Here is a 54439-nt window from a genome sequence, read left to right on the forward strand (position 1 = left end):
CTAATGGCCCGCGAAGATCAAAGAGCCTCGGAAACAATCAAGGCCCGGGTTGGGATGTGCTCCCTGACCTGGGCCTTCTCGCTTGGAGCGGGTGACGGGAATCGAACCCGCGCTGTCAGCTTGGGAAGCTGATGTTCTGCCATTGAACTACACCCGCGTGACCGGCTGTGGAGCCCGTCGCTGCCCCTACTGTAGCGGATCCGGGGCGTGCTCCTGCAGTCCCGACGCGAAGATCCCCGATACCCGCCGGTCAGGGGGCCCACTAGCCTTGCACCCGTGCTGCTTTCCGATCGTGACCTCCGTGCCGAGATCGAGTCGGGCAGGGTGAAGCTCGACCCGTACGACCCGGCGATGATCCAGCCGTCCAGCATCGATGTGCGGTTGGACCGCTACTTCCGGGTGTTCGAGAACCACCGCTACCCGCACATCGACCCCGCGATGGAGCAGCCGGACCTCACCCGGCAGGTGGAGCCGGACGGCGACGAGCCGTTCATCCTGCACCCAGGCGAGTTCGTGCTGGCCAGTACGTACGAGGTGATCAGTCTGCCCGACGACATCGCCTCGCGGCTGGAGGGCAAGTCGAGCCTGGGCCGGCTGGGCCTGCTGACGCACTCGACGGCCGGCTTCATCGACCCCGGCTTCGAGGGGCATGTCACGCTCGAACTGTCCAACGTCGCCACGCTGCCGATCAAGCTGTGGCCGGGTATGAAGATCGGTCAGCTCTGTATGTTCCGGCTCAGCTCGCCCGCCGAGTTCCCGTACGGCTCGGACCGGTACGGCTCGCGCTACCAGGGGCAGCGGGGGCCGACGCCGAGCAGGTCGTTCCTGAACTTCCACCGCACCAAGGTCTGAAGCGGCCCAGGCAACAAGTGTGTCACGGGCGACGTTCTGGGCAGCGGGAAGGGGAAGAGTAGGTTACAAGCGGGCTTGCGTGGCCTGAACTTCGCATTTCCACTGGTAACCCGTACCCTTCTCTGCGGACCGTCCCCGCACATCTGGAGAAACGACGTGCGCCTGCGTCTCACGCCCCGTGAGGACAGCTACTACGACTTGTTCGCCGACTCGGCGAACAACCTCGTCACCGCATCGCGTCTGCTGGTCGAGATCATCAGCGACGGTTCGGACCGGGAGGGTCTGGCCGAGAAGATGCGCGCCTGCGAACACGCGGGCGACGAGCGCACTCACGCGATAATGAACCGGCTCAATGAGAGTTTCATCACGCCCTTCGACCGTGAGGACATCTACCGCCTCGCGTCGAATCTCGACGACGTGATGGACTACATGGAGGCCGCCGCCGACCTGATCGTCCTCTACCAGATCGACCACCTGCCCAAGGAGGTCGTACGTCAGGTGGAGGTCCTCGAACGGGCCGCCGAGCTCACGGCGGACGCGATGCCGCGCCTGCGCGGGATGCAGCACCTCAACGAGTACTGGATCGAGATCAACCGGCTCGAGAACCAGGCCGACCAGGTCTACCGCAGGCTGCTGGCGAAGCTGTTCAGCGGCGAGTACGACGCGCTGACCGTGATGAAGATGCGCGAGGTCATCGAGCAGCTCGAGCTCGCGGCCGACGCCTTCGAGCACGTGGCGAACACGATCGAGTCGATCGCGGTCAAGGAAAGCTAAGTGGAGCTCGCGCTTGTCATCGGCGTGGTCGTCATCGCGCTGGTGTTCGACTACACGAACGGTTTCCACGACGCCGCCAACGCCATCGCCACCTCCGTCTCGACCCGCGCCCTCACGCCCCGTCTGGCGCTGCTCATGGCCGCGGTCATGAACTTCATCGGCGCGCATCTGGGCACGTCGGTCGCCTCGACCGTGGGCAAGGGGATCATCGCTCCCCCGGACGGCAGGCACGGCCTGATCATCGTTGGCGCCGCGCTGATCGGTGCCATCGTGTGGAACCTCATCACGTGGTACTTCGGCCTGCCCTCGTCCTCCAGTCACGCTCTCATCGGCGGCCTGATCGGTTCAGCCCTGGCCGCGACCGAGGCCGTGAAATGGGGTGGGGTGGTCGAGAAGGTCGTCATCCCGATGGTGCTGTCGCCGGTCGTGGGCTTCTTCCTGGGCGCGCTCATCATGATCGCGATTCTGTGGATCTTCCGCAAGGCCAATCCTCATAAGGCGGGCAAGGGGTTCCGGTACGCCCAGACGCTGTCGGCGGCCGGGATGGCCCTCGGCCACGGCCTGCAGGACGCGCAGAAGACGATGGGTGTGATCTTCCTCGCCCTGGTCGTCGGGGGGTACGTCCCCAAGGACGCGAGCATCCCCGAGTGGGTCATCACGGCGTCGGCGCTGGCGATCTCCCTCGGCACGTACGCCGGCGGCTGGCGCATCATGCGCACGCTGGGCCGCAGGATCATTCACCTCGATCCGCCGCAGGGCTTCGCGGCCGAGGCGGCGGCGGCCGGTGTCCTCTACACGGCGGCCATCGGGTTCGGCGCGCCGATCTCGACCACGCACACGATCACCAGCGCCATCATGGGCGTCGGCGCCACCAAGCGGCTGTCGGCCGTGCGATGGGGTATCGCCGGCAACATCGTGACCGCGTGGGTCCTGACGATCCCGGCCGCGGCCATCGTCGCGGCGATCGGCTACTTCATCCTCAACCTGGTCCTCGGATAGAGGACGGTCACGCACGGACGGGCCGGCCCCTGAGCGGGGACCGGCCCGTCGGCGTTCAGCGCCGGTACATCACGTCGGTGTTCCATCGGGTGAACCCGAGGGACTCGTACAGCCGGACCGCCGCGCTGTTCTCCTCGTCCACGTAGAGCATGACCTGGGCGAGGCCGAGCGCGCGCAGGTGCGCGAGCCCTGCGAGCGTCAGCGCCCGGCCGAGGCCCGTGCCGCGCTCGCCTGGCGAGACCCCCACCACGTAGACCTCCCCGATCGGCTCGTCGCCGCCGTGCACCTTCGTCCAGTGGAAGCCCGCCAGCGCGTCTCCCCGTACGGCGAGGAAGAAGCCCGCGGGGTCGAACCACGGCTCACTCTTTCGCAGTTCGAGGTCGGCCTCCGTCCAGGAGCCCTGCTCGGGGTGCGTGGCGAAGGCCAGCGCGTTGAGCGCCAGCCACGCCTCCTCGTCGCGTCCCGGCTCGAACGTGCGCAGCCGTACGCCCTCGGGGAAGGTGGCGGCGGGCAGGGGCTCGGACAGAGGGCGGCGCATCTGCCACAGGGACCGCACCCGGGTCAGGCCCGCGCGTACGGCGAGGCGGGCCGCATCGGGCAGGTCGCCGTGTGCCCACAACCGGAGCCTGCCGCCGCTCGCCTCCAGCACGTCGCCCAGCAGTCGCCGGCCCAGGCCGAGCCGGCGGAACGCCGGATGCACCACGAGTTCGCCGCTCGGCCCTTCCTCCGGGTCCGCCGGGTCCAGGTGGGCGAAGCCCGCGACGTTTCCGTCCTTGTACAGCAGTACGGCTCTCGCGCCGTGACCGCCGCCGTGATCGCCGCCGTGCCGCACCTGGAGCATCACGTGCTCGTTGAGCGGAGCGACACCGTCGGCCTCGGCGGCCGCCTTCACCAGGGCGAGCACCGCCGCCACCTGCTCGTCATCGAGCCGTTCCGTGATCTCCACGCGTACGTCCATGTCTGGCACGATAGGTGAAGGCCCGGCGATCCCCCTACCGGGCTTCGGCAATAGACGCCATGGGTTCCCTCCCTGAATCGTTATCTTTGCGCCATTTCCTGCTTAGGTCCCCGCTCTACTGTCGAGGGTCATGACCCGAGCATCCCTGACGCGACTGGCCGTCGCCGGCGCCGCCGTGGTGGGCGTCGCGGCCCTCACGATGGGCACGGCCGCCGCATCTTCCGCTCCCCAATCCGGCAAGCACGACCAGAAGCCCGGTCCCTCCGTTCCCGTCCGGTTGCTGACCATCAACGACCTCCACGGCAACCTGGAGCCCCCGACCGGGTCCAGCTCCCGGATCCTCGACCCGAACGGCGCGAACACCGACACCGACGGCTCGCTGACCGGCATCGCCGGCGCGAAGTACTCGATCGCGGGCGGCGCGTCCTACCTCGCCGCCCACCTCAAGCAGCTGCGCGACGCCAACACCCTCCTGGTGGGCGCGGGCGACCTCATCGGCGCGTCGCCGCTGCTGTCCGCCGCCTACCACGACGAGCCGACCGCCGCCCTGCTCGACAAGCTCGGCCTGGTCACCTCCTCGGCCGGCAACCACGAGTTCGACGAGGGCATCGACGAGCTCAACCGCATCATGAACGGCGGCTGCCACCCGGTCGACGGCTGCTCGCCGGCCGGCGAGTGGAAGGGCACGAGCTTCGACTACCTCGGGGCGAACGTGCTCAAGGAGGGCAACGGCGACTACGCCCTGCCGCCCTTCTACGTCAAGAAGATCAACGGGGTGAAGATCGGGTTCATCGGCCTGGTGACCCAGACCACCCCGAACATCGTCACCGCCGCCGGCATCAAGGGCCTCCAGTTCACCGAGGAGGTCGCGGCGGCCAACAAGGTGTCGAATTACCTCGCCAAGCACGGGGTCAAGGCGCAGGTCGTGCTGGTCCACGAGGGTGACAACATCACCCCGAACCAGGACCCCAGCTCGTGCCCGGTCGTCCCCGGCAACGGCTCGCGGATCGCCAAGGGCCTTGACCCGCAGGTCGACCTGGTCATCAGCGGCCACAGCCACCAGGCGTACGTCTGCAAGGTGAAGGACCCGGCCGGTCAGGACCGCGTCTACACCCAGGGCTCGTCGTTCGGCCGCGCGATCACCCAGATCGACTTCCGGGTCGACCGCAGGACGAAGGACGTCATCCGCTCCAGCGTCGTCGCCAAGAACAACGTGGTGACCCGCACCGTCACCCCGGACGCCGACACCGAGGCGTACATCCAGGTCTGGAAGGACCGGGTCGCGACCGTCGCCAACAAGCCGATCGGCAAGATCACCGCCGACATCGGCAACCTGGTGAACAACTCCTCGGCCGCCACCACCAAGCCAGAGACGCCGCTGGGCGACCTGATCGCCGACGCGCAGCTCGAGGCGACGAAGTCCGGCGGCGGCGCCGAGATCGCGCTGATGAACCCGGGTGGCGTCCGTGCGCCCCTGACGTACGCGCAGAGCGGCTCCGAGGGCGACGGCGTCGTGACGTACGGCGAGGCCTTCCAGGTGCAGCCGTTCAACAACCTCATGCAGGTCGTCACGCTCACCGGGGAGCAGCTCAAGGCCCTGCTGGAGCAGCAGATCTGGAAGGTCGACCCGGTGACCGGGGCGGTCACGCACCGGCTGCTGCAGCCGTCCTCGTCGCTCACCTACACCTTCGACACGACGAAGCCGGAGGGCTCGCGGGTCTCCGACATCAAGATCAACGGAACCTCGGTGACCGGCACCCAGCAGATCCGGGTGGCCGCCAACAACTTCCTCGTCGGCGGCGGCGACGGCTTCACCGTGTTCACCAAGGGCGCCGATCTGTGGAGCGGCCCGCTGGACATCGACGCGTTCGTCGCCTACATGGGCGCGCACTCGCCGGTCGCCCCGCCGGCCACCGGCCGGATCACTCTGATCAAGTAGCTCTTCCGCACGTCGAGGCCCGCTCCCGGTCCCGGGGGCGGGCCTTCGTCATGTCTCACGTCATATTTCTGTCGTTACAACGGACTTAACAAAAATGTCATTGATCAACGCCGAAACTTCTGCCTACACTCCAACCGACTGGTCGCAATCGGAAAGAAGGTGCCTTGACCAGAATACGGTTATTCCGTGCACTGACCGCCTCGACAATGTCACTGACCGTGCTTTTCTCGGGGCTGGGGACAGCGGCGCCCGCCCGGGCCGCGGTGGACGTGGGGGACCGGGTCCTCTACTGGAACGACGTGCTTCTGGAAGCGTTCCGCCAGGTCGGTGGGGCTCCGGGCCCGCTCGCACGAGCGGCCGCAATGATGCACCTCGCCGTGTACGACGCGGCGAATTACACCCAGTGTTACAAGCAGGGACGCGATTTGCGCCCGGTCGACTGCCTCGGTGGGATATACAACCCGGGTATCGACCCGTCGCCGAAGGTGGCGAATCCCGACGTCACGACTGCAATTGACTACGCAGCGTACAAAGTGCTTACCGGGGTGTTTCCCGAGGTGGATTTCACGCCATTCTTCACCCAGGCGGAGCCGGCCGCACCCGTGACCGACGCGCAGAAGTCGGGGCGCAGCATCGGCGAGCAGGCCGCGGCTCGCATGATCGCCACTCGGGCCGGGGACGGCTCCACCGACAACACGTCGTACGTCCCGAGCACCGCGCCCGGGCAGTGGCGGCCCACAGGATCGGGCGACGCGGCCACCCCGAACTGGGGGAAGCTCCACAGGTTCTACCGGTACGGCTCGCCCCAGCCGGCCCCCGACTATCGCTACCCGGTCGACTGGCCGGCCAACGGCACGCTGGACCTGAGCCCCGTCTCGTCGTCCTCGGCCCGGCCACAGCTTCCCGGGGGGTTCTCGGACATCACCTCGCTGCTGCGGAGCCAGGCGTACGCCGACCAGGTCAACGAGGTGAAGTCGCTCGGCGGCGCCACCAGCACCACCCGGACGGCCGAGCAGACGCAGATCGCCTGGTTCTGGGCGAACGACCTCAACGGCACCTATAAACCGCCGGGCCAGCTCCTCGACACGACCCGCGGCGTCTCCGAGCAGCGCGGCCTGAGTCAGCTGGAGAACGCGAAGCTGTTCTCGACCGTCAGCGCGGCGCTGGCCGACGCCGCGATCGTGGCCTGGGACGCCAAGTATCTGACCCCGATCGACCTGTGGCGCCCGGAGAGCGCGATCCAGCTCGCGGCCGACGACGGCAATGCCCAGACCACCCCCGACGCCTCCTGGCAGCCGCTGTCCGCCGACACCGCGGGAGTCCACTTCAGCCCTCCGTTCCCGGCGTACATCTCCGGGCACGCCACTTTCGCCGGCGCCTGGGCCGCCTCGATGCAGGAGTACTTCGGGACGGACTCGATCAGCTTCACGGTCGGCACCGAGGACCCGCACGCGGTGGACTCGTCGGGGAGGTTCCTCACGCGTTCCTTCACGAGCTTCAGCCAGGCCGGGCAGGAGGATGCGCGCAGCCGCATCTACCTCGGCGTGCACTACTCCTGGGACGGCGACTACGGGTACGCCGCCGGCCGCAAGCTCGTCGGACCCGGCGGTGAGCTGCTCGCGGACGGCACGCGCACCCACACGAAGCTGAAGGTCGGAGTGGGTTACACCTATCCGGCGCCGTCGTCCACCGCCACGCCCTCCTACACGTACACCGCCGACCTCTCGCGGTACGACTCGGTGCGGGACGCCTTCAACCAGTGCGATTACGACGGCGCCGACATCGCACAGGGGCAGGGACAGGCGAACTCCTGGGCCTGCAACGTCCAGTACGACGGCAGAGTCCTCCTCTATCTCTTCTGATCCGGGAGAAGGTGCAGATGCAGCACAGATACCGCCTCGCCGCACTGGCCGCGGCCGTACTCGCCGTGTCGGCGGGCGCGCTGTACGCGATCACGAGCCCCGCGATCGCCGCTCAAGAAACGCCGCAGACCCCCACCGGACTGCGGATCCAGACGGACCCGTACCAGCCGAACCAGCTCTGCAGGGCCGGGACCGCGGTCGTCTCGAAGAATGACACCATCGTCCTGGCTGCCAGCCCCGTGCCCCTCGGCAGGCATCCGGGTCTGCGCGGGACGTTCGAGGTGACCGGTGGCGAGGGGACGACGCCGATCAGCAGCACGCGCCCGATGTGGCCGAGCGGCCGCGTGCTCGCCCTGACCATCGACCCCGGCACGCTGAGCGCGGGCGCCTACCGGTGGCGGGTGCGGGCGGAACAGGGCAAGGAAGTCTCCGGCTGGACCCCCTGGTGCGGGTTCACCGTGAAGGACTGATCTCGCGGACGCCGCGGCTCACGCCCGCGAGGACGTGAGCCGTACCGTCTTCAGCGCCTCGCCGGTTCGGTCTCGGCCTGCTCGCCGCCCCGGTCGGGGACGAAGCGGTAGCCCACGTTGCGGACCGTTCCGATGAGCGCCTCGTATTCGGCGCCCAGCTTGGCCCGCAGGCGCCGTACGTGCACGTCCACCGTGCGGGTGCCGCCGAAGTAGTCGTAGCCCCAGACCTCCTGCAGCAGCTGGGCGCGGGTGAAGACCCGGCCCGGGTGCTGGGCGAGATACTTCAGCAGCTCGAACTCCTTGAAGGTGAGGTCCAGCGCGCGCCCGCGCAGCCGGGCCGTGTAGGTCGCCTCGTCGATCGACAGGTCGCCGCTGCGGATCTCGTCGGGGACCTCGTCGGCGGCGGCCAGCGACAGCCGCCCGATCGCCATCCGCAGCCGGGCCTCGACCTCCGCCGGTCCCGCGGTGTCGAGGATCACGTCGTCCACACCCCACTCCGCCGTCATCGCCGCGAGGCCGCCCTCGGTCACGATCGCCATCAGCGGGCAGGTGACGCCGGTCGTGCGCAGCAGCCGGCACAGGCTCTTGGCCTGCACGAGCTCGCGGCGCGCGTCCACCAGGATGGCGTCGGCCGGGGGCGTGTCGATCAGCGCGGAGGCCTCGGCGGGCGCGACCCGCATCGAGTGCAGCAGCAGTCCGAGTGCCGGGAGCACCTCCGCCGACGGCTCCAGAGCGTTGGTCAGCAGGAGCAGATTGCTCACATGAGCCTCCTCGCACCATGTCGGCTCGGCGCCGTTTGCAGCACTGGAAACCGCGACAGCCGTACAAACACGTAAGGACCCGGGGGCCACATCGCCCGAGTCCATTAATTCGTAGGGTAGCCCACACGAAGTTTGCGTCCAATGTGCGTCACCCGTGTGAACAACACGTCACGTGGTTTACCGACGTAACGTGACGGTGACGGAGAGCTTCCGAAGGGTGATGTGAGAGTGAGGGGAGCGGCGCATCATGGCCACGGGAACGATCCGCTACTGGGCGGCGGCCAAGGAGGCCGCCGGAGTGCCGGAGGAGCCGTTCGACGCCGAGACACTGGGGGACCTGCTCGCGGGGATCTCGCGGAACCCTGCCGTCGAGCGCGTGCTGCGCCGGTGCTCCTTCCTCGTCGACGGCGCCCCGGTGGGCACGCGTGATCCGGCGACGATCGACCTCCCCGAAGGCGCCGTGGTCGAGGTTTTACCCCCTTTCGCCGGGGGATGAGCGACTACTCTGATCACAAAGGCGCCTTCGGAGGGGTCGGATGCGCAAGTTGGTCGTGGCCGTGGCCCTGCTGGCCATCCTGCTCGTCGTGCTCGACCGGGTCGCCGTGGTCGGGGTGCAGCGTGAGATCGCCCGGCAGATCGAGGCGAAGTACGACCTGGCGCAGGCACCGTCGGTGCAGGTGAAGGGCATACCGTTCCTCACCCAGGCTATCTCGGGCCGGTATGAGGAGATCAGCATCGGCATCGGGAAGGTGGAGCGGGAGGGCGTCCAGCTCGAGCGCATCGACGCCACGTTGTACGGCGTCACCGCCCCGCTCTCCGACCTGATCCAGAACGCCGCGGCCACCGAGATCAGGGCCGACCGCGTGACGGGGACCGTGGTCATCTCCCGGCAGACCCTGTCGGCCCACGCGCCGCGTGGCATCAAGGTCGAGGGCGCCGGCGACGACAAACTCCGCGTCTCGGGCAGCGTGCCCGTGCTCGGGAACCAGGTGCCGGTCACCGCCGACATGAAGATCCAGGTGGTCCAGGGCGGGATACGGCTCACGCCCGCGAACGTGAAGATCGCCGGTGCCATCCCCGTGCCGAACCCCGAGCGGCTCATCTCGTTCACGGTGCCGGTGAAGAACCTTCCGCTCAACCTCAGGATCACCCGGGTGAAGTCGACGAGCGAAGGGCTCGCGGTCCAGGGCACCGCGTCCGATGTCCCCCTCCGATGAGGGTTCGCGTGACGATCGTCACACCGTCGAACCACCGCGCCGCGGCGTACGTGATGAGGATGTGAGTCCAGCCGGAACCGCCGACGAGGAGCTCATACGCGCACTTTGGGAGGATCACGGAGGGCCGCTGTACGGCTACGTGCTGCGGTTGACCGGTGATCCGGGCAGGGCGGAGGACGTGGTGCAGGAGACGCTGCTTCGGGCCTGGCGGCATCCCTCCGGGCTCCAGGGACGCCCGGTTCGCGCATGGCTGTTCACCGTCGCCCGCAATCTCGTCGTCGACCAGCACCGGGCCCGCAAGTCCAGGCCGCAGGAGACGGGGGACGAGGCGCTCGCCGTGCTGCCCGCCGACGACGAGCTGGAACGGGCCGTCGAATCGTGGGGGGTGGCGGAGGCGCTGGCCTCGCTCAGGGCGGAGCACCGCGAGGTGCTCCTGGAGACGTACTACCGGGGGAGATCGGTGAAGGAGGCGTCGGAGATCCTCGGCATCCCGCCGGGAACGGTGAAGTCGCGGACCTACTACGCCCTCCGGGCGCTGAAGCTCGCCCTGGAGGAACGGGGGCTGGCGCCATGACCTGCGAGGAGGTGCGCATCTCGCTCGGCGCGTACGTGCTGGGGGCGCTCGACGCCGAGGAGACCGCCGAGGTCGAGGCCCACCTGGAGACCTGCGCGGCATGCCGGGCGGAGCTGGCCGAGCTGTCCGGGCTGCCGTCGCTGCTGGCCCGCGTGTCGGCCGAGGACATCGAGCGCGCCGCCGCGCCGCCGCGCGCCGTGCTCGACGGCGTATTCGCGGATGTCTTCGCGGATGTGTCCGCGGATGGTCTCGTGAGTGCGTCCGCGGGTTCGGCCTCCGCGGCGGTCGCGCCCGCGGACGTTTCGTCCACCCGGCGCGGGCGCCGGTCCCGCGTGCTGCTCGCGCTCGCCGCGTCCGTCGTCGTCGCGGCGGCGGGCGGCACGGCGTGGGTGTCGGCGGCGCAGAAAACCTCGGAGAGCACAACAGTGGGGGCGGCCGCCGCGGCCCCCGAGAAGGCGTCGCAGGATCAGGCGGCGCAGGCCCAGCAGGACCAGGCGCAGGCCGACGCGGCGGGAACGGAAGCACCGGAAGCACAGGTCTTCCTCGCCCCGGCGTCGCCCGCTCCTGGGGCGACGGGGTCGCCGGGGGCGGTGGCGAGGAAGGTCCAGCCGCCGGCCGCCGAAGCGACCGTCACCGCGTCGCCCGTGCCGTCCGAGGCGCGCGGGAGCAGCGGCGACGTACGCATCGCCGTACGGCTCGTGCCGCACGACGGCGGGACGCAGGTCGTCGCCAGGGTCGCCGGAGTCCCGGCGGGCACGGTCGTTACGCTGCGCGCGGTCGCCAAGGACGGCACGGTCTCGAGCCTCGGCAGCCGGACCGTGGGCAGAGGTGAGTACCGCGGGCAGAAGATGGTCCTCGAAGGCTCGACGGCGCTGCGGCCCCGCCAGATCGACCGGATCGAGGTCGCCGACTCGGGCGGCCGCGTCCTGGTGTCCGTCAGGCTGTGACCTCGCCGTGATGCGGCGCGGGAATCAGCCGCACCGGGCCTGCGGTTGCAGACGGTGATGGCAGGGATCGCGACCCTCATAGCCACGCTCGTCCTGGGCGTGGTCCTCGGGCTGGTCGTGAGACGGCGCGACGGAAGGATGCGGGTCGTGGAACACGCCCCGGTGACGAGCGGTGATCTCGGCGCCGACCTCGGCGAGCGCGCCACGCTGGTGCAGTTCTCGACCGCCTTCTGCCAGCCCTGCCGGGCGACCCGCCGGATTTTGGGCGAGGTGGCCGGCATGGTCCCCGGCGTACGGCACGTGGAGATCGACGCGGAGTCGCGCCTCGATCTGGTCAGGCGTTTCGACGTGCTGCGCACCCCGACCGTGCTCGTCCTCGACGGGGCGGGCAACGTGGTGAAGAGGGCGTCCGGCCAGCCGCGCAAGGCCGACGTCATCGCCGCGCTCGGCGCGGCCGTGGACGGCGCGTCTCACGGGCCGTCTCAACCATCGGACAAGGTGTGACAGATGCCGAGACGGAAGGTACTGTCGTGCTCATGACTCCCACGACAGAGCTGCTCACGAAGCGGCGCGCGGTTGACTTCTGCCGCGTCGCGACCTCGCTCTGTCGCATGGCCTGAGGGTGATTCCTGCGGCTTCGTGCCGCGTTCCAAGAATCCTTCAGGAGCATCCCCACGATGCAGATCGACCCTCGTGGTCCGCGTTTCGGCGCGGCCGTGACCACCGCGGTCCTCGCGGTCGTACTGGTCACGCAGAATCCCTGGTTGCTCGCCGCACAGGCGATCGTCTTCGCGCTCGGCGCCGCTGACGCGTCGCCGTACGGGCTGGTCTTCCGCCGGTTCGTGCGGCCGAGGCTGGGGCCGCCGGCCGAGACGGAGGACGCGGCGCCGCCGCGGTTCGCGCAGGCCGTCGGGCTGGGGTTCGCGGTGGTGGGCCTGATCGGGTTCGCGGCGGGGATCACCGCACTGGCCTTGGGTGCGACAGCAGCGGCACTGCTGGCCGCCTTCCTCAACGCAGCGTTCGGCTTCTGCCTGGGCTGCGAAATGTACCTGCTCATTCGCCGTCTACAACCTGGGAGAATCCAATGAGCCGCTCCGCCGTTCTGGTGGACGCCGACTGGGTCGAGGCCAACCTCGACACGCCGGGTGTCGTGCTCGTCGAGGTCGACGAGGACACCAGCGCCTACGACAAGGGTCACATCCGCGGTGCCGTGAAGATCGACTGGAGGACCGACCTGCAGGACCCGGTCCGCCGCGACTTCGTCGACAAGGCCGGCTTCGAGGCGCTGCTGTCGTCGCGCGGCATCGCCAACGACGACACCGTCGTCCTGTACGGCGGCAACAACAACTGGTTCGCCGCCTACGCCTACTGGTACTTCAAGGTCTACGGTCACGAGAACGTCAAGCTGCTCGACGGCGGACGCAAGAAGTGGGAGCTGGAGTCCCGCGAGCTGGTCGAGGACGTCGTGGAGCGGCCGGCCACCCAGTACGTGGCCCAGGAGCCGAACAACGACATCCGCGCTTTCCGCGACGACGTCGTCGCCGCGATCGGCAAGCAGAACCTGGTCGACGTCCGCTCGCCCGACGAGTTCACCGGCAAGCTGCTCGCCCCGGCCCACCTGCCGCAGGAGCAGGCGCAGCGCGGCGGCCACGTGCCCACCGCCCGCAACATCCCGTGGTCGAAGGCGGCCAACGACGACGGCACCTTCCGCTCCGACGACGAGCTCCGCGAGCTCTACTCGGGCGCCGGCGTGGACCTCGCCAAGGACACCATCGCCTACTGCCGCATCGGCGAGCGCTCCGCGCACACCTGGTTCGTGCTGCACGAGCTGCTCGACCAGCCCAACGTCAAGAACTACGACGGTTCGTGGACCGAGTACGGCTCGCTCGTGGGCGTGCCGATCGAGCTGGGGGAGGCCCGCTGATGACCATCCAGGGTTGCGCTGCTCCTGAGCAGACCGTCGCGCTGCCGGCCGGCATCGACCTGTCCAACCAGGCCGTGATCCAGGGCGTCGTCACCGGCGCCGGCACGGCGTACGCCCGTCTGCTGGACCACAGCGGCGAGTTCACCGGCGAGGTCGTCGTCTCCGACGAGGGCATCTTCCGCTTCTTCGCCGCGCCCGGCCAGTGGACCGTCCGCATCATCGCCGGCGGCGGCGTCACCAAGGACGTCCCCGTCGAGGCCAAGCTCGGCGAGGTCGCCCAGCTCTCGGTCACCGTCTGATCCACCGCTTCACGAGAAGGCCGGTGCGTTCTACGAACGCACCGGCCTTCTGCGTAGAGGGTAATAGTCCGTTTACCCAACGTTACTGAACGTTTCGTATTACGTTTGCTACCGAGGTGCACAAGGCCGCGCTCAAGCACGGCATCGCCCACGAGGACGTCGTTCACGCGACAAGGGGGTTCCTTATCGCCTATCCCCTCGCGCACGAGGATGGAGAGGGGCCGCGGCGAGAGCTGCGCCTCGGTCCGGACCGTGCAGGGAACCTGCTGGAAACTATCGTGCTTTACCTTGACGACGGCCGGGAATTGGCCATACATGCGATGCCTATGAGGCGCAAGTACCGGGATCTCTTGCGAGGGGGATCGAGGAGGGAGCATGTCTAGGATGGACGGAGACGTTCCGACCTCGAGTGGCGTGCCGGTAACGGACGAACTCATAGCCGCACTGGCGGAAGAAGCCGAAGAGGGATACGACGTGGAGACTCTTCGTCGCCGGGGAGGCAGGCGTCCCATTGGTTCCGCGCCTGCCGACGTGGTTCCGGTGAGGCTCGATCCCGAGTTGCGCTCTGCATTGATCACACGGGCCAAGCGCGATCAAACCAGTGCCAGCGAAGTCATTCGCCGAGCACTGCGCGCATGGCTTCACGTGGCCTGATCGGGTGTTCGGCCCGTCAGGGAGGCGACTGAATGGTGACATGCGAACCTGCCGGCCTCCGCGAGGCGGCGACCCGAGGGCGACGGGTCGTTCTCCGGCTGTTGGGGACTGCGACGACCTTCATGGCAACCGACGAGATCATGGCCTTGTCACGTGACGAGCAGGTGGTCGCTGAAGAGATGTCCGCTATATCCAGAGGCATGGGTACTTACCGCCACCGGTATTCGTTCGTGCCGTTCTGGAGATCCACCGGCAGTGATGGAGCGCTTTGCCTCCTGGGCAGCGGCCCTCATCGATGAGCTGCAGGACAAGAACGGCCTGCACGATCGAGATGGTGCGGTGCGGACAGCAGCGTAGTTGGGTCAAGTCCTTCCAGGTCTTCAAGGTGGTCACAGCGCGTTCGCCACAGGCGCGGACGCGGGCGTGAGCATGGTTGATCGATCGCTGGTGGATTGACAGCGGTGGCCGGAGCCGGTGGCGCTTGAACGGGGTACGGATGGTGTCGCCTGCGCCCTGGTACCCCTTGTAGGCGAAGGTCCTCACCTTTGCTGTGGTCAGGCGCCGATAAGGCTGGTGGTGCGTGCCGCGGCCAGGTCGCGAGTGGCGGGGGCAGGGCGGGCGAGGCGCAGACCAGCCGGCCCGCCGGGTCGGCCAGGAGCTGGACGTTCATACCACGGCGTTTGTGCTTCCCGGAGTAGTACGGCCGCTCAGCGGCCAGCCGGTCGATCGGGATCGAGGTCCCGTGAAACCGCTGGCCAGGCGGGTGTAGGTGTCCCCGGTGCGCAGATGGGCCAGCACCAGTAGCGTCTGCCGTCCGGGGGACAGACGTCGCCCTCGGCTGCGGCGTTCGGCACGGCGGGTGCGGATGAGGTCGGCAAGACGACTCAAGGTGTGGTTCGACAGGGGAATCGCGGCAGGGTAAGACAGCAACGAGACTCCCGGTTGGGGCATGGACCTTGGTCGGCTGCTTTCTCACCTGGAGCCGCACTTCTCCCTCAACTCCGAGTTCCTCCGCCTCCTGCGCCCGCTCTGACCAGCAAGATCAGGATGAAAAGGGGCTCATGGCTGCTGAGTTCCGGACCGGCGGCTTAATGGGTCAGCAGGGCCACACGGGAGCCGATACCATGCGGCAGGTGTCCGGAACGTCCGCACTTGCCGCCCCTCGCCAGGATGCCGCGCCGCGCCGGGCCTCCTGGGCGCTGTCGCCGTACGCGCTGCCGCTGAACGCCCTGCGGATCCTCGCGAAGTGCGCCCTCCCCCTGATCCTCTGGTTCTCGGCCGGACGGCTCGTGCGGTGGGCGCTGCTCCTGCTGGCCGCGACCATCTCGCACGGCTCGTGGTATCAGGCCCGCCTCGTCGTGGTGATGTTCCTCTTCACGCTGGTCGTGATGACGTCGCTCGCCACGACCGTCGGCATGCTGTACGTCGTCCGCGAGGCGCTGCTGGAGACCCAGGCCCGGCGCGCGGGCGGTGAGGCCAAGGAGAGCCTCCTGAACGCGCTCAACCGGACCGCGCTCGTCTTCGCCGGCATCTACACGACCTGGGGGTTCGTCAAGGACGACGTCCGCGCGTTCATGAACATGGACCTGCTCAGGGCGCCGACCCAGCTCTTCGACGATGCGGTGAAGGGTGAACACAGCGGCGTCATGGCGGGGCTCATCAGCCTGGACCCGAAGGTGTCTCTGGTGACGATGGCCGTCGCGTACCTGGCCAAGCTGTACTTCGGCCGGCGTCACGAGGCCGGCAACGGACGCTTCTCCGGGATCATGGCGACATTCGCCGAGCTCGCGTTCGCGTTCTACGGGCTCAACGCTCTGGCGGCCGCCGTGGGGGCGCGCTCCGACTGGATCGGCGGGCGGGCCGCGGTCGCGGCTTGGCATGACTTCGCGGCCAAGGCGGAAGCGAGCGTCCCGGGCTGGCAGGAGTTCTGGGGATGGGTCGGCGAGATCTGGCCGTACGTCATCGACGCGCTCGCGGTCCCGCTCGCCTGGCTGACCGTCGGCATCCTCGTCTACGGCGCGTACGCGGAGGACACGCAGACCACGATCAGGGGCACCCGGCTGGAACAGGCGGCGGTCCATTTGGAGCGCACGCATGACTGGACGCGGCGGGCGCTCGCCAAGCTCAGCGCCGGCTGGACCGCCCGGTGGATCCCCCTGCTCAACTCCCTGCGCCTGACGGCGCGCGGCGGCGCCCCGCTGTTCGGGCTGTTCGCCCTGTGCTACGTGGGCCTTCACATCGGCGGGGACTACCTGGGCAGGGCGGGAGACTACCTGCTGGCGAGCGACACCCCGTACTTCTGGTTGGTGACAGTCGAGCCGGTCGGTTATGTGAAGGACCTCGTCGTCACAGCAGTGACAATGTGCCTGGTCGCCGCCACCTTCGACCTGGCGGCGACCCGTTCCCGGCTGGAGGGTCGGGCGCCCCTCACCGGCGAAACCTCAGAACCTGATCGTCCTTCTCCGTCGAGTTGAAGGCGTCCTTCAAGAAGTCCTCGGTGGACTGGCCGGGCACGTCCCGATAAGTGCTCGGCCGCAGGAGGACCTCGACTTCGTCGGCCGCGGAGCGCGGAACCACGCCCATCATCTCCAGCCGGTACGGCGTGCCGACCTTGTTCTCCTTCACGTCGAAGGGCGTCTCGTCGTTCAGCTTCTCCAACTGCCATGTGCGCCCGGCGCGGTCGGTGAGCTTGACCTCCACCGGCGCTCCGTGACGGATGGCGCCTTCGGCGTCGAGCGCGGTCCTGGTCGCCACGATCTTCAACCACTGTCGGTCGGATCGCTCCGGCTTGCCGGTGGGGTCGTTGACCTTCTCGACGCTCACGCGCCACGACACGTGCTGCCATACGCCTGCCTGCCCCGCAGGGACGACGTGGACGACGTAGTGCGGCTGCAAGATGTCGTAGGCGCGATAGCCGAACCAGGAGGGGACGGCGACGGCGAGTACGACGGAGAGCACGGTGCTCCCGACAAGGAGGCCGGTTCGCCTGGTCCGGGTGGCCGGCGTGGCGGCGGGCTCGCCGGGAGGCTCAGCGGAAGGGGGAGCCACCGGCGCGGGCGCCGTGGGCAGCGGCGGAGGTTTCCGGTTCGTCCGGAGGGCGGGGAAGGGCTGTGTCGACCTGTCCTCTCCCTCGGGCTCCAGAGGGGGCCACACTCGCAGATCCGTCGGTGGCTTCAGCGTGCCGGGGATGGGCACGGAGGGCGGCGCCGCCGGCATGGGCCGCGGCAGCGGGCCGCTGTAGGTGATGTCGGAGGGCTGCTCGGCCGGGGGAGCGAACCAGTCCCGGGAGTCCGGGCCGTTCCTCGGAGGGGTTCCGTCCATGGGCGTCTCGGTCATCCGCTCTTGCTCACCAGTGAGTGGTAGTCCTCCGCCTGCGAGATCAAGCGTGTGGCGGCGCTGCCGGACAGCCCGAGGTCGATCTCCGCCTCGGGAGAGAGGCTGTCCACGAGAGCCCCGCCCGTGTCGGGGTTGAAGACCAGGCGAGCTCCCGGCGCGGCATCCTCCGGAACCTCGTAGACGAGCACTCCGCTCGACCAGAACCCTGGCTGCAGCCACTTGTTGAACAGCGTCAGGGAGTCGCTCACCTTGTCCGTCGGCCGGTACCGGCGGCCGTCCTCGGTCAGCAGCGTCGGAGGCGCGGAGGGGCGCAGTCGCACTGGCGCACGGGCGGTGGTGGCGGAGACCTCGATCAGGAGGAAGAGGTTGCTCGTCTCGACTTTGGTCACCTTGTTGGAGAAGTCCACGGTGTCCACGGCGTGGGCGGCGCTTACCGAGCTGACCTTCACCGTGAAGCGGTTGGTCTCCACTATCTCGCCGATCCGACCCTTGTAGGTCAGGAACGAGGTGCGCTGCTCGAAGGACATCGTGAAGTTCTGCTGTGCGTAGACCGCCGCCGCCGCGAGCACGATCCCGGCCGCTCCGGCTGCGATCCGCCGCCCCACACCGCGCCGGGGCGGCCTGCGGCTCGCGGCACGACGGGCCGTACGGCTGTCCGCCTGGGTGAGCGTCATCAGCTGCTCTCCTTCCGTACAGGAAGGGTGATCCGCGCGGCCACCTCAGGCTCGAAGGGGCCCTTGTCGTCCTTGAGCTCGCCCGAGAGCCACCAGTCATGGGTCTGGTCGCGCAGGCCGAGCTCCTCGTACACGAACGAGCCCACGTCGATGCTGATCTCCGGGGGTGCGGTCGCGGTGGGCTCGAGGTCGTACTTCACCACGACCGTGGTGGTGATTCCGGGATGTAGTTGCTGGCTTTCGATGCCCAGACTGAGCACGGAGATCTTGGGACCGTACTTGGTCTTGATCTCCGGACGGGTCCGCAGCAGGGAGCTGGCGAAGGTCGTGCTCCGGGAGAAGCCCTTACCCGGCTCGGGCATGAGGCCGACCGAGGCAGTGTTCTCGCCCATGTTGGTGACCTTGAGGACGAGCTCCAGGTAGCGCTTGGTGTCGCCGAAGTCGCCCTTCTCGGTGGTGTCGATCGCCTTGATGAACTGGGTGCGGAACTGCCCCTGGTCGATCGTGTCCCCGGGCGAGACCGTGGGCGGGGGCTTCTCCGGGGCCTCCTTGAGGCCGCCGAAGGCGGCCGTGACGCCGATGCCCACCACAGCCAGGGCGAGGGCGACCGGGACGAGGACCGGGCGTCGTCGACGGGCGCCATTGGGGGATGACGTCATGGCAAGCGATGGTAGTACGACCACACTTGCCCCATTGGTCGCAATGGTTCGGACCCCCACGCGGAAATACGTCCGAATGGCGAGAAGCGCGCCCTGACAGGGCTTCCAGCTCCTACGCTGTGACCGAGGCGGACATGGAGGGCCCGTGGGCGACCCGCACCCCGAGTATGCCCAGTTGCAGGCGGACCGGATCTACCTGGGCTGGCAGTACGCGCTGCTCTACCCGGACCCCGGGCCGCCGCCGAAGCGACCGGCCAGGGAGGACGTCACCGAGCCTCCGGTGGACACCGAGTGGATCCACCGGGAGCGGCTCCAGAAGGACCTGCTCAACCGCCCGGTCCGGATCTTCCGTACGTTCATGGCCGTGGTGGCCGCGGGGATCCTCGTCCTCGGCGTGACCGGCCTGCTCACCTGGTCGTTCGTGGCGCTCGGCCTGGTCGCCGCGGGCGGTGTGGCCGCCATCTGCACCTACGCCATCCGGCAGGGCGACCGTACGGTCAACGAGCGGCTCGACGAGCGCCGCCGCAAGGCGCTGCGGGAGCAGGAGCGGCGCCAGCGGGAGATCGTCACGGCCCAGGAGGAGCACGCCGCGAAATACCGCGACTGGGCCGAGAAGAAGAACCGCTTCGACAGGCAGATCAACTGGTATGCCGTGGCGGTGCCCGACGACATCGACCGGGTCGACGTGGCCGGGGGCACGCTGACCGGCTGGTCGGCGCTGGTCACGCTGATCGGCGCGACCCGGCTCTACAGCGGCGGCCACCTGACCGTGCTCGACCTGTCGGAGGGCGCGATCGCCAAGGACCTGATCGAGCTGGCGCGCAGGGGCGGGGACGACCCGCTCGTCTGGGTGCTCCCGGTGGACCTGCCCCGGCTCGACCTGGGCGCGACGCTCAAGCCCGAGGCGTTCGCCGACGTGCTCGCCCACGTGGTGAGCGTGAGCGAGGAGACCAGCAGGGACATCGGCTTCGACAACGCGATCCTGGAGCGCGTGCTGGAGGTCCTGGGCGAGAACGCCACGATCAGCCAGGTCACCGCCGCCCTGCGGGCACTCGCGCAGGTGGGCGACCCGCGCGACGACATGAAGGGCGGCCTGCTCACGGCGTCGCAGCTCGAACGCATCGGGACGCTGTTCGGCCGGGGCGTGGCCGACCGGGTGGTCATCGAGCGGGCCTGGGCGCTGGAATCGCAGCTGCGCAAGCTGGAGACGCTCGGCTCGCAGGCCGTACGGCTGCCGCCCGCACGGCTGCGGGTCGTCAGCATGGACCGGCAGGCGGGGGTCTTCGGCAACCGGGTCCTCGGGACCTACGTCGCGACCGCGCTCACGCACATCCTGCGCCAGTCGCCGGCGAGCGAGCGGCCCTGGTATCACACGATCATCGTGGCGGGTGCGGACAAACTGCGCGGCGACGTGCTCGACCGGCTCATGGACGCCTGCGAGACCTCGCGCACCGGGCTCGTGCTGACCTACCGCAGCCTCACCCCGACCGTGCGGGAACGGCTCGGCCGGGGACACGCGGCGGTCGCGTTCATGCGCCTGGGCAACGCCGAGGACGCCCGGGTGGCCAGCGAGCACGTCGGCACCGAGCACCGCCTGGAGCTCGCCCAGCTCACCGAGACGTTCAGCTCGGCGGTCAACGGCCCGAGCGGGTTCTACACCTCCACCGTCGGCGAGAGCCGTACGGAGGGGGAGGAGAAGAGCGAGGGCGACCTGCGGGAGGACATCACCGAGTCGACCGAGTGGGGGCGGCACGCGCCCACGGTCACCGACGGCGTCCTGCAGCGGTCGCGGGAGTTCCTGGTCGAGCCGCACCAGCTCCAGCAGCTCCCCACGACCTCCGTGATCGTGACCTACTCGACGGCTGAGGGACGCCAGGTGCGCCTCGCGGACGCGAACCCGGCGATACTCACCTTCCCGAAGACGACGCTGGGGGAGTTCGAGGAGATCCGCCGGGCCGCCCTCGCGCCACCGGAGCCCGAGCCGGAGCCGGAGGAGCCCGCGCTGCCCGACGTGCCCCCGAACCTCGGCCCGCCGCCGCCTCGCCTCGACTGGCGCAAGCGGCCATGACCGCTCCCGAAACGTCGTACGCGCCCATGACACCGTCCGCTGTCGGTAAGGGCATCGTCAACCGGGGTGTGCGCGCGTGATCGTTGAAGGAGTCTCTCCCCTGTTCGTCGTCACCTGAGGGGTCTGATGCAGCCGTTTCCCCTGAGCGGGCCGTGGTACCGGATTCAGGCGATCACCGCCCCATCGCGTAGTTCGTCCGCGGAGTGGGACTTCGTCACGGTGCTCCCCGCGGTTCTGTCCGCCGCGCAGCGCAACCGGCCGTTCGTCATCGGCTGGCTGTCGCGGGGTTCGGGTGCGCCGCTGGAGCTCATCACCAACGCGGGACCGCTCACACCGCCCAAGCCGCCCAAGCGGGCGGCGACCACGCCGGAGCCGCCGGTCACCGGCCCGCAGCCGCTGCTGTTCCCCGGCGGCGCGCGCGGCGTGGAGATCGGCGACGAGTGGCTGGCCGACCTCGCCGACCTGGTCTGGACGCCGTGCCCCGGCCGTCAGGCCCCGCCGCTCTACGGGAGGCGCGAGCCGGAGCCCGACGAGCCCAAGCGGCCCACGCTGTTCGAGTCGACGCTCGTCACGCTCATGTCCCGGCCGTTCGCGTGGGTGGTGGTCGCCGAGCCGACCGACCTGCTCGACGCCGAGGTGGCCCACCTGCGCACCCAGCTCAACGTGCTGCGCCAGTATGGCGACGCCTCGGAGCGGTCGCGGTTCGACGCCGAGCGGGCCGAGCGCAGGATGCAGGAGCTCGACGCCTTCCGCGAGGCCGGGCTGTGGAACGTCCGGGTGCTCGCCGGTGCGGCCGGCCCCGACGAGCTGCGCCAGATCGCTCCGGTGCTGGTCGGTTCGGTGGAGATGAGCCACCACCCCTACCGGCTGCGCAGCGCGATGTCGCTGCCCGCCCTGACCGGCGACGGCACCTGCGAGTCGGTGTACGGCTTCAGCGAGGCGCTGGCCGTCAACCTGCAGGACTCGGCTGACGGCGCGGCGGCGCCGTTCGCGGCGACGGCCGGGGCCCTCGCCGCGCTCGCCGGGCTGCCGCGCCGGGAGGTGCCGGGGGTCCGGGTGCTCGACGCGGGCTTCTTCGACGTCACGAGCGAGGCCGAGGTCGAGGGCTCGGCGGAGACCGTGGACCTCGGCGCGATCGTCGACGGGCAGGACCGCGCCGTCGGAACGTTCCGGGTGCCGCTGGCCACGCTGAACCGCCACGCGTTCGTCACCGGCGCCACCGGGTCGGGCAAGTCGCAGACCGTGCGTCACCTGCTCGAGCAGCTCACCAAGGCGGGCATCCCGTGGCTGGCGATCGAGCCGGCCAAGTCGGAGTACGCCGCGATGGCAGGCCGGGTCGAGCACCTGGCGCCGCTGACCGTCATCAACCCCTCGGCGCCCGACAACGTGCCGATCAGCGTCAACCCGCTCGCGCCCGAGCCCGGCTACCCGGTGCAGGCCCACATCGACATGGTCCGGGCGCTGTTCATGGCGGCCTTCGACGCCGAGGAGCCGTTCCCGCAGATCATGTCGCTGGCGCTGCAGCGCGTCTACGAGGCCAACGGCTGGGACGTGGTCACCGGCGGCGGCATCCCGGGGGCCGCCGTGCAGCCGGCCGTGCCGACCCTGGAGCAGCTCCAGCAGCACGCGCTCGAGGTCATCCAGGAGATCGGGTACGGCAACGAGGTCCAGGCCGACGTCGAGGGCTTCATCAGCCTGCGCCTGCGCAGCCTGCGCGTCGGCAGCGCGGGCCGGTTCTTCGAGGGCGGCCACCCGGCCGACATCGGCGGCCTGCTCCAGCGCAACGTCGTGCTCGCGATCGAGGACGTGGCCAACGACGAGGACAAGGCGTTCCTCATGGGCACGCTCATCATCCGCATCGTCGAGCACCTGCGGATGCGCGCCCGCTCGGAACCGCGCGCCGAGGACGGCGTCGGCGGCCTGCGGCACGTCATCGTCATCGAGGAGGCCCACCGGCTGCTGCGCGACCGGGGCTCCCAGCGGGCCTCCACCCACGCCGTCGAGCTGCTGGCCGGGATGCTCGCCGAGATCAGGGCGTACGGCGAGGGCATCATCGTGGCCGAGCAGATTCCCACCAAGCTCGTCTCCGACGTGGTGAAGAACACCGCGCTCAAGGTCGTGCACCGGCTCCCGGCCGAGGACGACCGCGCGCTCGTCGGCGCGGCGATGAACCTGAGCGAGGACCAGTCACGCCAGGTGGTGTCGCTCCAGCCGGGCTTCGCCGCGGTGTTCGCCGACGGCATGGACCGGCCGCTGCGCGTCCAGGTGCCGCTGGGAGAGGACCGTGAGCGCGAGACGCTCGGCCCGGTGCCGCCGATCTGCGGGCGCCGCTCGGCCGCCTGCGGGCGCGAGTGCCGTACGGGGAAGGCGTGCACGCTGGTCGAACTGCGCGAGGCCGACCTGCTCGCGGTGGCCCCGGAGTGGGCGTGGCTGCGGATCTGGACCGACACGGTCGTCCTGGCGTTCGTGACGAACCGGTCGCTGCCGGGCGTGCCGCGCGTGCTCGCCGACATATGGGCGGAGCTGCCGGCCAAGCGGCGCGAGTGCCTGCTGGCCACGCTGGTCGAGCGGTCGGTCTCACGCCGCGCCTGGTCGCTGCGCACGTGGTTCGATCCCGCGCTGCTCACCGAGAAGGCCGCCGAGGTCGCCGCCGGGCTGCTCGCGGCGGGTCAGGCGGACGGCGCGGAGAGCGAGCCACCGATGCGGGCGGGCGAACGGCCGGGCGCGGCCTGGGTGATTCCGCAGGTCCGCTGGCTGCACGAGGTGGACCGGCTGTTCCCGTACGGGCATCCCGCGCCCAACCTGCGCAGCCCGGCCCCGGCGATGGAGTATCCGCTGTTCGGCACCGACCCCGCCGGGCGGCCGTACCCGCACCAGGGGGTCAACGGCGCCGAGCCGGCCGAGGGCGGCGTCGCGGTCGGCGTGCGCACCGAGCTGCTCGGCCACCGCGCCAAGGCGCTGCGTCACCACCCGCTGTCGATGGAGGTGGACCGCAACCGCGCGCTGGCCTGGCGGGTCATCCTGGGCGACGACGAGCACGAGGGCATCCAGCGTGACGTGACGACGGTCGCCATCGGGGTCGAGCCGCGCGAGCGGGTCAAGTACGTGGCCCAGACGATGAGCGCGGGCTGGCTGGAGACCGTGCTGTCCTGGCCGCGCCGGTTCGTGCTGCCGTTCGACGGCGACACCCCCGCGGAGCTGTCCTTCGGATCGTGACATCCGCGTGGCCGACTAGGATCGCGGCATGAGTCAGCTTCCGTTGCGGGCGCAGCTCGCCAGCGCCCTGGGCCGCACGGCCGCGACGCTGTCCAGGGCCACCGGGCGTGGCGACGGCTCGGTGATCGGCGGCAGGGTCGGCCTCATGCTGGAGCCCGACCTGCTGCGCAAGCTCGCGGCCGACCGCAAGCTCGTCCTGGTCAGCGCCACGAACGGCAAGACCACGACGACGCGTCTGATCACCTCGGCGCTGCAGGAGCTCGGCGACGTGGCGACGAACGCGTTCGGCGCCAACATGCCCGCCGGGCACGTGTCGGCGCTCGCCTCCAACAAGGACGCGCCGTACGGCGTGCTGGAGGTCGACGAGAAGTACCTTCCCGAGGTCCTCGACACGACCAACGCCGGCATCGTCTGCCTCATGAACCTGAGCCGCGACCAGATGGACCGGGCGGCCGAGATCTGGCTGCTGGCCCAGAAGTGGCGCCGTGCGCTCGCCGGCAGGCCCGTCCACGTGATCGCCAACTGCGACGACCCGCTGGTCACCTGGGCCGCGTCCGCCGCGGCCGGGGTCACCTGGGTGGCGGCGGGGCAGCGCTGGCGGGAGGACTCCTGGTGCTGCCCGGAATGCGGCGGCCCGCTCGACCGCGCCGGGTTCGGCAACGGAGGTCAGGGCCTCACCCCGGCCCAGATGGCCGACACGAACTGGGCGTGCCGTGAGTGCACCTTCCGCCGCCCCCAGCCCAGCTGGGTGCTCGACGGGGAGTACGTGACCGACCCCCGGGGTCAGCACTGGCGCCTGGACATCCAGCTTCCCGGCCAGGCCAACCGGGCGAACGCCGCCGTCGCGCTGGCGGTCGCCGCGACGCTCGGCCTCGACCCCGGCCGGGCGCTGCCCCGGCTGCGTATGGTCACCTCCGTCGCCGGGCGTTACACGACCGTCGAGCGGGACGGCCGGTCGCTGCGGCTGCTGCTGGCCAAGAACCCGGCCGGCTGGCTGGAGGCGTTCGACGTCGCCGACCCGGCGCTGCCGATCATCCTGTCGGTCAACGCGCAGGGGCCCGACGGCCGCGACACCTCCTGGCTGTGGGACGTCGACTACCGCATCCTGCGCGGCAGGCCCGTCCTCGTCACCGGCGAGCGCCGCCTCGACCTCGCGCTGCGGCTGGCCGTGGCCGGGGTCCCCTTCCAGCTCTGCGACTCGTTCGAGCAGGCGATGGGCCTCCTCGCGCCCGGCAAGATCGACGTGATCGCCAATTACACCGCGTTCCAGCAGATCCGAGCGGAGTTCGGCCGTGCAGTCTGAATTGTCCATCGTCTGGATCTATCCCGACCTTCTCAGCACGTACGGCGACCAGGGCAACGTCCTGGTGCTGGAGCAGCGGGCCCGGGCCCGGGGCATCCCGACCAGGACCGTCCACGTACGCTCGTCCGACCCCGTTCCGCAGCAGGGGGACGTCTACCTGATCGGCGGTGGCGAGGACCGGCCGCAGATCCTCGGGGCCGAGCGGCTGCGCCGCGACGGCGGCCTGCACGCCGCGATCCAGCGGGGCGCGGCCATGCTGGCTGTCTGCGCCGGCTATCAGATCATGGGCACGGTGTTCGGCGGCGAGGAAGGGCAGCCGGTGCCCGGCGTCGGCCTGCTGGACATCAGCTCGGGGCGGGGCGAGCGGCGCGCGGTCGGCGAGCTGGCCGCCGAGGTGGACCCCGCGCTGGGGCTGCCCACGCTGACGGGCTTCGAGAACCACATGGGCGTGACCAGGCTCGGTCCCGGCGTGCGCCCGCTGTCGCGGACCCTCGTCGGCACCGGCAACGGCGACGGCACGGAGGGCTGCTACGCGGGCCGCGTCATCGGCACCTACCTGCACGGGCCGGCGCTCGCCCGCAATCCCGCGCTGGCCGACCTGCTGCTGAGCTGGGTGACCGGACCGCTGCCCCCGATCGACGACAGCTGGTATCAGGCGCTGCGCGACGAACGCCTGCGCGCGGTGCTGCCGAGCTGACCACTCAGCGGAACCCGGCGGGTCAGTAGATCAGCGCCTGCACGCCCTCGCCCAGGGCCTCCTCGACGAACGTGGAGGCCCCGGCGATGCGCACGCCGTCGATCACGTCGTCCACGGTGATGTTCCGGCGGGCGGCGCACTGGGTGCACAGCGTGACCCTGCCCGCGGCGAGCACGGCGTCGAGCATGTCCTCCAGCGGGGCGGCCTCGGCCAGGGTGAACTCCTTGGCCCGGCCCGGCAGCGCGAACCACGAGGACTCGCCGGTCAGCCACAGCGAGACCGGGACACCGCTCGCCAGCGCGGCCGCCGCGACCGTGAACGCCTGGTTGCAGCGCTCCGGGGCGTCCGCCCCCGCCGTCACCTTGATCACCAGTGATCGTGCCATGGTGCGAGCCTAGTCCGCCGGAATCGCCGGCGCGCCGGTGCCTGCCGTACAAATTGGGCAATACGCGCATGCCGCGCGTGGTGCGAGGGGCCGCTCGCGCGCCTCTAAGCTCGTCTCCATGGACGTACATCCCGACCTCGAGCCGATCGCCTTCCTCCTGGGCCGCTGGGAGGGGGCCGGGGTGATCGGCTATCCCACCATGGAGAGCGCCAACTTCGGCCAGGAGATCGTCTTCGGGCACAACGGGAAGCCGTTCCTGACCTACCAGAGCCGCACGTGGCTGCTCGACGCCGAGGGCAACAAGGTCCGGCCTCTGTCGACGGAGACGGGGTTCTGGCGGATCCAGCCCGAGCGCCAGATCGAGGTGTGCCTCGCGCACCCGACCGGCATCGTGGAGATCTACGTGGGGGAGGTCGTCTTCCACAAGATCGAGCTGCGTACGGACGTGGTCGCGCGGACGACGACGGCCAAGGAGTACAACGCGGGCCACCGGCTCTACGGCCTGGTCAACGGCAACCTCATGTACGCCTACGACATGTCGGCGATGGGGCATCCGCTGCAGTCGCACGCCTCGGCGGAGCTCAAGCGGGTCGGCGACTTCGACGAATAGAACTTCGACGAATAGAAGGAAAAGAAAGAACCCCGGGCGCGCTCCGCCTCCTGACGAGGCGGGCCGGCTGGACCATGGCCGGGGACGGAAGTCGTCCACGGCCGCCGGCTGCCCGGGGTTCCGGTGTCTGTTGAGGATTCGCCAGGACGTCGTCCGACATCCAGACGGAAGGTCCAGATGGACGAGTCCTAGCGGACAGCCACCTCGCTAGCCCAAGAATGATCAACCATTGTTTGGACCACCTCCCTTCTGCGTGCCTTCACGCTATGCGAGCGGCCCATGCGCGGGCAAACGATTAATCCGGCGAAATTCGCGCCCCTCTCGCGACAGCCGGGGAGATCTCTCCGGAGACGGCCTAAACTCTGGGCATGGCCGAGACTTGGCACGAGGAGCTGCGGGCCCGCGGCTACCGGATCACCCCCCAGCGCCAGCTCGTGCTGGAAGCGGTCACCGAGCTGGGACACGCCACGCCTGAGGACATCTGTTCCCGCGTGCAGCAGACGGCCAGGGGTGTCAACATCTCGACCGTCTACCGGACCCTCGAGCTCCTGGAGGAGCTCGGGCTGGTCACGCACACCCATCTCGGGCACGGTGCTCCCACCTACCACCTCGCCTCCGAGGCCGACCACGTCCACCTCGTCTGCCGGGGCTGCGGTGAGGTCACCGAGGTGGCTCCGGAGATGGTGGACGGCCTCGTCTCGGCCCTCGACGCGGAACTGGGCTTCGCCACCGACGTCCGCCATCTCACCGTCTTCGGGCATTGCCGAAAATGCCGTCTTTGACTATTGTGGTCCGTTTTGGGAGCTTTGCCCTGGTGCCGGTAGCGTGACGAGTGGCGTACCACGCCGATCGTCAGGAGATGAGGGTGACCGTTCCCGCGGAGGCCGCCAGGCGGCGCATAGTCGAACTCTTTCTGTCCAACGAGGAGCGGCTGCTCCAGCGGTGGACCCAGTTGTCCGGAGCGTCTCCCGACGAGCTCCGTGACCTCTACCAGGCGTTGCGCACCGCGCTCAGCAGCGAGGACGGAGACTTCGCCGACGTCCGCGGGCTGCTCGCCGAGCTCTCCCGCGCCCGTGTCCGCCAGGGGCACACGCCCTCCGACACCGCGCGGCTCGTGTTCTCCCTCAAGGAGGCGTTGTACGAGGTCGCCGAGACCGACGGTGGCCCGGAGGCGCTGCGCGGGTTCGTATGGTTCTCCCGGCTCGTCGACGACCTCGGCCTGTACACCTTCGAGACCTACACCGCCGCTCGTGAGAAGATCATTTTTGACCAGACGGAGCAGCTGCTGGAGCTCTCGACGCCCGTGGTCAAGCTGTGGGAGGGCATCGTCGCCGTGCCGCTCGTCGGCACGCTCGACTCGGCCCGCACCCAGGTCGTCATGGAGAAACTGCTCCAGACCCTGGTCGACACGGGCTCCGAGCACGCGGTCATCGACATCACCGGCGTGCCCGCCGTCGACACGCAGGTCGCCCAGCACCTGCTCAAGACCGTCGTCGCCGCCCGCCTGATGGGCGCGGAATGCGTGATCTCCGGCATCCGCCCGCAGATCGCGCACACGATCGTCACGCTGGGCATCGAGTTCGGCGACATCGTCACCAAGGCCTCGCTGGCCGACGCGCTGTCGTACGCGCTGAGGCGGAGCGGCGTGGAGATCACGGGCGCGGCGAAGACGCGGGTCGCGGTCAGGGCGGAGCGCGCCTGATGGAACGTGTGCCGATTCTCAAGCTCGGCGACATCCTGATCGTCTCGATCCAGATCGACCTGGACGACCAGAGCGTGCTGGCCCTGCAGGAGGACCTGGCAGACATGGTGGTCTCCTCGGGTGCGCGAGGGGTCATCATCGACATCACGGCCGTCGAGATCGTCGACTCGTTCATCGGCCGCATGTTCTCCACGATCGCCGCGATGACCCGCATGCTCGACGCGGAGACCGTGGTGGTCGGCATGCGCCCCGCGGTGGCGATCACACTGGTCGAGCTGGGGCTGTCGCTCGGGGGTGTGCGCACGGCTCTCAACCTGGAGAAGGGCGTCGCCATGCTGGAGCATGTCAGGGGCGCCGCCGGGTGAGCGCGCCCCGGGAGTTGCCCATCGCCACCAACGGTGACGTCGTGGTCGTACGTCAGCAGGTCAGAAGCCTCGCGGCCGAGATAGGGCTCTCCCTGGTCGACCAGACGAAAATCGTGACCGCCGCCAGTGAACTGGCCAGGAACGCCCTCGTGCACGCCGGGGGAGGCCGGGTGCTGATCGAGGTGCTGGAGGGCGGGCGGCGGCCGGGCCTGCGGCTCGTCTTCACCGACGAGGGGCCGGGCATCCCGGACGTCGAGCAGGCGCTGACCGAGGGCTGGAGCACCGCCGGGGGGCTGGGACTCGGGCTGAGCGGATCGCGGCGGCTCGTGGACGAGTTCGACCTCGTCTCCGCTCCCGGCGAGGGCACCCGTGTGACGGTGACCAAGTGGGCCCGGTGACACGACCATGACGCACCGGCACGAGGACGTCTGGGTCTCCACCGCAGATCCGAGTGTGATCGGCGCGGTGCGCAGGACGGCCGTCGCGCTGGCCACGGCTTCCGGGTTCGACCAGAACCGCATCGGTCAGGTCGCGGTGGCGGTGACCGAGGCGGTCTCGAACCTGGTCAAGCACGCGGTGGAGGGCGCCGTGCTCGTACGCCCCCACCTGGAGCAGCCGGGTGCGGTCGAACTCGTGGCCGTCGACAGGGGCCCCGGAATCGCCGACCTCGCCCGCGCTCTGCGGGACGGTTACTCGACCTCGGGCACGCTCGGCATCGGCCTCGGTGCGATCGCCCGCATGGCCACGGGCTGGGACGTCTACTCGGTGCCCGGCAGGGGCACCGTGCTGGTCCTGCACTTCACCCCGGACGGCCTGCCCGGCCCGCCGCTGCGGGTCAGCGGGCTGCGCCGCCCCATCGGCGAGGAGAGCGTGTGCGGCGACTCCTTCGCCTTCGCCGATGACGGCGACGCGATCAGCGTGCTCGTCTGCGACGGGCTCGGCCACGGCGGCCTCGCCGCGCACGCCTCCCGCGAGGCCGTACGGATCTTCATGGAGGATCCGCACGCCCTTCCGGCCGCCGCCCTCGAACGCCTGCACCGGGGGCTGGGCCACACTCGGGGCGGGGCGGTCGCGGTCGTGCGGGTCGGCCGTGAGAGCGTCACGTTCGCCGGGCTGGGCAACATCTCGGGCTGGATCGCCCACGCCGAAGGCCGCCAGGGGATGATCTCGCTGCCCGGCATCGCCGGGCACAAGGGCAGGCGTCCCCAGCAGTACGAGTACGCGCTGCCGCCGCACGCCACGGTGGTGCTGCACTCCGACGGTCTCACCGACCGCTGGGACCCCGCCTCCTTCCCCGGGCTGTTCGCCCATTCCCCGGCCGTGGTGGGCGCGACCCTGCTGCGCGACGCGGGCAGCCGCAGGGACGACGCCTGCGTCGTGACCGTCAGACAGGGGCAGTGATGGGCGAGGTGCTCACCCGCGCGGAGATCTGCAGGGACCAGGACGTCTTCGCCGTACGGCAGCTGGGCCGCCAGGTCGCCGAACTCGTCGGGCTGGAGTCCCAGGACCAGATCCGCGTGGCGACGGCGCTCAGCGAGATCGGCCGTGAGGCGCTGGCGCGGGGCTCCGGGAGTGCCGTCGTCTTCGACCTACGTGGGGACCGGCTGGTCATCACCGTGGACTATCTCGACGGCGCCGACGTGCGGCAGAGCGAGGGCGTGAAGCTGGCCGGTCGCATGGTCGACGAGATCGCGCTGTCGGCCGAGGACAGACGTGTCACGCTGGTGAAGCGGGTGCCCGAGCACGGTGTCTCCGGAAAACGGGGGCGCCGGTCGATCGACGGCATCCGCGAGGAGCTGGCCCGCCTGTCGCCGTCCACCACGGCTCTGGACGTGCTGCGTGAGCAGAACAGGGAGCTGGCCGGCACCCTGGAGGAGGTGCTTCGGCTCAACGCGGAGCTGGCCGAGACCAACCAGGGCGTGCTGGCGCTGTACAACCAGCTGTCGGCCGAGCTGGAGGAGACCAACCGCGGCGTCGTGGCGCTCTACGCCGAGCTCGACGAGAAGTCGTCCCAGCTCCGGCAGGCGGCCGGGGCCAGGCAGCGGTTCTGGGCCAGCGTGAGCCACGAACTGAGGCTGCCGCTGACCTCGATAATCGGGCTGGTCCGGCTGCTGCTCGGCTCGGGCGCGGAGCCGCTCACCGAGGAGCAGCAGCACCAGATCACCCTCATCGGCACCTCGGCGGAGACCCTGCTGGCGCTCGTAAGCGAGCTGCTCGACCTGGCCAAGGCCGAGTCCGGGCGGCTGGACCCGCAGCCGTCGATGGTGGACGTGGTCGCCCTGGCCGAGGGACTGCTCATGACGCTCCAGCCCGCCGGACGGGCCGACGAGGTCACGCTGTCGGTCAACGTGTCGGACGAGATCGGCGAGATGTTCGTCGACGAGTCCATGCTGACCACCATCCTGCGCAACCTGCTGTCGAACGCGCTGAAGTTCACCGAGTATGGGGAGGTGCGGCTGACGGCCGTCGTGGACCCCGCGATGGCCGAGGTCGTCTTCACCGTCGCCGACACCGGCGTGGGCATTCCCCCCGAGCACCTGGAGCGCGTTTTCGAGGAGTTCTTCCAGGTACCCGGGTCGCTGCAGCTCAAGGCGAAGGGCACCGGCCTCGGCCTGCCGTACGCCCGGAGGCTGACGGAGGCGCTCGGCGGCACGCTGGAACTGGCGAGCAGGCCGGGCGAGGGCACCACGGCCACGCTGCGGGTGCCGCACCGCATGGCCAGCCCCGAGGTGGGCCGGGTGCTCGTGGCCGACGACGACGCCGGGTTCCGCGCGGTGGCCCGGCGGATGCTCTTCGGGTTCGCGGCCGGCGTGGACGAGGCGGCCGACGGGATCGAGGCCCTCAACCTGATGCGCGAACGGCCGCCGGAGGTGGTCCTGGTCGACCTGCTCATGCCGCGCCTGGACGGCACGGCGCTGCTGCACAGGATGGCCGAGGACGACGTCCTGCACGGCATCCCCGCGGTCGTCGTGTCGGTGGTGTCCGAGCAGCCGGGAGCGTCTCACCCGATGCTGTCGAAGCACGGACTACGCAGGGACCAGCTTCTCGAGGCGATCCGGGAGGCCGTGCGCGACAAGGCCGGGAGCGTGGAGGGCGACGGGGGCGGGGCCGATGATTGACGCCGCGGCGACGGTGCTGGTCGTCGACGACATCCCCACCAAGCGCTACATCCTGGCGAGCTGGCTGCGCCGTGGCGGGCACCGGGTCGTCGAGGCGGGCGGCGGCGAGGAGGCGCTGGCCGTGGTCGGCGCGCTCAAGCCCGACCTCGTCATCCTCGACGTACGGATGCCCGACGTGGGCGGCATCGAGGTGTGCGAGAAGATCAAGGCGGACCCGGAGACCGCCTCGATTCCGGTGATCCAGGTGTCCGGCAACGCCGTCACCCCGGCCGACCGCGCCGAGGGGCTGGAACGCGGTGCCGACGCGTACCTGTCGGAGCCGATCCAGCCCGACGAGTTCGCCGCGACGGTGCGGGCGACCCTGCGCTACTACCGGGCGCGGCAGCATGCCGAGCGGATGGCGGCCAGGCTGAGCGAGCTGGCCGAGATCACGCTGGAGATGAACCAGGCGGAGGACTTCGAACGGCTCCTGTCGGTGGCCGCCGAGGGCTGCTCCCGCCTGCTGGAGCGCTACTCGCGGGTGCTGGCGATCGCGCCGGACGGGAGGCTGCGCAGGTTCGCCGCCCGGCCGGCGGAGCGCGCGGCGGCCAGGCCGGTCCATCCCGACACGCTGGAGCGGCTGAGCACCATCTCGATCGGCGAGTTCCCCGGGGTGCAGACGTTCGAGATCGACAACGCGACCTGGGCTCGCGTCGTCCCCGACAGCGACGTGGTCGCGCGCGTGTCGGGCGTGCTGTGCCGTACGAAGACGGGCCGGCCGCCGGTCTTCCTCGGGGTGGAGACGGGATCGCCGCTCGACGGCGAGGAGCTGAGCCTGCTGCGGCAGCTCGGCCAGGCGCTGGCGCTGGCGGTCGACGCGGCCCGCGCGTACGCGGAGGAGCACACGATCGCGCTCACACTGCAGCGCAGCCTGCTGCCCGCCGAGATCCCCAGGATCCCCGGCCTGCGGATCAGCGTGCGCTACCAGCCGGCGGTGGACAACGTGGAGGTGGGCGGCGACTTCTACGAGGTCCTGCCCCTCGGCGATCGGGTCCTGGTCGCGCTCGGCGACGTGCAGGGCCACTCGCTGCACGCCGCCACCGTGATGGCGGAGTTGCGCAACGCGCTGCGGGCATCGGTGATCGACGCCGTCGATCCCGCCCAGTCGATGAGCCTGCTCAACGCCGTCCTGCGGCGTTACCACCCCAGCATGACGGCGACCGTCTGCCTGATGCTGATCGATCCCGCGACGGGGGAGAGTGAGATCGTCAACGCCGGGCACATCCCGCCGCTGCTGGCCGGGAAGGGGGCGGCCTACCACGGGTTCGGCAACCTGCTGCTCGGTGTGGCCCACGAGGATTATCGGGTGGACCGCGTCCGGCTGCCCGAGGACGCCACGGTCCTGCTGTTCACCGACGGGCTGGTGGAGGACCGCGACAAACTGCTGGACGAGAGCCTGGAGGTCGCCCGCCAGCAGGCCGAGGACGTGGGCGACGACCTGGAGGGCTTCTGCGACCGGCTGATCGCCACCTTCGGCGCCCGCGAGGACGACGTGGCGCTGGTCGCCGTCCGTCGCGTGCCGTTCTGAGGCGTCGTCCACAGGCCGCGTGTCGTCCACAGGTGAGCCCGCCGCCGCCACGTCGGCCGCATGGGACCGAATAGCCTTGAACGCATGCGGAGCCCTTTGCTTGACACACCCGGCGCGGTGGCCGCGCAGGCGCCGGACGAGACGGTCGCGGCCCACTACGGCGATCCCTACGCGGAGCAGCGCGCGCTGGCCGGCGGGCGGGCGCTGGTCGACCGGAGCAACCGCGAGGTCGTGCGGATCACCGGACCCGACCGGCTGAGCTGGCTCAACAGCCTCAGCTCACAGAAGCTCGACACGCTCCAGCCGGGCACGCCCACCCAGACGCTGCTGCTCGACCCGCAGGGTCGCGTCGAGCACCACCTCACGCTCGTGGACGACGGCGAGGCTGTGTGGGCCCACGTGGAGCCGGGCACCTCGGCCGAGTTGGTCGCCTTCCTGGAGAAGATGCGGTTCATGCTGCGTGTCGAGGTCGCCGACGTCACCTCGGAATACGCGGTGGTCTCCCTCGCCCCACCTTCTCCGGACGAGAGCGCCGACGCGCTCGGCGTGATCGTGGAAGGAGCCGTCGCGATGGGTGGCGACCTGCTCGTGCCGCGTGAGCGGCTCGGCGGCCTCCCGGACGCGCTGGGCCTGCGGCCCGCCGGTCTGTGGGCCTACGAGGCGCTGCGCATCGCCGCGCACGTGCCCAGGCTCGGGTTCGAGACCGACCACAAGACGATCCCCCACGAGGTCGGCTGGATCGACGAGGCCGTGCACCTGAGCAAGGGGTGCTACCGGGGGCAGGAGACCGTCGCCCGCGTCCACAACCTCGGCCACCCGCCGCGCCGCCTGGTCTTCCTGCACCTCGACGGCAGCGTGGACGAGTTGCCTCCGCACGGCGCCCCGGTGACCCTCGGCGTCGGCACGCCGGTCGAGGCCGAGCCGGAGGCCGCCGTGGAGGGCTCCGCCGAGCCCGGGCAGATCGGTTTCGTGGGCTCGTCGGCCCGCCACTACGAGCTGGGCCCGATCGCGCTCGCGGTCGTGAAGCGTACGGTGCCGGTCGACATCGACCTGCTGGCCGGCGGCGTGGCGGCGAGCCAGGAGGTCGTGGTGCCGCCGGACGCCGGGCGCAACGTGAGGATCGACCCCGCCCTCCGCCGCCGCATCCGCTAGCGGCGGGCCCACCACCTGCGGGTGCACAGGGCCGCGAGCACGGCGCCCGCCGCGTTCAGGATCACGTCGTCCACGGAGCTCACCCGCCCGAGCCGCAGGCCGTACTGGAGGAGTTCGACGCCGAGCGAGGCGGTGGCCGCGGCGGCGGCCACCGCCGGAAGCGAGGCGAAGCGCGCGGAGCGGACCGGGAGCATCGCGCCGAGCGCGGCGAAGACCAGGAGGTTGCCGCCGATCTGCACGACCGCCGCTCCCGGTGACAACCGCGCGACCTGGCCTGCCAGGTCCACCAGGGGGACGACGTGCACGCCCTCCTCCGTCCCCGGCGTGAGGATCATCCAGATCCAGGGTGCGGTCCCGGCCACCATGACCGCGTCCGCGACGGCCGTACGGAGGGGAGCGGGATGTCCCCGGCGGGCGCGGCGGCGGGTGAGGAGCAGGACGGCGACAGCGGCCACGGGAACGGCGCAGACGGTCGCGACGACGACATGTCCCCAGGTGCTCCACGCCTCCCGCATCCGATCATGATGGCAGGCCGGGGGAGACCGTGACGGTCAGACGTCCAGGACGAGGGTGATCGGGCCGTCGTTGGTGAGAGTGACCTTCATGTCGGCGCCGAAGACGCCCGTCTCCACCCGCGCGCCGAGCGCCCGGAGCTCGGCCACCACGGCCTCCACGAGAGGCTCGGCCACCGGGCCTGGCGCGGCGGCCTGCCAGGTGGGCCTGCGGCCCCTGCGGGCGTCGCCGTACAACGTGAACTGGCTGATCACCAGCAGCGGCGCACCGATGTCGGAGCAGGACTTCTCGCCGTGCAGGATGCGCAGTCCCCACAGTTTGGCGGCGAGCCTGGCCGCCTCGGCCCGCCCGTCGGTGTGGGTGACGCCCACGAGCACGAGCAGGCCGGGCTCGTCGATGGCACCGACGACCTGACCCTCCACCACAACGGACGCGGAGCTGACCCGCTGTACGACCGCACGCATGGCCCCGAATTCTGCCACGTCCAGGGGCTTCATAGACTGCCCGTTATGTCGGAGATGGTCGTCGAGGTCGTCCGGTCGGGGTTCGTCGAGTCGGTGCACCGCGCACGCGTGCACGTGATCGGGGCGGACGGCGCCCCGGTCCTGGTGTGCGGGGACACGTCGAGCCTGACGTCGCCGCGTTCGGCCATGAAGCCCCTGCAGGCGCTCGGCATGGTGCGGGCGGGCCTGCCGCTCGAGAACGAACTGCTCGCGCTCGCCGCCGCGAGTCACAGCGGCGAGCCCTTCCACATCGACGGCGTACGGAAGATCCTCGCGGGCGCGGGGCTGGACGAGACCTTCCTGCGGTGCCCGGAGGACCTGCCCCTCGACCGGGAGGCCCGCCATCAGGTCCTGAGGGAGCACGGCGACGCCCGCCGGATCTTCATGAACTGCTCGGGCAAGCACTCGGCGATGCTCGCCACCTGCGTCGTCAACGGCTGGCCGGTCGACGACTACCGCAATCCCGGCCACCCGCTGCAGCGGGCCATCCGGGCCACGGTGGAGGAGCTGACCGGGGAGCGGGTCGCGGCGACCGGCGTGGACGGCTGCGGCGCCCCGCTGTTCTTCGTCTCCATGGCGGGGGTCGCCCGCGCCTTCCGTCATCTCACGCTCGCCCCGGAGGGCACGCCGGAGCGGCGCGTCGCCGACGCGATGCGCGCGCACCCCGAGTGGACGAGCGGCACGACCCGGGCCGAGGCCCTGCTGATGCGGGCCGTGCCCGGGCTGCTGGTGAAGGCGGGCGCGGAGGCCTTCGACGCCTTCGCCGACGCCGAGGGCCGGGCCGGGGCCGTGAAGATCGTGGACGGCGGCGACCGGGCCCGCGTGCCGGTCACCGTCGCCGCCCTGCGCGCCGCCGGGATCGACGCCCCGGAGCTGGCCGGGCTGGCCACCGCCCCGCTGTTCGGCGGCGGGGCCCCGGTCGGCGAGGTCCGCGTCCGTCCCGCCTGACCGGCCGCGGGTCACCTCCACACGCGGTCGAGGAACGCGGCGATCAGGGGAGCGATCTCGGGGAGCCGGTCCTCCAGCGCGAAGTGACCGGTGTCGAGGACGTGCAGTTCGGCGTCGGGCAGGTCGCGCAGGTAGGCGCGGGCCCCGGGCTCGGGGAAGAACATGTCGTCGCGGCCCCAGGTGATCAGCGTCGGCGGCCGGTGCTCGCGCAGCCATGCCTGCCACAGCGGGTAGCGCGCCACGTTGGTGTGGTAGTCGAAGGCCAGCGCCACCTGCGCCTCCTTGCGCCCCGGCAGGTCGAGGAAGTGCTGGTCGAGGGTCCATCCGTCCGGGGCCACCAGCCGGGGATCGGCCGTGCCGCCCTCGTACTGGCCGCGGGTCATCTCCAGCGTCAGCAGCGCCCGCACCCTGTCCTCGTCGCCCTCGACGTCCGGGCGCAGTGCGATGAAGGCGCGGGCGCCGTCCGACAGGCCCTCCTCGTACGCGTTGCCGTTCTGCACGACGAGGCCGGCGATCCACTCGGGGTGCCGGGTCGCCAGCCGGAATCCCACCGGAGCGCCGAAGTCGAAGACGTACATGACGAACCGGGTCAGCCCGAGCCGTTCGACGAAGCCCTCCATCACCTCCGCGAGGTTGTCGAAGCTGTAGGTGAAGCCCGCGGGCGCCTCGGTGTGCCCGAAGCCGGGATAGTCGGGCGCGATCAGCCGATATCGGGCTCCCAGCACGTCGATGAGCCGGCGGAACTGGTGCGACGCGGACGGGAATCCGTGCAGCAGCAGCATCACGGGGGCGTCGTCGCCGCCCTCGTCCGGCACCGACTCGCGGTAGAAGACCCGCACATCCCCGACGTCGATGTGCCGGTGGAGCGTACGCGGAACGGTGAGCGCCGTCATGCCTAATGCCTCCTCGCGGTAACGATGCGCCTAATGTGTCAATCATCGGAGATAGCATTAGAACCGTGATCGATCTCGTTCCGCTGACTGGGGAGCCGCTCGCCCTCGACCTCGTCAACACCCGGCCGCGCACACCGGACGGCCCGGTCGACCTGATCGCCACCGCCGAGGGGCTGCGCGCCTGGCTGGGCCTGCAGGCAGGCCGGCTCGCCGGCGCGCTACCGGAGGACGGGCAGGCGCCGTTGACGGACGACGACCTCGCCGCGGCGGTGAGCGCGGTGCACGACGTGCGTGGGCATGCGGCGGACGCGATCGATCGGGTGCGCCGGGGCCTGCGGCCGCCCGAGGACGCGCTGCGCGGCCTCAACAGCGCGCAGCGTGCGGCGCCCGCCGTCCGCGCGCTGGCCTGGAACGGCGCGGCCGTGACCGCCGTACCGCGCAGGGACGGCCCGCCGGGCGCCAGGCTGTCGGCGGTGCTCGCCGAGGCGGTCGCCGAACTGCTGACCGACCCGGCGGTCACGACCGTGCGGGAGTGCGCGGCCGACGACTGCGTGATGCTGTTCCTGCCCGCCCATCCCCGCCGGCGCTGGTGCTCGGCGGCGCGGTGCGGCAACCGGGCCCGCGTCGCCCGGCACTACCGGCGTCACCGCGCCCCCGACTCCGACTTATAGGGAGCGGAACTGGCGGGCTTATAGGGAGCGGAACTGGCGGGAGGTCGAGATCGCCCCGGAGGTGGTCATGACGAACGTCCGCATAGAGTCGGCGAACCTGGACAGATCCCACTCGGCCGGGCCCTGATACCAGTACAGGTGGTCGGTCTGCCGTCCGTCGCCGTTGAACGCGCTGACCACCCGCGCCCACCGGTCCACGCTGTCGAAGATCACCGCGTACGGCAGGTAGCGGGAGAACAGTTCCACGCGCTGGCCGGCGGGGACGTCGTCGACGCTCGCCCCGGTGAGGTACTCCCGGAACCCGAGCGTGTGTGCCAGGGCCGCGGCGCCCTTGGCCGTCTTGGCCGGCATGTACTGCGCGCCGAAGGCCAGTGCGGCCCCCGCGATGATCAGGGCGAGCCCCAGCAGGCCGTACGTCGTGAACCAGGCGAGCAGGACGGTGGCGACCACCCCGAGCGCGACGACGGCGAGGCCGAGGGTCGTCCAGCGCGACCGGGTGGAGTCGGGCCGCCGGGCGAACCAGCCCTGCGCCACGACGTCCTGATACAACGCGTCGCGCACCGTGGCCAGGCGGGCGGCGAACGATCCGTGCAGCTCCGACAGCAGCACCCGGTCGCGGCCGTCGAAGATCGCGTCGTAGAGGGCGCGCTCGTACGGCAGCAGGTGGCCGATCGGGGCGCCGGGCAGCTTGACCAGGCACCAGTCGGGGGTGTCATAGGTCTGGCGCTGCTGCTCGTCGATCCGCAGGTAGTTGCGCACGGCGAGGTCCACGATGGTCGCGGTCACGTCGACCACGTCGGCCTGCTCGTCGAACAGCGTGCCGATCTGCCCGGGGCGCACGCCGTCCGGAGGAGTGAAGTGCCCACCGCGATGGCCGCTGACCGGGCCCGACTCGCTGCCGACCACGCGGGCGTCGCGGCCCCGCGTCCAGTAGAGCAGCCCCACGCCGCCCAGCAGCAGCACCAGCAGCGCCGCGAGGCATCCGCCGGTCACCGCGTTCAGCGTGAACGCGGTGGACAGCTCGAACCTGCGCTCCAGGATCGGCCGGGCCCCCGTCGCGCCCTTCGGGTAGCCGACGACGACCGTGAGCGTCTGGCCCTCCCCGAGGCCCTGCTGTTCGAACGTGGAGGTGGCGCCGGTCTCCTCCACCGAGGCGCTGGTGCAGGCGATGGCCGAGCTCAGCTCGCCGGCGAAGCAGGACAAATTCTGCACCCGGCCAGGGCCGGTCACGGTGACGACCGCGTCCTGCACGGGACCGGACACCGCGAACCACCGCAGTTCCTCGCCCGATGCCGTCGGTGTCACGGCGCCGGTCACGTCGTACTCCACCGTGCCCTTGAACGTCAGGGTCTCCCCGTCGTACGAGCCGCCCTTGACGTTGGAGATGCGGTAGACGCGGTCGTGGCCGTCGTCGTAGCGGGTCCGGGTGAGCGGCGTGCGCCGCACCGTCTCGCCGGCGGGGGCGACCGTCTCCTTCACATGGAGCACGCCGTTCTCGCGGAGCTCCATCGTCACCTCGTCCTTCGCCAAAGGCGCGGAAGCCGCGGTGACGGCGTGCGCGGGGGAGGCGGCGAGGACGGCGAGCAGTGCCGCCAGTCCGAGCCGGCGCGCGAGATCCACCATGAGCCGCAACCCTATCGGTCCCGGTGCTCCAACCGCAGATCGGATGCGGGCCGCCGGACCGGTCAGGAATCGAGAAGCGTGGGAAACGCCGCCGGCCGTAGCGTCATCGGTATGGAACTCACCCTTCACTACTGCTACATCACGGTCGACGACGGCGACGCGGCGCTCGCCTTCTACCGGGACGTGCTCGGCCTCGAACTACGCAACGACGTCGGGTATGAGGGCGCCCGCTGGCTGACCATGGGCCCGGCGTCGCAGCCGGACGTCAACATCGTCCTCGAGACCGTCAACGCCGACCCGACCGCCTCCCCGGAGGACCGCGCGGCGCTGAGCGACCTGCTCGCGAAGGGCAGGCTGCGTGCCGTCGTCTTCGCCACACCGGACTGCGACGCCACCTTCGAGAAGATCCGCGAGTCCGGCGCCGAGGTCCTGCAGGAGCCGATCGACCAGCCGTACGGCGTCCGGGACTGCGCCTTCCGCGACCCCGCGGGCAACATGATCCGCTTCCAGCAGCTCGGCAAGGGCTGACGCTCGGCACCGCCGGTGGCCGGTGCCGTGCGAGACGGGGGCGTCCTCCCGCATGACCCGGGAGGGCGCCCCCTTCGGCGTGGCTCGCCGGATGGGTAGGGTGACCGTCCATGGGACACACCCGGTTGTACCGGAACGGAACCCTGGAGGCGGAGGGCTTTCCGGTCGCCGACGTCTCCGAGCACGTCAAGGACCCGTCGGCGGTGGTGTGGTTCGACATGTGCGCCCCCACCGAGGAGGACCTCCACGCCATCAGCGAGGAGCTGGGACTGCACGCCCTGGCGGTGGAGGACGCGCTGCAGCACCGGCAGCGGCCCAAGCTCGACGTCTACGACAGCCACATGTTCCTCAGCGTCTACGCGGCGGCCTTCGACAGCGAGTCCGGCCAGGTGCGGATCGCCCCTGCCACCGCCTTCATCACGAAGAACGCGCTGGTCACCGTACGCCAGTCGGACGACTTCTCCATCGATGAGGTGGTCCGGCGCTGGGACGAGGGGGCGGCCCTGGCCCGGCACGGCGTCGCGTTCCTGCTGCACGGCCTGCTCGACTACGTGGTGGACAGCCACTTCGACACCGTCGAGGCCATGGACGAGCAGGTCGAGGACCTGGAGGGGACGGTGTTCGGCGACCGGCCGGTCGGCCCGGAGGACCAGCGGCGCACGTTCGAGCTGCGCAAGAGCCTGGTCACGCTGCGCCGGATCGTGATGCCCATGCGGGAGGCCGTGAACACGCTCCTGCGCCGCAACGGCCTGAGCGGTGACGGCGAGATGACGCCGTACTTCCAGGACGTGTACGACCAGGTGCTGCGGGCCACGGAGTGGACGGAGTCGCTGCGCGACCTGGTCAGCAACATCCGCGAGACGCACCTGACCATGCAGAGCAACCGGATGAACCTCATCATGAAGCGGGTGACGAGCTGGGCCGCGATCATCGCGGTGCCCACCCTCATCACCGGCTTCTACGGCCAGAACGTCCCGTTCCCCGGCTTCGGGCACTCATTGGGCTTCTGGACGTCCACCGTGCTGATCGTCGTCGCCTCTGCCGCGCTCTACCGGGTGTTCCGGGCCCGCGACTGGCTCTGACGGCGGGTCACCACGGCCCGTACGGCCCCTGGTTGCCGCCGCCCCGGTAGCCGTTGACCGCGGGCTTCACGTCGGCGAGGTAGATGCCCGCCGCGATGACGGCGGCGATCGTGAAGATGTTGGGCAGCCCCATGCCCATGCCGAGGTAGTTGATCGCGGCGGCGAAGGTGAACAGCGTCGCGAGGCCGAGGATGATCAGCCAGAGCTGCTTGGTCTGCTTGCCGGCCGCGGGGAAGGCGCGTGCGGGGATCCGCAGGGCGTGCACCAGCGCCCAGCCGGACAACACGAAGGCCCCGACGGAAAGCAGCCAGAAGATGATGTCGAGGATGCCGTACAGCCCGAACATGGACTCTCCCACACGGTCACAGTCGCTGACGCCCCCAGACTAATGGGCGGCGCCGACACGTGGCGCGGGCGCCGAAGGCCGGGCTCCGCGAACGTCCAAAGCGCCGCGCCGCGGATCCGCCGGGGGCCCGTGAACGGCGGCGGCCCGTGAACGGCGGCGGCCCGCCTCCCCCGGAGAGAAGGCGGGCCGCCGCCGTGTCGATCGCGTGTGGCCTGCGATCAGCCCTGGGTCGTGGCGCGGGCGCGACCGGTCCGCTTGGCGGTGGTCTCGGCGGCGATCGCCGGCTCGGCGGTCTCCGAGACCTCCGTCAGCTCCAGCGCGGCCTCGCCGCTCACCCGGCTGACCACCTTGCGGCCGCGGGTGGCCAGGTCGTCGTACAGCCGGTTGAACCGGGCGGCGGCGGCGTCCGCGTAGCCCTTCGCCTTCTCCGGCAGCTCGCGCGCGACGATCTCCGCCTTGTCCTGCACGGTGGAGGCGTAGGCGCGGGCCTTCTCCACGGCGAAGTCGCCGGCGCCCGTGAGCGCGTAGAACGGCTTGGACTCCGTGATCTTCTTGGCCTGGGTCGTGATGGTCATGGGCTATCCTTCCTTCGAATCCGGTGTAATGCCGTCGCGCGGGAGAACCGGGTCGTCCCCGAGATGCTCAGCCGATTGCGGCGGCTGGGCGGTGTCGGCCCGGTTCTCCTTGCGGAACGACTCGTAGATGTCGATCAGCACCTGGCGTTGCCGCCCGGTGAGTGTGACGTCGGCCCGGATCGCGGTCAGCACGTCGCTGTGCGGTTCGCGGTCCTCGATGAGGCCGGCCTGGACGTAGAGCGCCTGGGCGGAGATGTGCAGACCCTTCGCGATCTGGTTCAGGATCTCCGCGCTCGGCTTGCGCAGGCCCCGTTCCACCTGGCTCAGGTAAGGGTTGGACACCCCGGCCTGCGCGGCGAGCTGACGAAGCGAGATCTTCGCCTGCTGCCGCTGCTGGCGGATGTACTCACCGAGCGAGGCGACCTTGGGCAGTTCCATACCCCCAGTCTGCCTCGCACTGCTTGCAATTGCAAACTCGGCGGATAATTACAGCTAGCACCATGGTTCGGCAAGGAAACGGTTCAGCCAGGTAGCAGCCAAAGCAGCGGGGCGCTGGTGGCGAGCACCACCGATCCGGCCAGGATCAGGAAGCGGTGGGCGGCCGGAAGCGCGACCTCTGGCCGTACGAGCCGGTCGACCCGGGCCATCACGCTGGACGGCGCGGACACGCCGAGCGCTCCTTGCGGCGTGGGCAGCGCGGCCGAGGTGCCGAAGCGCAGCAGGGCGGTGGCCAGCCTGCGGGGGCAGCACCGCTGCCGGGCGCGGTCGTCGGCGGCCATCTCGACCAGCAACTCGACCGATGCCTGCGCGTCGCGGACCAGCTTCGACCACGGCAGCGCGCGGCGCAGCGCGGCGAATGGCAGCAGCACCAGGTCGTGACGCTCGCGCACGTGGGCGGCCTCGTGCGCCAGCACGGCCTCCAGTTCCGCGGACGACAGCAGGTGCAGCGTCCCGTCGCTGATGACGACCTGCGACTTGAGCCCCGGCAGGCAGTAGGCGGCGGCCCCGGGGAAGTCGACCACCCGGACGCCGGGCACGGCCGGCTCGTCCCTGGCGACCAGCGCGAGCAGGAGCCGGTGCCGGCGGCGGGCACGCAGTGTCTGCGCCCCGGCCGCGAGGGGCAGGGCCACCAGCACCGCGAGCAGCGACAGGCCCGCGACCAGCGCGGCCAGTCGGAGGTAGTCGTACGGCTGGCGCACGCCGAACTCAACGCTCAGCAGGAACTCCGCGAGCCCGTGCACGACGCCCTTGCGGTAGGGGTCGAGCGCGAAGGCGAGCAGGGCGCCGGTGGAGGCGAGCCCCCAGGTCAGCCCGAGCGACTGCCACAGCAGGATCGCCGTGCGCGGGGCGCGCCAGGTCCAGCGCGCGAACGTCAGCCGCCACGCGGCCACCGCGCAGATCGTCGCGAGCGCCGCTAAGACCGCCGCCGCGATCACTCTTCCTCCAGCTCCGTGAGGGCTTTCAGCAGGATCTCGGCCTCCGATCCGGAGACCGCGCGGGCGAAGCGGGTCAGCGCCGCGTCACGGTCGCCGGTCAGGTCCAGGGCCTCGAGCATCAGCTCGGCGACGTACGCGTCACGACTCGCGGCGGGCTGGTAGCGCCAGGCGCGGCCGTCACGGGTGCGGGTGAGGAAGCCCTTGCGGGCGAGCCGGTCGAGCACGGTCATCACGGTCGTCGGCGCGAGGTCGCGGTCCTCGATGAGGCGTCCTACCTCGCGGGCCGTGAGCGGGACATTCTCCGCCCAGAGGATGTCCATGATGCTGCGTTCAAGCTCTCCCAGTCCCTTCACGTCTTTCAGCCTACCCGGGGTAGTACTACGTCCTGTAGAGAGGTGGGAAGCATGAAAATCGTTCTGGTCGAGGGAGACATCACCGAGCAGCGGGTGGACGCGATCGTCAACGCGGCCAACTCCTCGCTCATGGGCGGCGGAGGGGTGGACGGCGCCATCCACCGGCGCGGCGGCCCCGAGATCCTCGAGGAGTGCCGGGCGCTGCGCGCCTCCCGCTACGGGAGGGGACTGCCGACCGGGCAGGCGGTCGCGACCACCGCGGGGCGCCTGCCCGCGCGATGGGTGATCCACACGGTCGGGCCCGTGTACTCGCGGAGCGAGGACCGATCCCATCTGCTCGCCTCCTGCTATCGGGAGTCGCTCGTCGTCGCCGACGCGCTGGGCGCCGGCACGGTGGCGTTCCCCGCGATCTCCACGGGGATCTACCGGTGGCCGGTCGAGGACGCCGCCCGCATCGCGATCACCGCGGTGCGGCAGGCGGCCCCCGTCGTGGTGGAAGAGGTGCGCTTCGTGCTGTTCAACACCGCAGCCTATGCGGTGTTCGAGTCGGCCCTACGGGACATCGGATAAGCATTCGCCCAAAACTTTCACAGCCATTTGAGCATGTAGATCTCGTCGCGGTCGTCACCGGGGGTCACCCGGATCGAGCGGGGCACCCGGCCGACCTCTCGGTAGCCCACGCTCGCGTAGAAGCGGTCGACCCCGGTGCCGCCGCGGCAGGTGAGTTGCAACGCCTCCAGTCCGAGCGACCTGGCGGCGTCGTCGGCGGCGAGCAGCAGCGCCCTGCCGTACCCCCTGCCCTGGTGCTTGGGGTGCACCATGACCCGCAGCAGCCATCGCCAGTGCGCCCGCAGGCCCGAGCCGTTGTCGCCCAGGATGAGCCAGGCGCCCGCCGCGCCGTCGTCGCCGAACCCGACGAGGAGGCTGTCGGGGGCGCCGGGACCGGCGGCCGGGCGGGTGCGGGCGAACGCCCTCTGCGCCGTCGGCCTGATGTCGTCCGGCGTCACGGGAGGCACGAAGCCCACCGCGCCGCCCGCGTTGGTCACCTCCGCCCAGCAGCTCAGGAGCTCCTCGAAGAGCTCGGGGGTCATCTCCGGGTCGAGGACGAAACGCATGGCCCGGACGTTATCAACCGCCGGGAGAGACGCTGCTCCAGGGCAGGGTGAGCTCGCCGAGCCGCCAGCGGCCGGTGCCGCCGGTCGGCGGGGTCGCCTCCACCGGCCAGTCGCGCGCCAGCAGCTCGGCCGCCCTGATCCAGCGCTGCCGCGTGCCGTACGCGCCGAAGGAGGCGCAGGTCGCCCAGGCGCGGTCCCAGTCCGTCAGGAACGCGTGGATCCGCTCGCCCGGGACGTTGCGGTGGATCAGCGTCTTGGGCAGGCGTTCTGCCAGGTCGGAGGGGCGCTCGAAGCCGGTGAACCGGGCCGCGAAGGTGAGCGTGCGCGGTCCCTCCGCGCCGAGCGCCACCCAGGTCGCCCGGTGGCCGATCTCCGAGCAGGTGCCCTCGACCAGCACGCCCGTGGGGTGCAGGCCGGCCCGCAGCCGGTCCCAGTGCTCCCACGCCTCCGCCTCGCCGTACTGCCGCAGCACGTTGAAGGCGCGCACGATTATCGGCGGGCGGGGGACCGGCAGCTCGAAGCCGCCCCTGACGAACGACAGCCCCTCCCGCTCGTACGGCTTGGCCGCCGCGACCCGCTCGGGGGCGATTTCCACGCCCACCACCTCGACCGTGGGGCAGACCCGGCGCAGCCGTGTGAACAGTTCGGTCGTCGTGGTGTGGGACGCGCCGTAGCCGAGGTCCACCACCAATGGCGCGGCCCCCGCGCGGGCCGAGCGCAGCAGCGGGCCGTACACGGCGGCGATCCAGCGGTCGCAGCGGCGCAGCCGGTTGTGCCCGGTGGTGCCGCGCGTGACCGTCCCGACGGGCCGGCCCGGGCGCACCGGCCTCATGTCCCCGCGCTCATGTCATCGCGCTCATGTCATCGCGCTCATGTCATCGCGCTCATGTCATCGCGCTCATGTCACCGCGCTCATGTCACCGCGCTCATGTCACCGCGCTTATTCACCCGGCGCTCATTTGCCCGGCGCGACCCGGTGCACCTTGTGCTGGGCGGCCTGCGCGCGGGGCCGGACGACCAGCCTGTCGATGTTCACGTGCGACGGGCGGGTCACGGCGAAGGCGATCACGTCGGCCACGTCGTCCGCGCTCAGCGGGTCGGGGACGCCCTCGTACACCTTGGCGGCCCGCTCGGCGTCGCCGCGGAAGCGGGTCACGGCGAACTCCTCGGTCATCACCATGCCCGGCGCGATCTCGACGACCCGCACCGGGTCGCCGCACAGCTCCAGGCGGAGGGTCTCGGTCATCGAGGTCTGGGCGTGCTTGGCCGCGCAGTAGCCGCCGCCCCCCTCGTACGACACAAGACCGGCCGTCGAGGTGAGCATCACCAGCACGCCGTCCCCCGACGCGATGAGCTTCGGCAGCAGGGCCCTGGTCATTCGCAGGGACCCGAGCACGTTCACGTCGTACATCCGCTGCCAGTCGTCCACCCGGCCCTCGGCCACCGGCTCGAGCCCGAACGCACCGCCCGCGTTGTTCACCAGGACGTCGCAGCGGTCCAGCGAGGCCGCCAGCGCGTCCACCGACGCCTGGTCGGTCACGTCCAGCGTCGCCGGGTGCACGCCGGGCACCTCGGCCGCCAGCTTGTCGAGCCGGTCGCGCCGTCGTGCCGCCGCCACGACCCGGTATCCCTCGGCGGCGAGCCGGCGAGCCGTCGCCTCGCCGATGCCGCTGCTCGCGCCGGTAACCACCGCGGTCCTGGTCCTCGCGGGATCGGTCACTGCGGGATCGGTCACTGCGGGATTGGTCATCGTCACCGCCATCGTCCTTCCACATCGCCCAGGTCGGCAGGCGACATCCTCTCAGGGCCCCCCGATCTCACCGATGTCGGGGAATCCAGTGATGATTTTGGTGGTTATAAAGCCTTCGGAGGTGGTTCGGGTGTCGGTGTTACGGCGTCGGGTCAACCGCGTCGCGACCATCAGCGTGCACACGTCCCCGCTGGACCAGCCGGGCACCGGGGACGCGGGCGGCATGAACGTCTACATCCTCGAGGTCGCCAAGCGTCTCGCGGCGCTGGGCATCGAGGTGGAGATCTTCACCAGGCGCACCGCCCGCGACCTGCCTCCGGTCGCCGAGCTGAGCCCCGGCGTCCTCGTGCGTCACGTCACCGCGGGGCCGTACGAGGAGCTCGACCGCGCCGACCTCCCCGGGCAGCTGTGCGGCTTCCTGTCCGGTGTGCTGCGCACCGAGGCGATGTACGACCCCGGCAGGTACGACGTCATCCACTCGCACTACTGGCTGTCGGGCCAGGTGGGCTGGCTGGCCAAGGAACGCTGGGGCGTGCCGCTCGTGCACACCATGCACACCATGGCCAAGGTGAAGAACGCGCTGCTCGCCGAGGGCGACAAGCCCGAGCCGGCGATGCGCGTGCTCGGCGAGGAGCAGGTCGTGGAGGTCGCCGACCGCCTGGTCGCCAACACCGCCGCCGAGGCCGAGGAGCTGATCAGCCTGTACGGCGCGCCGCGCGAGCGGGTGGCGGTCGTCAACCCGGGCGTGAACCTCGCGGTCTTCCAGCCCGCGTCCAAGGGCGCCGCGCGCCACCGTCTCGGCCTGCCGCAGGACGCCCACGTGCTGCTGTTCGTGGGTCGCATCCAGCCGCTCAAGGCCCCCGACGTGCTGCTCAGGGCCGCCGCCCGGATGCTCGTGGAGGACCCCTCGCTGCGGTCGCGGCTCGTCGTGGCCTGCGTGGGCGGGCCCAGCGGCAACGGCCTCGCCCATCCCTCCCTGCTCAGCGACCTCGCCGCCGAGCTGGGCATCGCCGACGTCGTACGGCTCGCGCCGCCCGCGCCGCAGCCGGAGCTGGCCGACTGGTATCGGGCCGCCGACGTGACCGTGGTGCCCTCGTACAACGAGTCGTTCGGGCTGGTCGCGCTGGAGTCGCAGGCGTGCGGCACGCCGGTTGTCGCGGCGGCGGTCGGCGGCCTGCGCACGGCCGTCAAGGACGGCGTGTCCGGCGTGCTGGTGGCGGGACACGACCCGCACGACTGGGCGCGCGAGCTCGCCCTGCTGGCCCGGCGCCCGGACCGGCTCGCCGAACTGGCCGCGGGCGCCGTGCAGCACGCCACGGGCTTCGGCTGGTCGGCGACCGCCGCCCGGCTGGCCGACGTGTACGCCGGCGCCATGGCCCAGCTCCACCGGACCCCCATCGCGGTCAACTCGTAGGAGTGTTGAAAAGGGCTGCCCGTTGTGAGCGTGGGGCGAGGCGCCGCCTGGGCCACGCGCAGCAGGGCATGGCTTTCGAAACACGACTTAGGGTGGGGCGTATGAGACCGGATCTGGAAGCGGTCATCGCGTCGGCGCTGGAGTCCGCCGAGCTGTCCTATGAGCGGCCGAAGCCGGGCGCGTTCCTGGTCAAGCTGCCGGGCCAGCACAAGCTCGCCACGCTGACCTGGCTCGTCATCGGCGACCAGGCGCTCAACATCGAGGCGTTCTTCTGCCGGCAGCCCGACGAGAACCATGCCGAGTTCTACCGCTGGCTGCTCCACAAGAACGGCTCGATGTACGGCGTCCACTTCGCCGTCGACGCCACGGGCGACGTGCACCTGGTCGGCCGGCTGCCGCTGGACGCGGTGACCGAGGAGGAGATCGACCGGGTCCTCGGCTGCGTCCTCACCTACTCCGACGAGTCGTTCGACCGCGCACTCGAGCTGGGCTTCGCGACGTCCATCAGGCGCGAGTGGGAGTGGCGGGTCAAGCGCGGCGAGTCGCTGGCCAACCTCCGGGCCTTCGCCCGGGTGGTCGAGTCCTGACCAACGGGACGTCTGCCGCACGCCGATAGGATTGGCAGCATGGCGACTTTGGTGCTGCTGCGGCACGGCGAGAGCGAATGGAATGTCAAAGGCCTGTTCACCGGCTGGGTGGACGTCACACTCTCGCCGACCGGCGAGGAGGAGGCGCGGCGCGGCGGTCAGCTGCTCCTGGAGGCCGGCATCCGGCCCGACGTGGTGCACACCTCGGTGCTCACCCGGGCCATCAAGACCGCCAACATCGCGCTTGAGGCGGCCGATCTGCTGTGGCTGCCGGTCAAGCGCTCGTGGCGGCTGAACGAGCGCCACTACGGCGCGCTCCAGGGCAAGGACAAGGCCCAGACCCGCGCCGAGTTCGGCGACGAGCAGTTCATGCTGTGGCGCCGGTCCTACGACGTGCCGCCGCCGCCGATCGCCGACGACGACGAGTACTCCCAGCTCGGCGACGGCCGCTACTCCCTGCTCCCCTCGGAGCTGGTGCCGCGCACGGAGTGCCTCAAGGACGTCGTCGTGCGCATGCTGCCGTACTGGTACGACGAGATCGTCCCCGACCTGGCGGCCGGTCGCGACGTGCTCGTGGTGGCGCACGGCAACTCCCTGCGCGCGCTGGTCAAGCACCTGGAGGGCATCAGCGACGCCGACATCGCGGGCCTGAACATCCCCACCGGCATTCCGCTGCGCTACGAGCTGGACGCCGACTTCCGTCCGGTCGGCAAGGGCGAGTACCTCGACCCCGAGGCCGCCAAGGCCGCCATCGAGGCCGTCGCCAACCAGGGCAAGAAGTAACCCTCGCACCTGTCCCGCAGGCCGCGCCTCTTACCAGGGGCGCGGCCTTCGGTCATTTGTAGACGGCGGGCTTGTTCGCCGTGCCGGGGAACACCATGACCAGGAGTTCGACGGCGCCGTCCGGGGGATCGGGCACCTGGGTCACGAGGTTGCGGCCGCGCAGGTGGACCCTGACGCGGTACGAGCCCGGGCCACGTGTGGTGAGCCCCTGCAGTGTCGGTCCTTCACCGCCGTGCAGCTCCAGGGACCCGGACGGGCTCTCGTACGCGACCTCGACCACCTCCTCCCAGCCGCTGGTCTCCAGCGGCGGGCGCCGGGGGTAGGACTCGACGGTCACACAGGCGTGGCCGATCTCGTCGGCCGCCCAGATCGCCAGCGTGCCCCGGCCGCTGCCCACCAGGTCTTCCACCAGGTCCGGAGGATCGCCCTCGTAGCCTTCCTCCCGGCCCTCGATGGTCGAGAACTCGGTCCACAAGGTGGCCCGGCGCTGCCGTACGGGCCTGATCTGCGGCCGGTGCCGGGGATGCGCCGCACAGGCCCGCTCCTTCTGGGCGACGTACGCGTCCGACTCCGCCTGGCGCCGCTCTTCCTCCGCCTGCCGCGAGCGGGCCACGGCCGGGCACAGGCTCGGCAGCGCGATCGCCAGGGACGCCTGCGGGGCCTCTTGGACGACCCGCGCGCCGATGTCGCCCCCGTGCCGGGTCGCCAGCGCGCACAGGTGGCGCCCCTGATCCAGGACGGCCTGGTCGGAAACCTCGTTCCATTCCTCCAGGCCCGAGCCGTACCGGTGGTCGTACCGGACCGCGCAGAGGAAGCGTTTGTCCGCCTCGCTCAGCCCTTTGACGGTGCCGTCGCCGAATCCGGAGCAGCCCAGTTCCCACTGCGCGCTCACCTTCCCGGGTGGGGCCGACGCCGCCGGGAGCAGGACGACCGCGGTCGCCGCCAGGACGGCTGCCGTCGTACGGACTATCGGGCCCCGGCGTACGAACACACGCCGGGGAGCGCGTACGGCGAGCAGGACGAGGAACGGCGGAAGGCAGTCGTAGAGTCCCCGTCCGATCTGCCAGGAAAACAGCTCGGGCGGCCCCCACGCGTCCAGACAGGCGGGGCCGAGCGCCGCGTCGAGGGTGGGGAGCAGGAAGTCGGGAAGGTTGAGGACGAGCAGAACGACGGCGACGCAACGGCCGATGATCCTGCCCGGTCCGGCTCGCCCGCTCCGGAGGCTCAGGCCCCAGCCCGCGAACCCCAGGACGATCAACGGGGCTCCGCCGTACGAGAAGAGGGGAAAGTCGCTGATCAGGTATGTCCGGGAGTGGACCTGATCATAGATGTCCCAGCCGAGGCAGGAGCCCCAGTACGTCGATATGTAGCTCCGGCTGCCGTAGTCGCCGGCCAGGATCGACACGACCCAGAAGTAAAGGGTGGGAGCCACCGCGGTCAGCGCGGCCGCCGCCCAGAGCACCCATGATCGTCTCGGCACGAGAGCGAAGACTATTCGGCACGTGCGACAAACCCGGCAACGTGCGAGGGGCGCGCGAAAGCCCCGGCCCCCCGAGGACCGGGGCTTCCGCGCCCCCGTTTGCCGCCGCGTCAGCCGGCGAGGGCGTCCGCGTCGCGCGTACCCGTGACGAGGTACACGACGTCGCGGGCGACGCGTACGGCGTGGTCGGCGTACCGCTCGTAGTAGCGGCCGGCCAGTGTGATGTCGATGGCGGCCTCGATGCCGTGCTCCCAGTCCTTCGAGAGCAGGACGCGGAACAGCCGGCGGTGACGACGGTCCATCGCGTCGTCGTCGTCCTCCAGCTCCTTCGCGAGATCGATGTCCCGGGAGGCGATGCAACTGCCCGCCTTGGTGATCAGGTTCTCGGCGATGGCGCCCATCTCCACGAACGTGTCACGCAGCTCCGCCGGGATGGCGGACTCGGGGTGGCGCATCCGGGCGAGCTTGGCGATGTGCTCGGCCAGGTCGCCCATACGCTCCAGGTCGGCGGCCATTCGCAGGGCGGTGATGACGGTACGCAGGTCGACCGCCACCGGCTGCTGCGTGGCCATCAGCTCGAAGATCGAGGCCTCCAGCTCCTGGTGCAGCCGGTCGACCTCGGCGTCCTGGGAGATGACGCTCTCCGCAAGCTGCAGGTCGGCGTCGAGCAGGGCGGTCGTCCCCCTCGACATGGCCGACCGCACCAGGCGGGTCATCTCCACCAGGCGGTCGGTCAGGGCCGCAAGCTCTTCGTGATAGGCGTCGCGCATGGCCGCCACGCTACGCGCGGGTCGATGAACGAATCCCGACCGCCGGATGAACTTTTCCGGAAACAGGGGCGTCGTGCCAGGTCGGACAGGTGGAAGAACCAGAAATGCCGCCTAGGCTGCTGAATGTGAACGAGTTGCTGGCGAGCCTGGCGGCGATGGGCGGATTCGTCCTCGGCTCCTTCGTCATGCTCGCGATCCGACGGCAGACGGACAAGCCCCGAGCACCGGAACCGGTGGACGACGGCCTGCCTCCGGGGGTGGCGTCGGTGCTCGCCGTGCTGCCCTCCTCGGCGGTCGTCCTCGACCGCGAGGACCGGGTGCTGCGCGCCAGTTCGGCCGCGCGCGCCTTCGGCCTCGTACGCGGAGAGTCCCTCATGGCAGCCGAACTGCTCGCGCTGGCACGGAAGGTCCGCAGGGACGGGGAGATCCGCGAGAGCGAGATAGAGACCGCCGGTCGCAAGTTCGGGCAGGAGTCCACGTCGTTCGCGGTGCGGGTCGCTCCGCTCGGCTCCCACGGACAGGTGCTCGTGCTCGCCGAGGACCAGACCGAGCGGCAGCGGGTCGAGGCGGTGCGCAGGGACTTCGTCGCGAACGTCAGCCACGAGCTCAAGACGCCGGTCGGCGCGCTGAGCCTGCTCGCCGAGACCATCCAGGACGCGGCCGACGACCCCGAGGCCGTGAAGCGGTTCGCCGGTCGGATGCAGCACGAGGCCGCCCGTCTGACCTATCTGGTGCAGGACCTGATCACGCTGTCGCGGATCCAGGGCGGCGAGCCCATTCCGGCGCCCGCGCAGGTGCCCGTGGACGAGACCGTCCACGAGGCCATCGACCGGTGCAACACGAAGGCCTCGGCGAAGGACATCACGCTCGTCGCGGGCGGCACGGAGGGCCTGAAGGTCTGGGGCGACGAGGAGCTTCTCGTCACCGCGCTGCGCAACCTCATCGACAACGCCGTCGCCTACAGCCCCGAGCACACCCGTGTCGTGATCAGCGCCAGGCCGGCCGGGAACGCCGTCGAGGTGAGCGTGAGCGACCAGGGCATCGGCATCCCCGAAAGCGCCCAGGAGCGCATCTTCGAGCGGTTCTTCCGCGTCGACGCGGCCAGGTCCCGGGCCACCGGCGGCACCGGGCTCGGCCTCGCGATAGTCAAACACGTGGCCGTCGCCCACGGCGGCGAGGTCGCGGTGTGGAGCAAAGAGGGCTCCGGTTCGACCTTCACTCTTCGCCTTCCCGCGTTCGGCGGTCAGGCGGTCCCCGTACCAAGCACGACCATCCCCCAGGAGGCCGCTAAGTGACTCGGGTACTCGTCGTCGAGGACGAGGAGTCGTTCTCGGACGCCTTGTCGTACATGCTCAGGAAAGAGGGGTACGAGGTCGCGGTGGCGGCCACCGGCCCCGAGGCATTGGACGCGTTCGACCGCAACGGCGCCGACCTCGTCCTGCTCGACCTGATGCTCCCGGGCCTGCCCGGAACCGAGGTGTGCCGCTCGCTCAGGCAGCGGTCCAAGGTGCCGGTGATCATGCTGACCGCCAAGGACAGCGAGATCGACAAGGTCGTCGGCCTTGAGCTGGGCGCCGACGACTACGTGACCAAGCCGTTCTCGTCCCGCGAGCTGGTGGCGCGCATCCGCGCGGTGCTGCGCAGGCAGGGCGACATCGAGGAGGTGGAGTCGGCCGTCCTGACCGGGGGACCGGTCCGCATGGACGTCGACCGGCACATCGTGGCCGTGCGCGGCGAGCAGGTGCAGCTCCCGCTGAAGGAGTTCGAGCTGCTCGAGGTGCTGCTGCGCAACGCCGGGCGCGTGCTGACCCGCGGCCAGCTCATCGACCGGGTCTGGGGCGCCGACTACGTGGGTGACACCAAGACGCTCGACGTGCACGTGAAGCGGCTGCGGGCCAAGGTCGAGGCCGACCCGTCCAACCCCCGCTGCATCCTCACCGTGCGCGGCCTCGGTTACAAGTTCGACCCCGCTGACGACTGAGTCCG

Annotated in this window: 59 protein-coding genes, 1 tRNA gene and 1 pseudogene; 39 read left to right on the plus strand and 22 right to left on the minus strand. The window is 70.6% G+C overall.

All coding sequences use genetic code 11. The annotated features are described in order from the left end of the window. Nucleotides 1–83 precede the first annotated feature (83 nt). Nucleotides 84–157, minus strand: a tRNA-Gly gene (locus IL992_RS34410). Between the two features lie 119 nt (nucleotides 158–276). On the opposite strand from IL992_RS34410, the gene dcd reads away from it, so the two are divergent. From dcd to IL992_RS34425, 3 genes are all read left to right on the plus strand, one after another. Further along, nucleotides 277–852, plus strand: coding sequence for a dCTP deaminase (gene dcd / locus IL992_RS34415; RefSeq protein ID WP_193207503.1), 576 nt, complete (start codon nucleotides 277–279; stop codon nucleotides 850–852). 156 nt (nucleotides 853–1008) lie between these two features. After that, nucleotides 1009–1626: a DUF47 domain-containing protein gene (locus tag IL992_RS34420; protein WP_079315406.1), complete on the plus strand. Its 618-nt coding sequence runs from the start codon at nucleotides 1009–1011 to the stop codon at nucleotides 1624–1626. Further along, nucleotides 1627–2625 carry an inorganic phosphate transporter gene (locus tag IL992_RS34425; RefSeq protein WP_193207504.1) on the plus strand — a complete coding sequence of 333 codons (999 nt, stop codon included), beginning with the start codon at nucleotides 1627–1629 and terminating at the stop codon, nucleotides 2623–2625. A gap of 55 nt (nucleotides 2626–2680) precedes the next feature. On the opposite strand, the gene mshD is transcribed toward IL992_RS34425, so the two are convergent. Then, complete coding sequence (gene mshD / locus IL992_RS34430; protein ID WP_193207505.1) at nucleotides 2681–3583, minus strand: mycothiol synthase; 903 nt, start codon at nucleotides 3581–3583, stop codon at nucleotides 2681–2683. Between the two features lie 130 nt (nucleotides 3584–3713). Here mshD and IL992_RS34435 point away from each other — a divergent pair, with 130 nt between their 5' ends. The 3 genes from IL992_RS34435 (at nucleotide 3714) to IL992_RS34445 (ending at nucleotide 7854) form a co-directional block, all read left to right on the plus strand. Continuing rightward, nucleotides 3714–5522, plus strand: a complete 1809-nt coding sequence (locus IL992_RS34435) for a bifunctional metallophosphatase/5'-nucleotidase (protein ID WP_193207506.1) — start codon at nucleotides 3714–3716, stop codon at nucleotides 5520–5522. A 557-nt stretch (nucleotides 5523–6079) separates the two neighbouring features. Next, nucleotides 6080–7384 carry a vanadium-dependent haloperoxidase gene (locus tag IL992_RS34440; protein WP_319019015.1) on the plus strand — a complete coding sequence of 435 codons (1305 nt, stop codon included), beginning with the start codon at nucleotides 6080–6082 and terminating at the stop codon, nucleotides 7382–7384. 17 nt (nucleotides 7385–7401) lie between these two features. Beyond that, complete coding sequence (locus tag IL992_RS34445) at nucleotides 7402–7854, plus strand: hypothetical protein (protein ID WP_193207507.1); 453 nt, start codon at nucleotides 7402–7404, stop codon at nucleotides 7852–7854. Between the two features lie 50 nt (nucleotides 7855–7904). Here IL992_RS34445 and IL992_RS34450 read toward each other — a convergent pair whose 3' ends face one another. Beyond that, complete coding sequence (locus IL992_RS34450) at nucleotides 7905–8615, minus strand: winged helix-turn-helix transcriptional regulator (protein ID WP_193207508.1); 711 nt, start codon at nucleotides 8613–8615, stop codon at nucleotides 7905–7907. Nucleotides 8616–8862: 247 nt separating this feature from the next. On the opposite strand from IL992_RS34450, the gene IL992_RS34455 reads away from it, so the two are divergent. The 9 genes from IL992_RS34455 (at nucleotide 8863) to IL992_RS34495 (ending at nucleotide 14230) form a co-directional block, all read left to right on the plus strand. Further along, nucleotides 8863–9111: a MoaD/ThiS family protein gene (locus tag IL992_RS34455; protein WP_193207509.1), complete on the plus strand. Its 249-nt coding sequence runs from the start codon at nucleotides 8863–8865 to the stop codon at nucleotides 9109–9111. A gap of 40 nt (nucleotides 9112–9151) precedes the next feature. Then, the gene (locus IL992_RS34460) at nucleotides 9152–9832 is read left to right on the plus strand and encodes an LmeA family phospholipid-binding protein (protein WP_193207510.1); all 681 of its coding nucleotides are present in this window, start codon (nucleotides 9152–9154) and stop codon (nucleotides 9830–9832) included. A 61-nt stretch (nucleotides 9833–9893) separates the two neighbouring features. Continuing rightward, complete coding sequence (locus tag IL992_RS34465; protein ID WP_256862628.1) at nucleotides 9894–10406, plus strand: sigma-70 family RNA polymerase sigma factor; 513 nt, start codon at nucleotides 9894–9896, stop codon at nucleotides 10404–10406. Further along, nucleotides 10403–11353, plus strand: a complete 951-nt coding sequence (locus IL992_RS46865) for an anti-sigma factor family protein (protein ID WP_226874289.1) — start codon at nucleotides 10403–10405, stop codon at nucleotides 11351–11353. Before IL992_RS34465 ends, IL992_RS46865 begins: the two co-directional genes overlap by 4 nt. A gap of 138 nt (nucleotides 11354–11491) precedes the next feature. Beyond that, nucleotides 11492–11857 carry a TlpA family protein disulfide reductase gene (locus IL992_RS34475; RefSeq protein ID WP_226874306.1) on the plus strand — a complete coding sequence of 122 codons (366 nt, stop codon included), beginning with the start codon at nucleotides 11492–11494 and terminating at the stop codon, nucleotides 11855–11857. A gap of 173 nt (nucleotides 11858–12030) precedes the next feature. Beyond that, entirely contained in the window at nucleotides 12031–12441 is a 411-nt protein-coding gene (locus tag IL992_RS34480; protein ID WP_193207513.1) for a DUF4395 domain-containing protein, read from the plus strand. Continuing rightward, a complete protein-coding gene (locus IL992_RS34485) occupies nucleotides 12438–13277 on the plus strand; it encodes a sulfurtransferase (RefSeq protein WP_193207514.1) in 840 nt (279 codons plus the stop codon). Before IL992_RS34480 ends, IL992_RS34485 begins: the two co-directional genes overlap by 4 nt. Then, on the plus strand, nucleotides 13277–13576 hold the full coding sequence (locus IL992_RS34490) for a DUF1416 domain-containing protein (RefSeq protein WP_142564902.1): 300 nt from the start codon (nucleotides 13277–13279) through the stop codon (nucleotides 13574–13576). Before IL992_RS34485 ends, IL992_RS34490 begins: the two co-directional genes overlap by 1 nt. Nucleotides 13577–13960: 384 nt before the next feature. Further along, nucleotides 13961–14230 carry a ribbon-helix-helix domain-containing protein gene (locus tag IL992_RS34495; RefSeq protein WP_193207515.1) on the plus strand — a complete coding sequence of 90 codons (270 nt, stop codon included), beginning with the start codon at nucleotides 13961–13963 and terminating at the stop codon, nucleotides 14228–14230. A gap of 186 nt (nucleotides 14231–14416) precedes the next feature. Here IL992_RS34495 and IL992_RS34500 read toward each other — a convergent pair. Next, a pseudogene (locus tag IL992_RS34500) lies at nucleotides 14417–15160 on the minus strand (transposase family protein). A 203-nt stretch (nucleotides 15161–15363) separates the two neighbouring features. Between IL992_RS34500 and IL992_RS34505 the strand changes: the two are divergent. Further along, complete coding sequence (locus IL992_RS34505) at nucleotides 15364–16704, plus strand: hypothetical protein (protein WP_193207516.1); 1341 nt, start codon at nucleotides 15364–15366, stop codon at nucleotides 16702–16704. Here IL992_RS34505 and IL992_RS34510 read toward each other — a convergent pair. From IL992_RS34510 to IL992_RS34520, 3 genes are read right to left on the minus strand one after another with little or no spacing between them, the layout of a single operon-like run. Then, on the minus strand, nucleotides 16658–17566 hold the full coding sequence (locus IL992_RS34510) for a hypothetical protein (protein ID WP_193207517.1): 909 nt from the start codon (nucleotides 17564–17566) through the stop codon (nucleotides 16658–16660). The two genes, IL992_RS34505 and IL992_RS34510, sit on opposite strands and share 47 nt — an antisense overlap. Beyond that, nucleotides 17563–18240, minus strand: a complete 678-nt coding sequence (locus tag IL992_RS34515; RefSeq protein ID WP_193207518.1) for a DUF4352 domain-containing protein — start codon at nucleotides 18238–18240, stop codon at nucleotides 17563–17565. Before IL992_RS34515 ends, IL992_RS34510 begins: the two co-directional genes overlap by 4 nt. Then, nucleotides 18240–18899 (minus strand): hypothetical protein, encoded by a 660-nt coding sequence (locus IL992_RS34520; protein WP_193207519.1) that lies wholly within the window; start codon nucleotides 18897–18899, stop codon nucleotides 18240–18242. Before IL992_RS34520 ends, IL992_RS34515 begins: the two co-directional genes overlap by 1 nt. Before the next feature lie 145 nt (nucleotides 18900–19044). Here IL992_RS34520 and IL992_RS34525 point away from each other — a divergent pair, with 145 nt between their 5' ends. The 4 genes from IL992_RS34525 (at nucleotide 19045) to IL992_RS34540 (ending at nucleotide 26183) form a co-directional block, all read left to right on the plus strand. After that, nucleotides 19045–20967, plus strand: coding sequence for a hypothetical protein (locus IL992_RS34525; RefSeq protein WP_193207520.1), 1923 nt, complete (start codon nucleotides 19045–19047; stop codon nucleotides 20965–20967). 126 nt (nucleotides 20968–21093) lie between these two features. Then, complete coding sequence (locus IL992_RS34530) at nucleotides 21094–24183, plus strand: ATP-binding protein (protein WP_193207521.1); 3090 nt, start codon at nucleotides 21094–21096, stop codon at nucleotides 24181–24183. Between the two features lie 28 nt (nucleotides 24184–24211). Then, complete coding sequence (locus tag IL992_RS34535; protein WP_193207522.1) at nucleotides 24212–25486, plus strand: DUF1727 domain-containing protein; 1275 nt, start codon at nucleotides 24212–24214, stop codon at nucleotides 25484–25486. Continuing rightward, nucleotides 25476–26183, plus strand: a complete 708-nt coding sequence (locus tag IL992_RS34540; protein ID WP_079315428.1) for a type 1 glutamine amidotransferase — start codon at nucleotides 25476–25478, stop codon at nucleotides 26181–26183. Before IL992_RS34535 ends, IL992_RS34540 begins: the two co-directional genes overlap by 11 nt. A 22-nt stretch (nucleotides 26184–26205) precedes the next feature. On the opposite strand, the gene IL992_RS34545 is transcribed toward IL992_RS34540, so the two are convergent. Continuing rightward, nucleotides 26206–26568: a DsrE family protein gene (locus IL992_RS34545; RefSeq protein ID WP_193207523.1), complete on the minus strand. Its 363-nt coding sequence runs from the start codon at nucleotides 26566–26568 to the stop codon at nucleotides 26206–26208. A gap of 118 nt (nucleotides 26569–26686) precedes the next feature. On the opposite strand from IL992_RS34545, the gene IL992_RS34550 reads away from it, so the two are divergent. From IL992_RS34550 to ygfZ, 9 genes are all read left to right on the plus strand, one after another. Beyond that, entirely contained in the window at nucleotides 26687–27178 is a 492-nt protein-coding gene (locus IL992_RS34550; protein ID WP_193207524.1) for an FABP family protein, read from the plus strand. A 368-nt stretch (nucleotides 27179–27546) separates the two neighbouring features. Beyond that, nucleotides 27547–27960 carry a Fur family transcriptional regulator gene (locus IL992_RS34555; RefSeq protein WP_193207525.1) on the plus strand — a complete coding sequence of 138 codons (414 nt, stop codon included), beginning with the start codon at nucleotides 27547–27549 and terminating at the stop codon, nucleotides 27958–27960. Between the two features lie 83 nt (nucleotides 27961–28043). Further along, nucleotides 28044–28880, plus strand: a complete 837-nt coding sequence (locus tag IL992_RS34560) for an STAS domain-containing protein (RefSeq protein WP_319019016.1) — start codon at nucleotides 28044–28046, stop codon at nucleotides 28878–28880. Next, on the plus strand, nucleotides 28880–29245 hold the full coding sequence (locus IL992_RS34565; RefSeq protein ID WP_179155589.1) for an STAS domain-containing protein: 366 nt from the start codon (nucleotides 28880–28882) through the stop codon (nucleotides 29243–29245). The genes IL992_RS34560 and IL992_RS34565 overlap by 1 nt, the downstream gene beginning before the upstream one ends. Then, nucleotides 29242–29643 carry an ATP-binding protein gene (locus IL992_RS34570; protein WP_193207527.1) on the plus strand — a complete coding sequence of 134 codons (402 nt, stop codon included), beginning with the start codon at nucleotides 29242–29244 and terminating at the stop codon, nucleotides 29641–29643. Before IL992_RS34565 ends, IL992_RS34570 begins: the two co-directional genes overlap by 4 nt. Before the next feature lie 7 nt (nucleotides 29644–29650). Next, nucleotides 29651–30646, plus strand: a complete 996-nt coding sequence (locus IL992_RS34575; protein ID WP_193207528.1) for an ATP-binding protein — start codon at nucleotides 29651–29653, stop codon at nucleotides 30644–30646. Next, a complete protein-coding gene (locus tag IL992_RS34580; protein ID WP_193207529.1) occupies nucleotides 30646–32364 on the plus strand; it encodes an ATP-binding response regulator in 1719 nt (572 codons plus the stop codon). Before IL992_RS34575 ends, IL992_RS34580 begins: the two co-directional genes overlap by 1 nt. Then, a complete protein-coding gene (locus tag IL992_RS34585) occupies nucleotides 32357–33931 on the plus strand; it encodes a fused response regulator/phosphatase (protein ID WP_193207530.1) in 1575 nt (524 codons plus the stop codon). The genes IL992_RS34580 and IL992_RS34585 overlap by 8 nt, the downstream gene beginning before the upstream one ends. Before the next feature lie 84 nt (nucleotides 33932–34015). Continuing rightward, nucleotides 34016–35083: a CAF17-like 4Fe-4S cluster assembly/insertion protein YgfZ gene (gene ygfZ / locus IL992_RS34590; RefSeq protein ID WP_193207531.1), complete on the plus strand. Its 1068-nt coding sequence runs from the start codon at nucleotides 34016–34018 to the stop codon at nucleotides 35081–35083. Here ygfZ and IL992_RS34595 read toward each other — a convergent pair. Both IL992_RS34595 and dtd read right to left on the minus strand, forming a co-directional pair. Further along, entirely contained in the window at nucleotides 35080–35598 is a 519-nt protein-coding gene (locus IL992_RS34595; RefSeq protein WP_193207532.1) for a VanZ family protein, read from the minus strand. The two genes, ygfZ and IL992_RS34595, sit on opposite strands and share 4 nt — an antisense overlap. A 36-nt stretch (nucleotides 35599–35634) precedes the next feature. Beyond that, nucleotides 35635–36060 (minus strand): D-aminoacyl-tRNA deacylase, encoded by a 426-nt coding sequence (dtd, locus tag IL992_RS34600; RefSeq protein ID WP_079316195.1) that lies wholly within the window; start codon nucleotides 36058–36060, stop codon nucleotides 35635–35637. A 45-nt stretch (nucleotides 36061–36105) separates the two neighbouring features. Between dtd and IL992_RS34605 the strand changes: the two genes are divergently transcribed. Continuing rightward, a complete protein-coding gene (locus tag IL992_RS34605) occupies nucleotides 36106–37047 on the plus strand; it encodes an asparaginase (protein WP_193207533.1) in 942 nt (313 codons plus the stop codon). Nucleotides 37048–37058: 11 nt separating this feature from the next. Here IL992_RS34605 and IL992_RS34610 read toward each other — a convergent pair whose 3' ends face one another. Beyond that, nucleotides 37059–37940, minus strand: coding sequence for an alpha/beta fold hydrolase (locus tag IL992_RS34610; RefSeq protein ID WP_193207534.1), 882 nt, complete (start codon nucleotides 37938–37940; stop codon nucleotides 37059–37061). Nucleotides 37941–38005: 65 nt separating this feature from the next. On the opposite strand from IL992_RS34610, the gene IL992_RS34615 reads away from it, so the two are divergent. Next, entirely contained in the window at nucleotides 38006–38611 is a 606-nt protein-coding gene (locus IL992_RS34615; RefSeq protein ID WP_193207535.1) for a CGNR zinc finger domain-containing protein, read from the plus strand. Nucleotides 38612–38629: 18 nt separating this feature from the next. Here IL992_RS34615 and IL992_RS34620 read toward each other — a convergent pair whose 3' ends face one another. Then, nucleotides 38630–40234 carry a DUF2207 domain-containing protein gene (locus IL992_RS34620; RefSeq protein ID WP_226874290.1) on the minus strand — a complete coding sequence of 535 codons (1605 nt, stop codon included), beginning with the start codon at nucleotides 40232–40234 and terminating at the stop codon, nucleotides 38630–38632. Nucleotides 40235–40345: 111 nt separating this feature from the next. On the opposite strand from IL992_RS34620, the gene IL992_RS34625 reads away from it, so the two are divergent. Together IL992_RS34625 and IL992_RS34630 are read left to right on the plus strand one after the other, a co-directional pair. Next, entirely contained in the window at nucleotides 40346–40762 is a 417-nt protein-coding gene (locus tag IL992_RS34625; protein ID WP_193207536.1) for a VOC family protein, read from the plus strand. Between the two features lie 110 nt (nucleotides 40763–40872). Next, nucleotides 40873–41844 carry a magnesium transporter CorA family protein gene (locus IL992_RS34630; RefSeq protein WP_193207537.1) on the plus strand — a complete coding sequence of 324 codons (972 nt, stop codon included), beginning with the start codon at nucleotides 40873–40875 and terminating at the stop codon, nucleotides 41842–41844. A gap of 7 nt (nucleotides 41845–41851) precedes the next feature. Here IL992_RS34630 and IL992_RS34635 read toward each other — a convergent pair whose 3' ends face one another. From IL992_RS34635 to IL992_RS34655, 5 genes are all read right to left on the minus strand, one after another. Next, nucleotides 41852–42202: a DUF2516 family protein gene (locus tag IL992_RS34635; protein WP_319019017.1), complete on the minus strand. Its 351-nt coding sequence runs from the start codon at nucleotides 42200–42202 to the stop codon at nucleotides 41852–41854. A gap of 206 nt (nucleotides 42203–42408) precedes the next feature. Next, nucleotides 42409–42765, minus strand: coding sequence for a hypothetical protein (locus IL992_RS34640; RefSeq protein WP_193207538.1), 357 nt, complete (start codon nucleotides 42763–42765; stop codon nucleotides 42409–42411). Nucleotides 42766–42768: 3 nt separating this feature from the next. Continuing rightward, complete coding sequence (locus IL992_RS34645; RefSeq protein WP_193207539.1) at nucleotides 42769–43203, minus strand: helix-turn-helix domain-containing protein; 435 nt, start codon at nucleotides 43201–43203, stop codon at nucleotides 42769–42771. Nucleotides 43204–43286: 83 nt separating this feature from the next. After that, nucleotides 43287–44201: a M56 family metallopeptidase gene (locus IL992_RS34650; RefSeq protein ID WP_193207540.1), complete on the minus strand. Its 915-nt coding sequence runs from the start codon at nucleotides 44199–44201 to the stop codon at nucleotides 43287–43289. Continuing rightward, entirely contained in the window at nucleotides 44198–44554 is a 357-nt protein-coding gene (locus tag IL992_RS34655) for a BlaI/MecI/CopY family transcriptional regulator (RefSeq protein WP_193207541.1), read from the minus strand. The genes IL992_RS34650 and IL992_RS34655 overlap by 4 nt, the downstream gene beginning before the upstream one ends. Before the next feature lie 51 nt (nucleotides 44555–44605). On the opposite strand from IL992_RS34655, the gene IL992_RS34660 reads away from it, so the two are divergent. Next, nucleotides 44606–45124, plus strand: coding sequence for an O-acetyl-ADP-ribose deacetylase (locus tag IL992_RS34660; RefSeq protein ID WP_079316188.1), 519 nt, complete (start codon nucleotides 44606–44608; stop codon nucleotides 45122–45124). Nucleotides 45125–45141: 17 nt separating this feature from the next. Here the strand turns inward: IL992_RS34660 and IL992_RS34665 are convergent, their stop codons facing one another. The 3 genes from IL992_RS34665 to IL992_RS34675 all read right to left on the minus strand — a co-directional run bounded on the left by IL992_RS34665 (nucleotide 45142) and on the right by IL992_RS34675 (nucleotide 47419). Then, nucleotides 45142–45669 carry a GNAT family N-acetyltransferase gene (locus IL992_RS34665; protein ID WP_193207542.1) on the minus strand — a complete coding sequence of 176 codons (528 nt, stop codon included), beginning with the start codon at nucleotides 45667–45669 and terminating at the stop codon, nucleotides 45142–45144. A 13-nt stretch (nucleotides 45670–45682) separates the two neighbouring features. Then, nucleotides 45683–46501 (minus strand): class I SAM-dependent methyltransferase, encoded by an 819-nt coding sequence (locus IL992_RS34670; protein WP_193207543.1) that lies wholly within the window; start codon nucleotides 46499–46501, stop codon nucleotides 45683–45685. 123 nt (nucleotides 46502–46624) lie between these two features. Continuing rightward, nucleotides 46625–47419 carry an SDR family NAD(P)-dependent oxidoreductase gene (locus IL992_RS34675; RefSeq protein WP_193207646.1) on the minus strand — a complete coding sequence of 265 codons (795 nt, stop codon included), beginning with the start codon at nucleotides 47417–47419 and terminating at the stop codon, nucleotides 46625–46627. A gap of 130 nt (nucleotides 47420–47549) precedes the next feature. Here IL992_RS34675 and mshA point away from each other — a divergent pair, with 130 nt between their 5' ends. The 3 genes from mshA (at nucleotide 47550) to IL992_RS34690 (ending at nucleotide 50203) form a co-directional block, all read left to right on the plus strand. Beyond that, entirely contained in the window at nucleotides 47550–48833 is a 1284-nt protein-coding gene (gene mshA / locus IL992_RS34680) for a D-inositol-3-phosphate glycosyltransferase (protein ID WP_319019018.1), read from the plus strand. 101 nt (nucleotides 48834–48934) lie between these two features. Continuing rightward, a complete protein-coding gene (locus tag IL992_RS34685) occupies nucleotides 48935–49420 on the plus strand; it encodes a type III secretion system chaperone family protein (protein ID WP_193207545.1) in 486 nt (161 codons plus the stop codon). 39 nt (nucleotides 49421–49459) lie between these two features. After that, nucleotides 49460–50203 carry a phosphoglyceromutase gene (locus tag IL992_RS34690; RefSeq protein ID WP_193207546.1) on the plus strand — a complete coding sequence of 248 codons (744 nt, stop codon included), beginning with the start codon at nucleotides 49460–49462 and terminating at the stop codon, nucleotides 50201–50203. A gap of 52 nt (nucleotides 50204–50255) precedes the next feature. On the opposite strand, the gene IL992_RS34695 is transcribed toward IL992_RS34690, so the two are convergent. Then, complete coding sequence (locus tag IL992_RS34695) at nucleotides 50256–51683, minus strand: hypothetical protein (RefSeq protein WP_193207547.1); 1428 nt, start codon at nucleotides 51681–51683, stop codon at nucleotides 50256–50258. A gap of 110 nt (nucleotides 51684–51793) precedes the next feature. After that, nucleotides 51794–52453 (minus strand): phosphate signaling complex protein PhoU, encoded by a 660-nt coding sequence (gene phoU / locus IL992_RS34700; RefSeq protein WP_193207548.1) that lies wholly within the window; start codon nucleotides 52451–52453, stop codon nucleotides 51794–51796. Nucleotides 52454–52557: 104 nt separating this feature from the next. On the opposite strand from phoU, the gene IL992_RS34705 reads away from it, so the two are divergent. Both IL992_RS34705 and IL992_RS34710 read left to right on the plus strand, forming a co-directional pair. Further along, nucleotides 52558–53748, plus strand: coding sequence for a sensor histidine kinase (locus IL992_RS34705; RefSeq protein WP_193207549.1), 1191 nt, complete (start codon nucleotides 52558–52560; stop codon nucleotides 53746–53748). Next, nucleotides 53745–54434: a response regulator gene (locus tag IL992_RS34710; protein ID WP_193207550.1), complete on the plus strand. Its 690-nt coding sequence runs from the start codon at nucleotides 53745–53747 to the stop codon at nucleotides 54432–54434. The genes IL992_RS34705 and IL992_RS34710 overlap by 4 nt, the downstream gene beginning before the upstream one ends. The last annotated feature ends 5 nt before the right edge of the window (nucleotides 54435–54439 follow it).

The organism is Microbispora sitophila, from assembly GCF_014892245.1.
Lineage (GTDB): Bacteria > Actinomycetota > Actinomycetes > Streptosporangiales > Streptosporangiaceae > Microbispora > Microbispora siamensis.

Excerpts from the sequence above, each read along its gene's own strand:
- mshD (WP_193207505.1), bottom strand. The coding sequence starts at position 3,583 with ATGGACGTACGCGTGGAGATCACGGAACGGCTCGATGACGAGCAGGTG.
- IL992_RS34435 (WP_193207506.1), top strand. The coding sequence starts at position 3,714 with ATGACCCGAGCATCCCTGACGCGACTGGCCGTCGCCGGCGCCGCCGTG.
- IL992_RS34445 (WP_193207507.1), top strand. The coding sequence starts at position 7,402 with ATGCAGCACAGATACCGCCTCGCCGCACTGGCCGCGGCCGTACTCGCC.
- IL992_RS34455 (WP_193207509.1), top strand. The coding sequence starts at position 8,863 with ATGGCCACGGGAACGATCCGCTACTGGGCGGCGGCCAAGGAGGCCGCC.
- IL992_RS34460 (WP_193207510.1), top strand. The coding sequence starts at position 9,152 with ATGCGCAAGTTGGTCGTGGCCGTGGCCCTGCTGGCCATCCTGCTCGTC.
- IL992_RS46865 (WP_226874289.1), top strand. The coding sequence starts at position 10,403 with ATGACCTGCGAGGAGGTGCGCATCTCGCTCGGCGCGTACGTGCTGGGG.
- IL992_RS34475 (WP_226874306.1), top strand. The coding sequence starts at position 11,492 with ATGCGGGTCGTGGAACACGCCCCGGTGACGAGCGGTGATCTCGGCGCC.
- IL992_RS34480 (WP_193207513.1), top strand. The coding sequence starts at position 12,031 with ATGCAGATCGACCCTCGTGGTCCGCGTTTCGGCGCGGCCGTGACCACC.
- IL992_RS34485 (WP_193207514.1), top strand. The coding sequence starts at position 12,438 with ATGAGCCGCTCCGCCGTTCTGGTGGACGCCGACTGGGTCGAGGCCAAC.
- IL992_RS34490 (WP_142564902.1), top strand. The coding sequence starts at position 13,277 with ATGACCATCCAGGGTTGCGCTGCTCCTGAGCAGACCGTCGCGCTGCCG.
- IL992_RS34495 (WP_193207515.1), top strand. The coding sequence starts at position 13,961 with ATGGACGGAGACGTTCCGACCTCGAGTGGCGTGCCGGTAACGGACGAA.
- IL992_RS34510 (WP_193207517.1), bottom strand. The coding sequence starts at position 17,566 with ATGACCGAGACGCCCATGGACGGAACCCCTCCGAGGAACGGCCCGGAC.
- IL992_RS34515 (WP_193207518.1), bottom strand. The coding sequence starts at position 18,240 with ATGACGCTCACCCAGGCGGACAGCCGTACGGCCCGTCGTGCCGCGAGC.
- IL992_RS34520 (WP_193207519.1), bottom strand. The coding sequence starts at position 18,899 with ATGACGTCATCCCCCAATGGCGCCCGTCGACGACGCCCGGTCCTCGTC.
- IL992_RS34530 (WP_193207521.1), top strand. The coding sequence starts at position 21,094 with ATGCAGCCGTTTCCCCTGAGCGGGCCGTGGTACCGGATTCAGGCGATC.
- IL992_RS34535 (WP_193207522.1), top strand. The coding sequence starts at position 24,212 with ATGAGTCAGCTTCCGTTGCGGGCGCAGCTCGCCAGCGCCCTGGGCCGC.
- IL992_RS34545 (WP_193207523.1), bottom strand. The coding sequence starts at position 26,568 with ATGGCACGATCACTGGTGATCAAGGTGACGGCGGGGGCGGACGCCCCG.
- IL992_RS34550 (WP_193207524.1), top strand. The coding sequence starts at position 26,687 with ATGGACGTACATCCCGACCTCGAGCCGATCGCCTTCCTCCTGGGCCGC.
- IL992_RS34555 (WP_193207525.1), top strand. The coding sequence starts at position 27,547 with ATGGCCGAGACTTGGCACGAGGAGCTGCGGGCCCGCGGCTACCGGATC.
- IL992_RS34565 (WP_179155589.1), top strand. The coding sequence starts at position 28,880 with ATGGAACGTGTGCCGATTCTCAAGCTCGGCGACATCCTGATCGTCTCG.
- IL992_RS34575 (WP_193207528.1), top strand. The coding sequence starts at position 29,651 with ATGACGCACCGGCACGAGGACGTCTGGGTCTCCACCGCAGATCCGAGT.
- IL992_RS34580 (WP_193207529.1), top strand. The coding sequence starts at position 30,646 with ATGGGCGAGGTGCTCACCCGCGCGGAGATCTGCAGGGACCAGGACGTC.
- IL992_RS34585 (WP_193207530.1), top strand. The coding sequence starts at position 32,357 with ATGATTGACGCCGCGGCGACGGTGCTGGTCGTCGACGACATCCCCACC.
- ygfZ (WP_193207531.1), top strand. The coding sequence starts at position 34,016 with ATGCGGAGCCCTTTGCTTGACACACCCGGCGCGGTGGCCGCGCAGGCG.
- IL992_RS34595 (WP_193207532.1), bottom strand. The coding sequence starts at position 35,598 with ATGCGGGAGGCGTGGAGCACCTGGGGACATGTCGTCGTCGCGACCGTC.
- dtd (WP_079316195.1), bottom strand. The coding sequence starts at position 36,060 with ATGCGTGCGGTCGTACAGCGGGTCAGCTCCGCGTCCGTTGTGGTGGAG.
- IL992_RS34605 (WP_193207533.1), top strand. The coding sequence starts at position 36,106 with ATGTCGGAGATGGTCGTCGAGGTCGTCCGGTCGGGGTTCGTCGAGTCG.
- IL992_RS34610 (WP_193207534.1), bottom strand. The coding sequence starts at position 37,940 with ATGACGGCGCTCACCGTTCCGCGTACGCTCCACCGGCACATCGACGTC.
- IL992_RS34620 (WP_226874290.1), bottom strand. The coding sequence starts at position 40,234 with ATGGTGGATCTCGCGCGCCGGCTCGGACTGGCGGCACTGCTCGCCGTC.
- IL992_RS34625 (WP_193207536.1), top strand. The coding sequence starts at position 40,346 with ATGGAACTCACCCTTCACTACTGCTACATCACGGTCGACGACGGCGAC.
- IL992_RS34630 (WP_193207537.1), top strand. The coding sequence starts at position 40,873 with ATGGGACACACCCGGTTGTACCGGAACGGAACCCTGGAGGCGGAGGGC.
- IL992_RS34640 (WP_193207538.1), bottom strand. The coding sequence starts at position 42,765 with ATGACCATCACGACCCAGGCCAAGAAGATCACGGAGTCCAAGCCGTTC.
- IL992_RS34645 (WP_193207539.1), bottom strand. The coding sequence starts at position 43,203 with ATGGAACTGCCCAAGGTCGCCTCGCTCGGTGAGTACATCCGCCAGCAG.
- IL992_RS34660 (WP_079316188.1), top strand. The coding sequence starts at position 44,606 with ATGAAAATCGTTCTGGTCGAGGGAGACATCACCGAGCAGCGGGTGGAC.
- IL992_RS34665 (WP_193207542.1), bottom strand. The coding sequence starts at position 45,669 with ATGCGTTTCGTCCTCGACCCGGAGATGACCCCCGAGCTCTTCGAGGAG.
- IL992_RS34670 (WP_193207543.1), bottom strand. The coding sequence starts at position 46,501 with ATGAGGCCGGTGCGCCCGGGCCGGCCCGTCGGGACGGTCACGCGCGGC.
- IL992_RS34675 (WP_193207646.1), bottom strand. The coding sequence starts at position 47,419 with ATGACCAATCCCGCAGTGACCGATCCCGCAGTGACCGATCCCGCGAGG.
- IL992_RS34685 (WP_193207545.1), top strand. The coding sequence starts at position 48,935 with ATGAGACCGGATCTGGAAGCGGTCATCGCGTCGGCGCTGGAGTCCGCC.
- IL992_RS34690 (WP_193207546.1), top strand. The coding sequence starts at position 49,460 with ATGGCGACTTTGGTGCTGCTGCGGCACGGCGAGAGCGAATGGAATGTC.
- phoU (WP_193207548.1), bottom strand. The coding sequence starts at position 52,453 with ATGCGCGACGCCTATCACGAAGAGCTTGCGGCCCTGACCGACCGCCTG.
- IL992_RS34705 (WP_193207549.1), top strand. The coding sequence starts at position 52,558 with ATGCCGCCTAGGCTGCTGAATGTGAACGAGTTGCTGGCGAGCCTGGCG.